General features: G+C 51.0%; 49 protein-coding genes and 2 pseudogenes (2 of these 51 only partly in view). 8 read left to right on the top strand and 43 right to left on the bottom strand.

The window, feature by feature from the left end; all coding sequences use genetic code 11:
- Both OCY70_RS17445 and OCY70_RS17440 read right to left on the bottom strand, forming a co-directional pair.
- Positions 1-154 carry the 5' portion of a hypothetical protein gene (locus OCY70_RS17445; RefSeq protein ID WP_213430872.1) on the bottom strand. The gene continues 2 nt to the left of window position 1, outside the view, so the window shows 154 of its 156 coding nt (coding positions 1-154); the start codon lies at positions 152-154; the stop codon is cut by the window's left edge — 1 of its three bases falls inside, at position 1.
- Positions 155-206: 52 nt separating this feature from the next.
- Positions 207-458 carry a helix-turn-helix domain-containing protein gene (locus tag OCY70_RS17440; protein WP_213430873.1) on the bottom strand — a complete coding sequence of 84 codons (252 nt, stop codon included), beginning with the start codon at positions 456-458 and terminating at the stop codon, positions 207-209.
- A 155-nt stretch (positions 459-613) separates the two neighbouring features.
- Between OCY70_RS17440 and OCY70_RS17435 the strand changes: the two genes are divergently transcribed.
- From OCY70_RS17435 to OCY70_RS17410, 6 genes and pseudogenes are all read left to right on the top strand, one after another.
- Positions 614-1,243, top strand: coding sequence for a LexA family protein (locus tag OCY70_RS17435; RefSeq protein WP_213430874.1), 630 nt, complete (start codon positions 614-616; stop codon positions 1,241-1,243).
- 11 nt (positions 1,244-1,254) lie between these two features.
- The gene (locus OCY70_RS17430; RefSeq protein WP_213430875.1) at positions 1,255-2,673 is read left to right on the top strand and encodes a recombinase family protein; all 1,419 of its coding nucleotides are present in this window, start codon (positions 1,255-1,257) and stop codon (positions 2,671-2,673) included.
- A 23-nt stretch (positions 2,674-2,696) separates the two neighbouring features.
- Positions 2,697-3,977: pseudogene (locus OCY70_RS17425) on the top strand (SpoVR family protein); the annotation flags it as partial.
- A gap of 129 nt (positions 3,978-4,106) precedes the next feature.
- A complete protein-coding gene (locus OCY70_RS17420; protein ID WP_213430683.1) occupies positions 4,107-4,412 on the top strand; it encodes a hypothetical protein in 306 nt (101 codons plus the stop codon).
- Positions 4,399-4,722: a hypothetical protein gene (locus OCY70_RS17415; RefSeq protein ID WP_213430684.1), complete on the top strand. Its 324-nt coding sequence runs from the start codon at positions 4,399-4,401 to the stop codon at positions 4,720-4,722. Before OCY70_RS17420 ends, OCY70_RS17415 begins: the two co-directional genes overlap by 14 nt.
- Positions 4,723-4,877: 155 nt before the next feature.
- The gene (locus OCY70_RS17410) at positions 4,878-5,534 is read left to right on the top strand and encodes a M48 family metallopeptidase (protein ID WP_249725553.1); all 657 of its coding nucleotides are present in this window, start codon (positions 4,878-4,880) and stop codon (positions 5,532-5,534) included.
- 99 nt (positions 5,535-5,633) lie between these two features.
- Here the strand turns inward: OCY70_RS17410 and OCY70_RS17405 are convergent, their stop codons facing one another.
- The 20 genes from OCY70_RS17405 to OCY70_RS17315 form a co-directional block, all read right to left on the bottom strand.
- Complete coding sequence (locus OCY70_RS17405) at positions 5,634-8,564, bottom strand: type I restriction endonuclease subunit R (protein ID WP_213430686.1); 2,931 nt, start codon at positions 8,562-8,564, stop codon at positions 5,634-5,636.
- A 31-nt stretch (positions 8,565-8,595) separates the two neighbouring features.
- Entirely contained in the window at positions 8,596-8,904 is a 309-nt protein-coding gene (locus OCY70_RS17400; RefSeq protein WP_249725554.1) for a restriction endonuclease subunit S, read from the bottom strand.
- Between the two features lie 26 nt (positions 8,905-8,930).
- Positions 8,931-10,490 (bottom strand): IS5 family transposase, encoded by a 1,560-nt coding sequence (locus tag OCY70_RS17395; RefSeq protein WP_390905276.1) that lies wholly within the window; start codon positions 10,488-10,490, stop codon positions 8,931-8,933.
- Between the two features lie 56 nt (positions 10,491-10,546).
- Positions 10,547-11,416: a restriction endonuclease subunit S gene (locus OCY70_RS17390; protein ID WP_213431531.1), complete on the bottom strand. Its 870-nt coding sequence runs from the start codon at positions 11,414-11,416 to the stop codon at positions 10,547-10,549.
- A gap of 35 nt (positions 11,417-11,451) precedes the next feature.
- Positions 11,452-12,491, bottom strand: a protein-coding gene (locus OCY70_RS17385) for an IS630 family transposase (RefSeq protein ID WP_213431522.1) whose coding sequence is annotated in 2 segments (ribosomal slippage) — positions 11,452-11,985 and positions 11,988-12,491 — 1,038 coding nt in all. Because the reading frame shifts where the segments join, the coding sequence is not laid out codon by codon here.
- Positions 12,492-12,670: 179 nt separating this feature from the next.
- A complete protein-coding gene (locus tag OCY70_RS17380) occupies positions 12,671-14,161 on the bottom strand; it encodes a type I restriction-modification system subunit M (protein WP_213429734.1) in 1,491 nt (496 codons plus the stop codon).
- Between the two features lie 43 nt (positions 14,162-14,204).
- Entirely contained in the window at positions 14,205-16,286 is a 2,082-nt protein-coding gene (locus OCY70_RS17375) for a DUF262 and DUF1524 domain-containing protein (RefSeq protein ID WP_213429735.1), read from the bottom strand.
- 144 nt (positions 16,287-16,430) lie between these two features.
- On the bottom strand, positions 16,431-17,183 hold the full coding sequence (locus OCY70_RS17370) for a PIG-L deacetylase family protein (protein ID WP_213429736.1): 753 nt from the start codon (positions 17,181-17,183) through the stop codon (positions 16,431-16,433).
- 61 nt (positions 17,184-17,244) lie between these two features.
- A complete protein-coding gene (locus tag OCY70_RS35770; RefSeq protein WP_306433959.1) occupies positions 17,245-17,502 on the bottom strand; it encodes a hypothetical protein in 258 nt (85 codons plus the stop codon).
- A gap of 81 nt (positions 17,503-17,583) precedes the next feature.
- On the bottom strand, positions 17,584-18,258 hold the full coding sequence (locus OCY70_RS17365) for an N-acetylglucosamine kinase (protein WP_306433960.1): 675 nt from the start codon (positions 18,256-18,258) through the stop codon (positions 17,584-17,586).
- Positions 18,258-19,766, bottom strand: a complete 1,509-nt coding sequence (gene argH / locus OCY70_RS17360) for an argininosuccinate lyase (RefSeq protein WP_213429737.1) — start codon at positions 19,764-19,766, stop codon at positions 18,258-18,260. The genes OCY70_RS17365 and argH overlap by 1 nt, the downstream gene beginning before the upstream one ends.
- A 10-nt stretch (positions 19,767-19,776) precedes the next feature.
- Complete coding sequence (locus OCY70_RS17355) at positions 19,777-20,544, bottom strand: creatininase family protein (RefSeq protein WP_261945002.1); 768 nt, start codon at positions 20,542-20,544, stop codon at positions 19,777-19,779.
- 402 nt (positions 20,545-20,946) lie between these two features.
- Positions 20,947-23,496, bottom strand: a complete 2,550-nt coding sequence (locus tag OCY70_RS17350) for an NEW3 domain-containing protein (RefSeq protein WP_261945001.1) — start codon at positions 23,494-23,496, stop codon at positions 20,947-20,949.
- A 112-nt stretch (positions 23,497-23,608) separates the two neighbouring features.
- Entirely contained in the window at positions 23,609-25,336 is a 1,728-nt protein-coding gene (locus OCY70_RS17345) for an ABC transporter permease (protein ID WP_213429741.1), read from the bottom strand.
- A gap of 14 nt (positions 25,337-25,350) precedes the next feature.
- Complete coding sequence (locus tag OCY70_RS17340; protein WP_213429742.1) at positions 25,351-26,430, bottom strand: ABC transporter ATP-binding protein; 1,080 nt, start codon at positions 26,428-26,430, stop codon at positions 25,351-25,353.
- 53 nt (positions 26,431-26,483) lie between these two features.
- Positions 26,484-27,569 carry an extracellular solute-binding protein gene (locus OCY70_RS17335; protein WP_373871496.1) on the bottom strand — a complete coding sequence of 362 codons (1,086 nt, stop codon included), beginning with the start codon at positions 27,567-27,569 and terminating at the stop codon, positions 26,484-26,486.
- A gap of 352 nt (positions 27,570-27,921) precedes the next feature.
- Entirely contained in the window at positions 27,922-29,100 is a 1,179-nt protein-coding gene (locus OCY70_RS17330) for an ROK family transcriptional regulator (protein ID WP_213429744.1), read from the bottom strand.
- 248 nt (positions 29,101-29,348) lie between these two features.
- A complete protein-coding gene (locus OCY70_RS17325; protein WP_213429745.1) occupies positions 29,349-29,492 on the bottom strand; it encodes a hypothetical protein in 144 nt (47 codons plus the stop codon).
- Positions 29,493-29,721: 229 nt separating this feature from the next.
- The gene (locus OCY70_RS17320) at positions 29,722-30,384 is read right to left on the bottom strand and encodes a hypothetical protein (protein WP_213429746.1); all 663 of its coding nucleotides are present in this window, start codon (positions 30,382-30,384) and stop codon (positions 29,722-29,724) included.
- A 171-nt stretch (positions 30,385-30,555) separates the two neighbouring features.
- Positions 30,556-31,272 (bottom strand): carbohydrate binding domain-containing protein, encoded by a 717-nt coding sequence (locus tag OCY70_RS17315; protein WP_213429747.1) that lies wholly within the window; start codon positions 31,270-31,272, stop codon positions 30,556-30,558.
- 208 nt (positions 31,273-31,480) lie between these two features.
- Here OCY70_RS17315 and OCY70_RS17310 point away from each other — a divergent pair, with 208 nt between their 5' ends.
- On the top strand, positions 31,481-31,645 hold the full coding sequence (locus OCY70_RS17310) for a hypothetical protein (protein ID WP_213429748.1): 165 nt from the start codon (positions 31,481-31,483) through the stop codon (positions 31,643-31,645).
- 286 nt (positions 31,646-31,931) lie between these two features.
- Here OCY70_RS17310 and OCY70_RS17305 read toward each other — a convergent pair whose 3' ends face one another.
- The 7 genes from OCY70_RS17305 to OCY70_RS17275 form a co-directional block, all read right to left on the bottom strand.
- Positions 31,932-32,303, bottom strand: a complete 372-nt coding sequence (locus OCY70_RS17305; RefSeq protein ID WP_213429749.1) for a hypothetical protein — start codon at positions 32,301-32,303, stop codon at positions 31,932-31,934.
- Positions 32,300-32,761, bottom strand: a complete 462-nt coding sequence (locus OCY70_RS17300) for a phage holin family protein (protein WP_213429750.1) — start codon at positions 32,759-32,761, stop codon at positions 32,300-32,302. The genes OCY70_RS17305 and OCY70_RS17300 overlap by 4 nt, the downstream gene beginning before the upstream one ends.
- Positions 32,762-32,847: 86 nt before the next feature.
- Positions 32,848-34,674, bottom strand: a complete 1,827-nt coding sequence (locus OCY70_RS17295; protein WP_261948773.1) for a DNRLRE domain-containing protein — start codon at positions 34,672-34,674, stop codon at positions 32,848-32,850.
- Between the two features lie 26 nt (positions 34,675-34,700).
- On the bottom strand, positions 34,701-36,083 hold the full coding sequence (locus tag OCY70_RS17290) for a hypothetical protein (RefSeq protein ID WP_261944998.1): 1,383 nt from the start codon (positions 36,081-36,083) through the stop codon (positions 34,701-34,703).
- A gap of 443 nt (positions 36,084-36,526) precedes the next feature.
- Complete coding sequence (locus OCY70_RS17285; protein WP_213429753.1) at positions 36,527-37,588, bottom strand: hypothetical protein; 1,062 nt, start codon at positions 37,586-37,588, stop codon at positions 36,527-36,529.
- Between the two features lie 27 nt (positions 37,589-37,615).
- Positions 37,616-39,148 (bottom strand): SPRY domain-containing protein, encoded by a 1,533-nt coding sequence (locus tag OCY70_RS17280; protein ID WP_261944997.1) that lies wholly within the window; start codon positions 39,146-39,148, stop codon positions 37,616-37,618.
- 57 nt (positions 39,149-39,205) lie between these two features.
- Complete coding sequence (locus OCY70_RS17275) at positions 39,206-40,330, bottom strand: discoidin domain-containing protein (RefSeq protein WP_213429755.1); 1,125 nt, start codon at positions 40,328-40,330, stop codon at positions 39,206-39,208.
- A 259-nt stretch (positions 40,331-40,589) separates the two neighbouring features.
- On the opposite strand from OCY70_RS17275, the pseudogene OCY70_RS36180 reads away from it, so the two are divergent.
- Positions 40,590-41,746: pseudogene (locus OCY70_RS36180) on the top strand (IS110 family transposase).
- A gap of 115 nt (positions 41,747-41,861) precedes the next feature.
- On the opposite strand, the gene OCY70_RS17260 reads toward OCY70_RS36180, so the two are convergent.
- The 14 genes from OCY70_RS17260 to OCY70_RS17195 all read right to left on the bottom strand — a co-directional run.
- The gene (locus tag OCY70_RS17260; RefSeq protein ID WP_213430153.1) at positions 41,862-42,059 is read right to left on the bottom strand and encodes a hypothetical protein; all 198 of its coding nucleotides are present in this window, start codon (positions 42,057-42,059) and stop codon (positions 41,862-41,864) included.
- A 17-nt stretch (positions 42,060-42,076) separates the two neighbouring features.
- On the bottom strand, positions 42,077-42,751 hold the full coding sequence (locus OCY70_RS17255) for a hypothetical protein (protein WP_213430154.1): 675 nt from the start codon (positions 42,749-42,751) through the stop codon (positions 42,077-42,079).
- A gap of 101 nt (positions 42,752-42,852) precedes the next feature.
- Complete coding sequence (locus OCY70_RS17250) at positions 42,853-43,338, bottom strand: hypothetical protein (RefSeq protein WP_261944996.1); 486 nt, start codon at positions 43,336-43,338, stop codon at positions 42,853-42,855.
- A 9-nt stretch (positions 43,339-43,347) separates the two neighbouring features.
- On the bottom strand, positions 43,348-43,959 hold the full coding sequence (locus tag OCY70_RS17245; RefSeq protein WP_213430156.1) for a hypothetical protein: 612 nt from the start codon (positions 43,957-43,959) through the stop codon (positions 43,348-43,350).
- A 115-nt stretch (positions 43,960-44,074) separates the two neighbouring features.
- On the bottom strand, positions 44,075-44,617 hold the full coding sequence (locus OCY70_RS17240) for a hypothetical protein (RefSeq protein ID WP_213430157.1): 543 nt from the start codon (positions 44,615-44,617) through the stop codon (positions 44,075-44,077).
- Between the two features lie 25 nt (positions 44,618-44,642).
- Complete coding sequence (locus tag OCY70_RS17235; RefSeq protein ID WP_213430158.1) at positions 44,643-45,797, bottom strand: hypothetical protein; 1,155 nt, start codon at positions 45,795-45,797, stop codon at positions 44,643-44,645.
- Positions 45,798-45,869: 72 nt separating this feature from the next.
- On the bottom strand, positions 45,870-46,358 hold the full coding sequence (locus tag OCY70_RS17230; protein ID WP_213430159.1) for a hypothetical protein: 489 nt from the start codon (positions 46,356-46,358) through the stop codon (positions 45,870-45,872).
- A 67-nt stretch (positions 46,359-46,425) separates the two neighbouring features.
- The gene (locus OCY70_RS17225) at positions 46,426-49,893 is read right to left on the bottom strand and encodes a phage tail spike protein (protein WP_213430160.1); all 3,468 of its coding nucleotides are present in this window, start codon (positions 49,891-49,893) and stop codon (positions 46,426-46,428) included.
- A 14-nt stretch (positions 49,894-49,907) separates the two neighbouring features.
- Complete coding sequence (locus tag OCY70_RS17220; protein WP_213430161.1) at positions 49,908-50,549, bottom strand: hypothetical protein; 642 nt, start codon at positions 50,547-50,549, stop codon at positions 49,908-49,910.
- 124 nt (positions 50,550-50,673) lie between these two features.
- Positions 50,674-51,195, bottom strand: a complete 522-nt coding sequence (locus tag OCY70_RS17215) for a hypothetical protein (RefSeq protein WP_249725471.1) — start codon at positions 51,193-51,195, stop codon at positions 50,674-50,676.
- Positions 51,196-51,218: 23 nt separating this feature from the next.
- Positions 51,219-51,815, bottom strand: coding sequence for a distal tail protein Dit (locus OCY70_RS17210; RefSeq protein WP_213430162.1), 597 nt, complete (start codon positions 51,813-51,815; stop codon positions 51,219-51,221).
- 20 nt (positions 51,816-51,835) lie between these two features.
- The gene (locus tag OCY70_RS17205) at positions 51,836-56,203 is read right to left on the bottom strand and encodes a hypothetical protein (RefSeq protein WP_261944995.1); all 4,368 of its coding nucleotides are present in this window, start codon (positions 56,201-56,203) and stop codon (positions 51,836-51,838) included.
- Entirely contained in the window at positions 56,164-57,483 is a 1,320-nt protein-coding gene (locus OCY70_RS17200; RefSeq protein ID WP_213430164.1) for a phage tail tape measure protein, read from the bottom strand. Before OCY70_RS17200 ends, OCY70_RS17205 begins: the two co-directional genes overlap by 40 nt.
- A gap of 123 nt (positions 57,484-57,606) precedes the next feature.
- Positions 57,607-57,671, bottom strand: partial view of a hypothetical protein gene (locus tag OCY70_RS17195; RefSeq protein WP_197258991.1) — the 3' portion only. It continues 88 nt past the right edge of the window; only the last 65 of its 153 coding nucleotides appear in the window; its start codon lies off the right edge, out of view; its stop codon occupies positions 57,607-57,609.

The raw sequence follows: 57,671 nt of genomic DNA, 5'->3' as shown, positions 1-57,671 counted from the left end.
AAGAGTTGCCCGCTTTCAATAATTCAACTTCAGTATTATCTTGATTATCTTGTGGCTGTTTATAAGTCCCGTTTTCGATTGCTCGAAGTACCGCATTTAAGCAAACTCTATGCAGATACTCTTCGACATCAGGCGGGAAACGTTTTCTGTCCATAATCACCCCTCCCTAAAATATAGATATGTTTATGCGAATATGGGACGACCCTCTAAATTACTAGTCGTTTCATAATTTCGCTAAAAGCGGATTCCTTACCAAAAAAAATATGGTCTCGCGGGGTTCTGTATACATGCTCGATCATCTCAACCTTGCTATAAGAGATGTTTCCAGAGTCCTTTTCCCAAAGCTGTAAGGTTCTTTTGCTTATATTCAAAAGTGCCGCAGCTTCTTCCTGGGAGTAACCGAATTTAATTCGTAGCGATCGTAACGTGTCTTTCATTCGCTCAGGAATAGCACTCATGTTCGTATCACCTCCTTGATTCACATTGTATTACGCTTTAAGCGGAATTGCAAGCATTAATTTTCGTTTAAAGCGAATATTTTTTCGTTTTTGGCGTTGTATTTTTCGTTTAAAGCGGTATAATAATAGGTAAATAAAAAAACGAGGTGCGGATTGTGACGGACAGCAAACTTAAAGAAATATTCGCCAAAAACATTCATACTTTGAGAAAACAGAGGAACATGACGCAAGGTGAATTAGCCGAATTGTTAGGTGTTGGTGTATCAACTGTATCGGATTGGGAGAAGGCTAAAAAATTGCCGAGGGCAGGCGTGATCGAAAATATCTCGTCTCATTTCAACATTCCAAAAAGCAAACTCTTTGAAGAAGCTAATGGCCGGAGCTACATGGGTGTCTCAGAAGTTGCAATGGTTCCTTTGATTAAGAGTTCCCCAATTACCGACGAAATAGTTTCCCTTGAAAATGTGGAAAGGTTTGAAGCAACACCACTTACATGGGTATCAGGTGGCGAGTATTTTTATATTCGAGCAAATGGAGATGGCATGGTGAATGCTCGAATTCATGACGGCGACCTACTCTTAATACATGCCCAAGATGATGTTGAAGAAGGAGAAATAGCTGCTATTCTTTTAAGCGGGGAAATTGTTTTGAAACGTGTTTTCAAAAACGGCGGGATCGTGGTACTACATTCCGAAAATCCGAACTATAGCCCCGTCTTTGGCAATGATGAAACTTGTTCTTTTAAAATTATTGGAAAGCTCAAGAAAGTTCTTTTCGATATGTAGAGGTGAATGATATGGTTGTTGGCATTTACATTCGTGTATCTACCGAAGAACAGGCTCAACACGGTTTTTCAATTGATGCACAAAAAGAAAAAATGATTGCGTATTGTAAATCTCAAGGGTGGGAAGAGTATAAATTATACATAGACGACGGATACACAGGCACAAACATGGATAGACCAGCCCTCAACAGGCTAGTCAGACACATAGAGAACCAGAAAATCAATCTTGTTGTTGTATATAAACTGGATCGACTAAGCAGAAGGCAACGGGACGTACTGTATATCCTGGAAGAAATATTTGAAAGGAATAATGTTGGCTTCAAATCAGCCACTCAGCCTTTCGAAACGACAACGCCATTTGGAAAAGCTATGATTGGTGTCTTGGCCGTGTTCGCTCAATTAGAACGCGATATGATTGTAGAAAGAACCACAGCGGGAAGGAGGCAAAGAATCCGTATGGGAAAATGGTACGGGGGCAGAGAACCATTAGGTTATTACTGGGACAAAGAAAAAGAGCAATTGATTATTGTACCTGATGAGGCACTCCTAATTAAATCAATCTTTGATAAATACAAGGATGGTGCATCACGTCTTTCTATAGCTGAATGGGCACGGTCGCGTTGCAACAGTCGAGTAATAGACCATGCAGTTATTAGGGATATTCTAGTCAGGAGAATATATATTGGCGAATTAAACGATGGCGGAACCTGGATTAAGGGGAACCACGAACCTATTATCGATTTAAAAACATGGGAAGATGTTCAAAGGGAAATACATAACCGAGAAGAAGGCGCTACTCCAAAAGGCGAATACCTACTTACTGGTTTACTGAAATGCGGTGTGTGTGGGGAGAATGTCGTTCACGTAAAACGGATAACAAAAAGGTATGGGAAGGTATATGAATACCATTTGTACGCTTGTAGAAATCAACATGTACGAAAAAAAGAAAGAAGCAATAACTGCTCGTTGGGATATAAATCGAGGAAGAATGTTGAAAAATATGTGATTGATCAGTTGAAAACGATAACGCTTTACCCCGATGAATTCAAAGAAGCCCAACAAACATTAAAGGTCGATGACAATTCGGAGTCAGCACTGTTTTCGCTGGAAGAAAAATTAAAAAAAATTACATCAAGTCTGGATAATCTTTATGAGGCCATACAAGAAGGAGAAATAAAAGCCTCCTCAGTAAGTGGTAGAATAAGGACGCTTGAAGAACAACGGGAATCTATTGAAAACAGTATAGAGGATATATTGGTTTCAAAGCCGGTGAATAGAAGTAACGATGATTTATTCAACATTATAAAAAATGTTGGCATGGCATGGGATTACCTAACAGAGGACGAACAAAAAACCGCCATTCGAAAAGTCATTAAATCTGTTACATTACAAAAGGATAAGGATCCGATTATTGAATTGAATTTTTTATAAATTGTTTTTCATATTTATTATGATTCGATAAGACTTTTCATAAAATGAAGATGCAGTACGACTTCGGGTTGAGCAAAATCTACGAGCTCGTCATTAACTCCAACCCGTGCTATGCCTTCCTGCTCGAGGGCAACTCGCTCATTCAGAACAAGCTGATCGTCGCGCATGTGCTGGCGCATTGCGATTTTTTCAAGAACAATGCCCGCTTTTCCGCCTCGAACCGCAATATGGTCGAGAGCATGTCGGCGACGGCCGAGCGCGTCATGCAGTATGAGCTGGAATACGGGGCGCAGGCGGTGGAGAGCTTCATCGATGCCGTGCTCGCCATCCAGGAGCATATCGATCCGCAGATCGTGCGGCCGCGGACGCTCGACAAGCAGCGCTATATGGAGCTGAAAATGCGCGAGCAGCGCGAAGGGAAGCCGCCCGGACCGCCGGGGGCGTACGACGATCTGTGGGCGCTCGAGGAAATGAAGGCGGCGATGCGCTCCGCCTCATCCCGATCGGAGATGGCCGACCGCCGCTTCCCGCCGGAGCCGGAGAAGGACATCGTCTGGTTCATCCAGGAATTCTCTCCGGTGCTGGAGGATTGGCAGCGCGACATCATGACGATGCTGCGCGATGAGATGCTTTATTTCTGGCCGCAGATGGAGACCAAAATCATGAACGAGGGCTGGGCCTCGTATTGGCATCAGCGCATCCTGCGGGAGCTGGATCTGACACCGGAGGAGACGCTCGAGTACGCGAAGCTGAACGCTTCGGTCGTGCAGCCGTCGCGCCACAGCCTGAATCCCTATTATTTGGGCGTAAAAATATTCGAGGACATCGAGAAGCGGTGGGATAACCCGACGCAGGAGGAGCGAGAGCGGTTCGGCCGCGAGCCGGGGCAGGGCCGCGCCAAAATTTTCGAGGTGCGCGAATTCGACTCCGACCAATCGTTCCTGCGCAATTACTTAACGAAACAACTGACGGAAGAGCTGGACCTGTACATTTTCGAGAAAAAGGGCCCGGAATGGAGAATTACCGATAAATCATGGGAGAACATCCGCGATCAGCTCGTCTACTCGCGCGTCAACGGCGGCTTCCCCTACCTCGTCGTCGAGGACGGCGACTATCACCGGAACGGCGAGCTGTTCCTGAAGCATCATTATGAAGGGCTCGAGCTCGATCTGAAATATCTCGAACGTACGCTGCCGTATGTCTACACGCTATGGGGCAAGGCCGTCCACCTCGAGACGAAGGTCGAGGAAAAGACGGTGCTGTTCACCTATGACGGGAAAAAGGTATCGCGGAAGTTCATGTAACAGTCTAATATTTCCGTTCGCTATCAAAAGAAGCTGGCCTCCCCTTCTTCAAGGGAACCAGCTTCTTACTGCATAACTATTGGATCTCATTTCATTGTGGTAAAATAGAAATGAAGGCAGGTGATGAACATGTCCATCCCAAAAGATACTTTGGAACAAAATTTTAAACATAAATCTGTCGTCGAACTCGAAGATCTTGTACATTTCATCGAAGATCACTTCGGATATCATGTAACCCTAAGTAAAAAAGTTGACACCGTCCCATTTTCTAAGGAACAAAAACAGAAGCTGACATCCGTTATCTTCAAGGACCCAGGTGTACTTTATCAACTGAAGCAAGCCCGCGATGATCGTCAGAAAGGAATCTCAACTTACAGTGACAGCGAAGAAGAATTTGCTCAATTGTTAGATGAGGTCTCTGATGACCGATCGTAAATATCGCGTAATGTGGACAAGCTATGCGCGAGTGGCCCTAGCTCGCATGCAGCCGTACAAAGTCGATCCCATGCATGTCTTTCGTCGCTCGAAAGATGTGCTGCGTCATCTTCCACATGAAAAGGCTTATGGTGTTTCAGACTTTCCTGGTTTTGAATTCAACGGTTATTTCTGGACTTTAATCGGCAATGCCATTCTTATCTACAGAATTGATCATAGTCTTCTACATGTCTATGTCGATGCCTGCTTCTATGCCAATAATGCTGAATCACATGAAATATTTTGGGGTATTGAACCGGAAGAGGAATGATCCATTCACTTACAACAATTTTATCTTCAAGCATCAAGATTTCCCCCACAATTTCCTGCTATAATACGATTACGGGAGGAATCATGAGGCACGTATTTCAATTTGGCTCTGTCACTATTCCATACGAATTGACGCGGAGCAGCAGACGCAAGACCATGTCTATCTCCGTTAATCAACAAGGGGTTAAAGTGATTGCTCCTGAAACTGCAGAACATCAAGTCATAGAAGAGATCTTATATCGAAAGGGAGCTTGGATTCGCACTCAATTGCTGAACTTTGAGGAAATGAAGCAGACAAGTCTCCAACGAAGATTTGTATCCGGTGAAAAGTTGCCTTACCTCGGAAGACAATACCGCTTGATAGTATGTAAGAAAGCCGATGTCGAAACACCTAAGCTAAGCTTCTATCAGGGGCAATTTCGTGCCGAGCTTCATCGCGATGTTGCCGAAAGCCAGCATCGGGACCTTATCCTGCCATTATACATCGATTGGGTTAAGCATCGGGGGCTTGTAGTGGCAAAAGACCGGATGAAAAAATTCACGATAAAGTTTACTCACCAACCGAAGGCAATCATAATTAGAGATCAGGAACAACGGTGGGGCAGCTGCACACCGGCAGGCAACATCATATTGAACTGGCGCATTTTTCTGGCACCTGCGTCAGTTGTAGATTATGTGCTTGTTCACGAATTGGCGCATCTTAAATACATGAACCATTCTAAGGAATATTGGGATACGGTCCGCATGCTTCTTTCTGAATATGAAGAGAAAAAAGAATGGCTTCGATTGAACGGTACTCTCCTGAACGTATAATGAAGACCAACCCAAAAGCTTTTGCTAAAGGCTGGTCTTCTCATTTTCTTGCTCCACTATCCTCGATGCATAAACTTCTAACTTCGTACCCGGGCTCCATTATTTCTTACCGTACTGCGTTTCAGCAAGTGCAGTGAAATAACCTGTCAACATGGAAGCCTCATTGATATTCATATTCCTTTCTACAACAAGCCTTACTTTAAGTTCGCCTGTCAACTGTCGTTTAAAGTCCTTCTTGGATGTCCAGTCGCTGATTGGAGTAACACGCTCTTCAATGAACTGTTGTACCTCGATCGCAATTTCCTTCAATTCATACTCTGTGCGTTCTTCGCATACCTCGTATAACTTATTGAAATATGGCTCTTGCAAGTAGGTTAATCCGCTAGTCGTCTTGCCGCTTGCTTTCTCCACCAGTTCATCACGAACAGCATTCAGCCTCTCTAACAGTTCATCAATCGTAAGCTGCCGCTCTTTATACCGCGTGAGCAGTTCTTCAACTTTCTTCTTCAAAGACGTATAGAACACTTCGTCCTCCCCGATACGAACAGAAATCTCCTTCTTGATCGCATGCTCCATCTGGGCCGCTTTTGTCTCGGGCAGTGTATTCTTCTCTAATTCTTCTTTAAAGGACACGTCCAAAATCGATACAGGATCTCTAGCATCAATGCCTGAGGAATAGATATGGTCATATACGAGCCGTTTGACCTTCTCGCCACAATCGGAAATATCCATGCCGTCATCGATAGAGAAGCGCGATTTTGCTAATTGACGAATAGAACCTAAGCGCTTCAGATCAGGCAGGAATTTTTCAACCTTAGGACTTGGCATCACCTTATCCATACTTTGTGCAAAGCGTTTGTATGCGATCTCGAAATCAGCCCTTACATCTTCATCCACTAACCGCAAAATGCTTTCTTCCCACTGATTCGGCTTCAAACCATCAAAGAAACGCATCGCTGCACGGTGGCGCTGCTCCAATCTCGGCATTTCATCATCAATAGACTGCAAAGCTCCTTGCACATCATTAGCACTAAAAATCTCAAGTGCTTCATCCAGAAAGCGAGATACGCCAAAGTAATCGACAATCAAGCCATACGTTTTATTCGCATCGTACTTCCGATTCGTACGCGCAATCGCTTGCAGTAGATTATGTTCCTTTAAGGGCTTATCCAAATACATGACTTGTTCTATCGGTGCGTCGAATCCGGTCAATAGTTTATCGCATACAATCAACATCGCTAACTTATCTTCGGCAAACGGCTTCTTAAACCGCTCAATCAGCTTCTTCTCTTCATCTTTCGAAATATGGTATTTAGGTAAATCCCCTTTATCATTTTGCGCCGCCGAAAAAATAACCGCCGTCTCGAATTGCCCCATCGCAACCTGATCAATCAGCTTTTTGTATTCAACCGCCGCATAGCGGGATACGGCAACGACCTGAGCTTTATAACCGTTTATGAGAATATGCGATTCGAAGTGACGAACGATATCCAACGCAATTTCCTTCATTCGCTCCGGTGCGGTCAATAGAAGCTGGTCATTCACATATTTTTGCTGAATTTTTTCTCTAGCGTCGTCATCATATTCAAAAAAAGTACGAGCAAACAGTTCATCCAAGGTGTCGCCCTTCATATGCAGGTTCGGCAAACGCGATTCATAGTGTATCGGTATCGTGGCCCCATCCTCAACTGCTTGCTGGATCGTATACTTATCGATGTAGGAACCAAACTTTCCGGTAGTGGATCGGGTCTTCTTATCGATCGGCGTCCCCGTGAATCCAATAAAGGTCGCATTCGGCAGTGCCTTGCGCATGTTAAGCGCCAATCCTTTATATTGTGAACGATGCGATTCATCGGTCATGACGATAATATGCTCGGATTCGGAAATGATCGGAAATGTCTTGTCCTCATCGCCCTGAAACTTTTGAATCAGCGTCATAACAGTCGCTCCCGGCCCTTTGGCCAGTTGCCGTTTCAAGTCCGCTACAGATGCTGCTTGCGTCGGATTGGGAAATCCAGCTTGTTGGAACGTCTTCGTAATCTGATCATCCAGGTCTTGACGATCGGTTACAATGACGAGCATTGGGTTAGCCAAGGAAGCTTGCCGTCTAAGCTTCATGGCCAAATACACCATCGTTAACGATTTGCCGGAACCTTGCGTATGCCAGACAACACCGCCGCGCAGGGAAGGCTTGGTCTCGTTCATCATGCGTTCAATCGTCTTATTTACCGCACGATACTGCTGATAGCGGGCCAGCTTCTTCACCCTGCCATCGAACACGATAAAGTTGCGCATCAAGTCCAGCGCCGAATCTTTGCGCAGTATGCCAGAAACGAGCACATCCTGCGCTCGGCGGCTTCCAATTTGTTCAAAGGTGTAGGGATAGGGATCTTTCCATAGTCCATAATGCTGCGGCTTGGCAAATATCGTTCCCACGCGGGCCCGATCCCGACTCGTTACGATTAGCATCTGGTTATACCAGAACAGTTTCTCGTTCGTCTTCATATAGCGTTCGAATTGGCGCACCCCTTCGGGCAATTGCTTGTCCGTCTGCAATTTGGGGCTCTTGCATTCAATAAGTACAAGCGGTAAGCCGTTGATATATACAATCAGATCCGGACGGATGGTGCCGGAGGCATTTTCGATGACAAGTTGATTGACGACAATATAATCGTTATTGTTCACATCTTCATAATCAAACAACCGAACAGTCTGATTTTTCTTGCCCGCTCCGATATCTTGCATGACCGATATCCCTTGCCCGAACAACCACTCGAATACGGTCTTGTTCGCATGCCACAGATCATCGGCTTGCAACGATACGAACTGCTTCACAACCCGCTCTACGTTCGATTCATCGATCCACGGATTTAGCTTCCGGATCGAAGCTGCCAAGCGCCGCTCCAGCAATACGCTCGCTTTGGACATGCGGTCGTTTTCCAGCTTCGAACCTTCAATGTAGGTATAGCCGTAGCTTTGCAATTGCTCAATTAAGGGCTGCTCAACCTCGGTATATTCTACAGGATTCACGTCTAATCCACTCCCAGTAAGGAGTGACGGCTTACACCGTCACTCGCATTTTTCCTGTTAGTAATTGTTGCATTAATCCTTTTTTCAGTTGAAGGTATTTCTCTTTTTCTTGTTCGTAGCTTTCGATCTGTTCGTCTACCGACGAAAGGATCGCGGCGATTTTTTGTTGTTCTTGAAGTAAAGGGACAGGGAATTTTACATCTCTAAAAGTTGTCGCATTCAATTTAAAATTCACCTGCATTGATGTATCTTTAAGAAACGCTCCTATTTCTTTGTAGAAATTAATTAAGTAATAATAAAACTGTTTATCCGCTATCTCATTAAGCCTAATTCGTAATATGAAAGAAGCATACGTGTACTCACCTTCTAATGAAAAAATAGCAGTCTTACCAACATGATTTTGACTACCTGATCTCCAATTAGGGCTTGCTGAACATATTGCCTTTTAGGCCACAGAGGCTGACGGCACAGATTCAGCAACAGTCTGAAAATCGGCAAAAAGAGAACGCGCAGCTTGCGTTCGAGATTCATAACAAGCAGTTGCAGAGCAATGACCGTTTCGCTTGTCTCTCGAAGGCGTGCTCGAATACGCCCCAGTCCGTAGGAGCGTTTGCCTTCTCCGAATTTTCCTTCGATCGCGTTACGCGTTGAAGCATCCTGTCTGGCCTGGTTCCGTTCTGGTTCCGCTTCTTTCTTCGGACGTCCTAAGTTTGGACCACTCAGACGGATGCCGTGCTCCTTACAATAGCGAAGGTTCTCCCGGTTTCGGTAGATTTGGTCGGCTAGAATGGCTTCCGGATAACACCCATATCGCTGGACGAACGACTCCACGGAAGCTTTCAGTGTCATGCTTTCGTTGAAGTTATCCCAGGACAGCTTCTCCATCCGAGCGTAACCATCCACCAGACTGATCGCCAGCTTTGCTCCAAACTCGACGGGAGCATTCACTTTCCCGCGGACAATCGGCCGTACATGCGGTTGGGAAAGACTGACGATTCGATCTTCCACCGAGTGTGTCCGTTTGTCGTACATCTCTTGCTGTTGACGATACAGCTCGGAAATGACGAGCAATTGCCGATACTGCTGCGAACCCAGTTGATTCAAGCTGCTTTTCGCTGCCAGCATTTCGATGATGCCAAGATTACGCGAAACATAACGAAGCTGTTTGCCAACCGCTTTCCGGATGGCTTTGGCACCCGTTCGCCGTTTCTTGGCGATCTCGAGGTAGCGTTTGCGGGCGGTTTGACGATACGTTCTCGGTTTCTTGGCCTTCCCGACGAAAGGCTCGTGCAGAACATTGATGATCGCTTCGAGTTTTTCCCGCGCCTCGTTCAATAATTTCAAATCGGTCGGATACGAGATGTCGGCCGGTGCGCAGGTCGCGTCGAGCATCAAGGTGCCTTTGTTGCATGGTTTCTCTTTGCTTTTGCCGTCTTCATTAACGGATGTTCCATCAGAGCCATGGCCGCTGCCTGGAGGATCTTGAGGATCGCTCTTGTTTTGTTCCTGCTTCTTTCGCTCTGCGTCCTCTTCCAAAATCCAATCGTTGATTCGTTCAATGACATCCGCACCCAATCGCTTGCGGAAATGGGTCAACAGCGAGTGATGGAACGGAGGCTTATCTTGGAACGCCGGCAGCCCAAGGAAGTACTGGTAGTACGGATTTTCGGTGATCTGCTGGACCGTCTCTCGATCATCGAGCTGCATACGTTCCTGAATGTACAGCGCTCCCAAAGCCATACGAACAGACAAGGGGATCTGGCCGCGCATTGATTTCTTGAACGACTTCGCGTAGAATTCTTCTGCCCGCCACCACGGGATGATAGCGGCCAGTTGAACCCAACGGTTCTCCTTATTTAATTTACCGCCAAACGGCAAGTAGAAATCTTCGAACAACTGAAGCTGGCTTTCGGTTCTACGATACATGTTGGTTCACTCCACGTGCACGATTTTTTGCAAGAAATTCGCATTTTCCTTGCATTTTATTTCGAGTTAGAGTCCAGAAATCCTTGTAAAACCTTAGAAAAATGATTGTTCAGCAAGCCCCAATTAAATAATAGGTCACCTACATTCAATTTAAATCTCTCTTGGTTTTTACGCTCAATATAAACCAATTTAGATGTATCAAGTTTACCATCAAGACCAATGTTTGCACCTGTAATTATAGGTATACCTATATTATGATCTGTATTTTGAGATACTGCTTCAGAAATACCATAATCAATCATGGCTAGTTCCCCGATTTTCTTTACTTCCCACTCAACAGGAATTTCACCAAGCTCTGTCTTCTTAAATTCTCTATGCCCAATGCCCTTTGTCAGTAATTTCTGCATTAACCCTTTTTTAAGCTCTTTTGTTTTTTCAATCAGTTTTTCTGTATTCTCAATCTGCTCATCAACTTTCGAAAGAATCTCGGCGATTTTTTGTTGTTCGATAAGTGGTGGCACAGGTAGTTTAAATTCTCTTAGTTGTTCCAATCGAATGCCTTTTACTGTTGAACCAGATCCCATACTCTTAATTAAGTCTTTTTTATGCAAATACCAGTATAAGAAGTAACATTTATTTACTTTATGCTCATTTAAATAAAGTGCCTTTAAATCTTGATTTATTGTGATTTCTCGAGTATTAACAAACCCTTTTCCTAACGCAATCCTTGTTGCAATTATTACGTTGTTAGCTTCTATTAAATTCGTAGTGCTATCTTTTATAGCATTTTCATTTATATATTCTTGCGACTCCCCCATATAGAAGGATCCATCCATATCTTTTACGGTAAACCATGGTATAGTTCCTACATAATAGTCTGGAATATCTCTTGATGGGGTGCCTCCACCTACAATTTTATCTACCACTCCATCTATATAAGTTGAACTATTGAACCATTCAACTAGAACCTAATACACAGGCGATCAATAATGGACCATGGAGATTTCATGATCTCGTTCATAAACTGCAGGACATTCTTGCGAATATCGGCAACCGTGTGATAGAACACATTGTTAATGACATCGGACTTCAGCCATTTCCATAGCCCTTCAACAATATTGAGTTGAGGGCTGTAAGGGGGCAGGAAAACAAGTTCAAGCCGCCTTTTCATTTCGTCCAAAAACGGCCGGAGCAGCTTGGCATGATGAATGCGAGCATTATCTAACACGATGACGATTTTGCCTGCAGGATAGTGAGCAACAACCTTTTGGAGAAAACTCAAAAAGGTCTCGGCTGTGTATTGCTCGTCTTCCTGCCAAACCACCTTGCCGGTGGAATAGTCAAGCGTGGCCAGCAGCTTGACTCCACGGTGTTTGCCTGCCGTTCGAATCATTCGCTGTTTGCCCCTAAGAAACCATGTTTTTTGAATGGCTTGGTAGTCACGGATCATGGACTCATCTTCAAATAGCAAATGGTCGATCTCATCATTCATCAGTCTTTTTTTAACGCAGGAAAAATGGTTTCCGAGAACTGGCGTTGCTTCTCCTCGTCTGCTGCAGCTAAAGTGTATGTCGGTTTGGTGTAGCTTAACCCTTGGCGGTGCATCATCTTCGAGACCCCGCGAAGCGAATACGTTTGCCCAAATTCACGCTTAATAAAGGCTGCAATCAGTTCCAGCGTCCAGTTATGGCGAGCGGTAAAGCCCACCTCATGAGGAACACAATGAGCTATGGTCTGCTTCAGCTTTTCCTGCTGCTCTTTTGTTAAGCGAACAGGCGCGCCCGGCGAATGATTCATTTGCAGTCCGGAAAGTCCGCCCTGATCATAAGCCTTGATATATGCCTTTACCGTTTGAACGCTTCGGTCCAACGTATGGGCAATCTCTTTTACCGGAGCCCCTTGGAGATGTAAATATAATGCCTGGTAGCGCTCGTACATTCGGCGATCCTTTGCTTTTCTCATGGCTTGCTTCACTTCGTCAAGCTTCGTTGGGTTTTCCATGTTCTACTCCCTACCTGTCTTTTTGTGGTCCTTTATTCATTCGACATGCAGGTATGAAATTCCTTACCATAATTCTCTAAAACTTTAATTCAATTTATATAGTTTATCAACTTCCCACTCAACCGGAATCTCCCCAAGCTCTGTCATCTTATATCCTTCACGAACCCGTTTCATGCTCATTACACTTCACCCAACCCTAGCTCACGAAGATAGCCGTTAAGTCTAGCTTTAATTTCGGTTTGTTTGCTTTCCAATTCTGATATTTCCGCAATAACGGACCCCAAATCGACTTGCTCTTCCTCTTCGGATTTATCAATATACCGCGTAATGTTTAAGTTAAAGTCATTAGTTTTTATTTCCTCTAACGAAACCACGCGTGCGTATTTTTCAACATCTTCGTAGGCATCGAACGCAGCTACAATCTTGGAGATATCCTCATCCCGCAACGTATTCTGATTCTTGCCTTCCTGATAGCCATCCTCTGCTGCAATAAACAATACTTTACCTTTACGTTCCGTAGCCTTGTTACGATTGAAGATTAGTACACAAGCAGGAATACCTGTCCCATAGAAAAGGTTCGCAGGCAGCCCGATTACAGCTTCCAACAAATCTGACTCTAACAAGCCTTGGCGAATCTTGCCTTCTGCTCCACCGCGGAAAAGGACGCCGTGAGGCATAACAACGCCACATATGCCATCTGCTTTAAGCGAAGCAATCATATGCTGAATAAATGCGTAATCGCCTGCATTTTTGGGTGGAATGCCGTATTGGAAACGGCCATATACGTCATTCTCCGCGACTTCGCGCCCCCATTCTTTCAATGAAAACGGCGGATTGGCAATAACGCGATCAAACAACATGATTTCCCCGTCTTCTACCAACTTCGGCTCACGAATGGTATCTCCTTTTTCAATACGTGGATCTGGAAGGTTGTGCAGAAGCAGGTTCATCTTGGCAATCGCCCAAGTTCCCAGGTTCTTCTCTTGCCCATACAATGATAACGATAGGGGATTACCATTATGTTCCTTTACATAATCAACGGATTGTATAAGCATCCCGCCGGAACCGCAAGTCGGGTCATACACGCGCATGCCATCCTGCGGCTTAATGAGCTTCACGATCAGTTCTACTACTTTAGAAGGCGTATAGAACTCTCCGCCCTTCTTCCCGGCATCATCGGCGAACATTTTAATCAGGTATTCGTATGCCCGGCCGAGCATATCCGGCTCAGACAAGTTATCATTGCGGAGATTCAACTCCGAGAAGTGCTGCAATAAACGTTGCAATACGCTATCTGTCAGCACTTCTTTCCGGTTAAAGTCGATCGGTGTAAGTACGCCTTCCAATGTCACATTCTCATTTTCCAGCGCTTCAAACGCCACATTGATCGCGGAACCAATATCGCTGGCATGCTTGCGAACTTCTTCCCAGCGAGCTGCTTCCGGTACGTAGAATTGATATTGTGAGTGGTCGTCTACAAGTAGCTGTCCAATTTTTCCATGTTCTTCAATAAGCGCTTGCCGCTTTTCATCGAATACATCGCTCAATCGTTTCAAGAAAAGCAGTCCGAATATATAGTTTTTATAGTCGCTGGAATCAATCGAGCCTCGCAAAATGTCGGCGGATTTCCATAGATGGGATTCTAATTCTTGTTGTGTCAACTGACTCATTGGTTGCTATTCCCCCAGTTTGTTCTGTTTATTCATATATATATCAGTCTTCGACTTGCTTCTCAAAAGCTTGTTCGATAAGGAACATGATGTAATCCAGCTCCTCGTGTGAGGAAATCCCTATCTCTACATCCCCATTGCCCCAACGTCCAAGATTGGTCACATCCTTGCATATTCCACGCGGGTCATTAATTTCATGAAAGGCAAGATTCAGGCTTAACCGCAATCGGCTCTTCTGCGGAACAATGTCTACAAAATTAGTAGTGGCTTTATACGCAATGTACAGTTTCTTGAATTCCTCACGGATTGAATTATCCAAATTGCAAATTCTTGTTCGCAATTGTTCAAACAACTTTAACATGTCCCCCTGAAGGTATTCCGCATGATCGGCAAGCGAATAGATTTTATCTTTTTCAGTTCCTTTTTTAGTATACTTCACCAATACGTCAGCATCTAGATGAGGTAGTTTCCACACATAGCGTGCCTGTTCTGCCAATGATATTGCGCGCTTACGAATCTCTGCTTCGTTCCAGGTATGTAATTGCGCTAACTCACGATTCAATCGAAGTGGACTATCGGCGAATCCTCCTGCTTGATCACGCTTGACCTTAAACGGCTTATCGCTTAATTCTGAATTATAGCGTGTTAAGGTTAGATTACCAATCGTATGCAGATACGTTTTATGAACCTCTTCCCAATTGGAACCGAGCTCTTGTCTCCACTCGGACGAAAGGTTCTCATTTTGAGGCATGATATGTTCGATTGTGTAGCTCTCAATATTGACGATCTCTTTCCGGTTATCATTCTCCAGCTTGCGAAGCAAATAATTGCGATTCCGGAAGTTATAAATATCTTTCACAACGAATTCTCGTGTAAACTCCTCGTCGTTAGGCATTCGTTTATATGAATTTTTTAGCAAAAATGCAGCCTGTATGCTCTCGAAATAGTGATCTTCATCGATTTCCTTGCTTAACGTTGCAAAAGTCTTATTTAATGAGCTAGGCGGGACTCCGCAAATGGATCGCCGAAACACGTAGGATTCAACTAACCGAAGAATCGATATTAATTCTTGTTTGTCAATCTTATTCGCTGCATAATCATCATACACTTCAAGCAAGAACGGATAAGATACCTCTACTCGTAATGCATTGATGTCTTTTAGAGCCTCGGTAATTTCTTTGTCAGGGTCTTGTTGAAAGTTCAGAATGGCAAAATATTTAGAATATCGATAAATATCTTTTACAATTTCATGAAGACTTCTTCCCTCTTGGCTGTAGACGAATGATTTGAAATCTGCATATACATTGTTTTTGTTAGGAATACGCCCTGTCTTCAGGGTTAAATAGTCTCGTATAAAACGATCGAACACCTCAGTATCAGCCGTTCCAAAGGCCTGCTCCATGGGAAACCAGTAGTTTTCGTAAAGCTCGTTCTGCTCCTTAGGTTCCAATCCCATCAATACATAATTGCGAATCAAGTCTGCCTGTGACAGATCAAGACCGGTAGAATTCAAGCTTTCAAATATGAGTTGCGGATTATCGTGGTCACGATCAAGCGAGATATCGACAACAATTAATTTCGTAAGCCCATGGAATAAGGCGCTTAGGCTCATATTCACTTTTCTTATCTCGTCCAAAAAGTAATGATAATTCTCTATGATACGTTGTGATGGTACAGTAGGCAATTCTTTGTCCTCAATGAGGCGAATTAACGTTTCTTTGTCCGTTTGAGTCAATACTAATTTATGAAACAAATCGCCTTCTTCTTCGTTGTTAACCAAATAGTAATTGATAAGCTTCTTTTTCGTCATTTCGAAGTCTTCGTTCCGCTCTTCTAGTACCTTCGCAAAAGCTTTGAGCAATAGCGTTAGTGTAGTCAGCCGCTGTTGTCCATCGATCACAAGTAGCTGAGGGATGGAGGAGATTTGAAATATTCCTTTTTCTACATATACGACTGAGCCAATAAAATGTCCTTTCATGTTCTCATCATGTGCCGCTCTCATAATATCGTTCCACAATTGTTTGCATTGATTGATGGTCCAACTATATTTTCGTTGGTATATCGGAATGATAAATTGCTTCGTTCCTTGCAAAAACTTCAGAAAATTGGTTTCCGAAGCCTTCATGGTTACTCACCTCATCCTAGAATTGTCATCCAGATGCTCTTAGTTCAATAGTACCATAAATTAAATCCCCCACCCTAAATAAAAACTGCCGCTCAATGAGGAGCGACAGGAAATATGTGCTTCTTCAATTTATCAGATCTCCCATCACCCCAACTCCATCTCCGGCAGTTCGTCGAGAGCCGCCGGGGCCGTCTTTGGGAGGACAAGCTGGCCGTTGGCACGGACCAGGGTGTAGTATTCGTAGTCGCCGATGACGGTGAAGTCGCCGTCCATGACCCCGGGGTAGGCGCGGTTCACGGAGTAGATCTGGCTCCGGTAGGCCTGCAGGGCCCGCCCTTTGTGCTGGCGGAAGCCGCGGATATCGGCCCGCGCCGTGATCGGGCAGGTCTGGGGCGGGCCGGAGTCCGGGCAATGGTCATAGTAATGAGGGATCGAGATATAGTAGAATAATGGCTTCCTTCCCTCCGGGTAATGCGCCTCGGCCCGTTCGACCGCTGTCTCCGTAGCCCGGGAGATCGCGATATGATCGGGATGTCCTGTCACCCCGTCCGGCGGAAACGTAATAATGATCTCTGGCCTTCGTTCGACAATCGTGGACTGAATCCGATGCGCCAGCGCGAGTAAATCAAGCGACTTCAGCTCGCCGTCCGGATACCGGTACAGCACGAGCTCGGCGACACCGAGGATGGAGCAGGCGTTCCGCAGCTCCTGTTCCCGGTACCGTGCCAATTCTTCGCGTGAAGCGAATCGGAATTCGCCCGACCTCCCCTTGCATCCTGAAGTGGCGCACGCGAGAATGACGTCGTGGCCCGCACTGCTCAGCCTCGCTATCGTCCCTGCGGCGGCAAAGGATTCATCGTCGGGATGGGCGAACACGAAGAGCCATCTTGTCTTCATTTCCCTTCCGCCTCCCGCCGTTCATCGGTTGCTCGCATGAATGGAGCAGCGCTTAACGTTATCATTGGCGTTTTCCCCTCCCCTTTATCTCTAAATAAGATAATCCCATGGCAACAACGCCGTAAATCGGCTCCCGGCGTGCCTCGTTCCATTGGACATGCGGAGCGTACGCTTCGATCCGGCGCATCAGCGCTTCCCGGACGTAACTTTCATGCTGCAGCACGCCGCCCTGCATAATCGCCACAAAGGGGTCGCGGTGGAATGACAAATGACGAATCACCGCGGCTGCGGCGTAAAACAACTCCTCAGCGGCTGCCATTAATATCCGCTGCGCTTCCTTATCCCCGGCGGAGGCCGCCTGGCCGACGGCGCGGGAAAGCCGGCTAACGGTATCAATGGATTAGGCTGACCCGTATATCCAGTCGAACAACTCCTCTTCCCGCTCCATGCCTAAATACGGCAGCACCCATTCCTTAAGCCTCGTGTCTGCTCCCCTTCCGTCATAAGCCCTCAGAATCGCCAGCGCCGCCTGCTTGCCGATCCAATAGCCGCTGCCTTCGTCGCCGACACGGTGGCCCCAGCCGCCCGCCCTCGTCGTCCTTCCGTGCCCGTCGATGCCGTATATAATCGAGCCGGTTCCGGAAATCACCAATATCCCCGGCTGACCGCCGGTCGCGCCGAGGAGGGCGGCATAACCGTCGTTCTCCACGATCAGGTGCCCGGCTTGAAGGGGCAGCAGCGCGAGCGCCTCCTGCACCAATCCGGTGACGGCGCGCCTGTCGGACTCGGTATCCAGGCCGGCCAGGGCGAATACGGCACATTCGACTTCCACATTCGCTTCCCCTTCATTCGCATCCGGTATGACAGGACATCCGCTGCTCCGCTCCAGATCCGCGATCGCTTCGCGGATCGCCGCCGCCAGCTCGCGGATCGCTCCCTCTGTCCCGCTGCCATGGTAATTGGACGGGCCGCCTTGGCCCCGTCCGAGCAAATGGCCCTGCCTATCCGTAAAGACGGCAAGGGATTTCGTCCCCCCGCCGTCGACGGCCAGCAGGGGGATGCGGCGTACCGCCATCAAGTACCACTCCACTCCAGGATGACTTCGTCCAAATGCCGCATCGCCCGCCGAATCTTGTCCTGCGCCTGCCCAACCCATTTCACATGCGCCTGCTGCTCATTCATCCGAATTCCGATCATGCGCTTCACTTCCTTCGGGCTCGGCCCTCCAGGCAGCGAACGAATATCCACAAAATGCGCGGGGTCGAGCGCCTCGCCCAGCGTTTCTTCGCTAAGCGTCGTATCTCGCCCGATATGGCGCCGCGCGCTCTCGTTGACGAGAGAAAGCGTAATCTGATCGGCCGCCATTCCTTGCGCCAAGGCCTGCCGCACCACGTCGCTGACGATATGATGGGCCTTGCGGAACGACAAGCCATCCGTTCGGACAAGGGTATCCGCCAGTTCGGTCACCGTGGCGAAGCTTCCCTGGGTACGCTGGCGCAGCACCTCCTTGTTCACATCCATCGTGCCGATGACGGCGGCGAACAGGCGGTAGATGCTGTCCATCATGCCGAGGCTTTTCCAGGCATAAGGCTGCATGTCGTCCTCGGTGTCCACGATGTCGCCGAACGGCGTATTGTGGATCATCGTCAGTACCGTGTTCGTATTGCCTACGCAGCTCGACAGCAGGGCGCGCATATGCTCGAACGAGACGGGATTGCGCTTCTGCGGCATGATGGAGCTGATCTGCACATACGGGGCCGCCACATGCAGCGCGCCGAACTCCTGCGTGCACCACAGCAGCATATCTTGAACGACCCGGCCCAGATTGATCGCCGCGAGTTGCACGGCCGTCGCGATCTCGCCCAGGTAATCGGCCCCGCCGATGGCGTCATAGGAATTATCGATAAGTTCGTCAAAAGCAAGCAGCTCCATCATCTGCTCCCGGCTAATCGCGAAGCCCGATGTCGTGAGCGCCGCCGCGCCCATGCTGCTGCGGTTGCAATTGGCGTAGGACGCCATCATGCGCCGAATGTCCCGGTTGAGCGAATCGGCGACCGCCATCATGTAATGCGCAAGTGTCGTCGGCTGCGCCTGCTGCGTATGCGTGTAGCCGATCATCAGCGTGCCGGTGTGGTCGCTGGCGAACAGCAACAACTGCTCCTTCAGCTTCAGCGCGGAAGCCAGCGTCACGAGCAGCTTCTCCCGCAGCACCATCCGGTAGATCGCGATGCCCATGTCATTCCGGCTGCGCGCCAGATGCAGATTGCCGGCGATTTCGCCTGCATGCTCCAGCAGTTGATGCTCGACCTGGAAGAACAAATCCTCGAACTGCCCGGTATAACTGGCTTGGCGCAGCGCCTCCGTGTCGATGGCCCGAATCGCGCTCGCGATTCGCTTCGCTTCGTCAAGCGACACCAACTGCTGCCGCTGCAGCATGATAAGATGGGCCTTGTTGATCGCCATCATCGGACCGAGCAAATGGGTTTTCGCTTCATTAAAAGCAGGCTCCAGCACCACCTCCGCGTACGTTTTGCCAGGGAATGAAGTTCCTTCCGCTTCCATCCATTTTTCACGATATCCCATAGCGCAAATATCACTCCTTCTTCTTGTCTGTTCTCCTCGCCAGCCACTCCTGGATGAGCAAGTTCATATTGCGGCTCGCTTCCTCCACGATGATTTGCCCCGCCTCAAGGGAGCACTGCCGGATGCGGCCCGTATAGCCGTCCCAGCCTTGCGGAGTTCCTTCCACCAATACATAGGGCACAGGAGATAAGGGAGAACCTGCTTCGAATTCCAGGTCCGATTCCTGTACGGTTACCATTTCCGGGCGAAATGCCTTGACAGCGGACATTTCATACGGCCCCCCATGCCCCCGGCCAGCCGTTCCTTGAAAAAGCCCCATCCGCTGCGTGAACTCGACGCTCGCCATCTGCCACCAGTTGATCAGAAGGAAGCTGGCGTCAGGATAGGTGCCGGTTACATGCTCCGCTACGGTGCGGGCCGGCCCCATATTGGCATCGTGGGTGTTCAGCAGCACGATATGGCGGATGCCGAGCCGGCATATGCCTTCGGCGACATCGGCGAGATAGTCGATAAAGACTGTGGGGCGAACTCGAAGCGTGCCCGGATAATGCCGGGTCTTGCCGGGACAGGCCGAGTACGGAATGTCCGGATAGATCAAAGGATGCAGGGAAGGGTCAATCCTCTCCGCGAAGCTCGCCGCCAGGATCGTATCCGTTCCGAGCGGAGCGTGCGGACCATGATATTCCACTGAGCCCAACGGAACGACGGCGAACTGCGCCTTCCTTGTCACTTGCTCGATGTCCCGCCCGTGAACTTCGATTGCCTTCAATGCTTGCACCTCCTCATGCGAGCGAAAATGGGAGAGGGCCCCGAAGGGGGCGAAAAGCTGGAGCTTTTCACTTCCGCAACGAAAATTGTTCGTGATGCCGTCTTATACGGTATCCGTTCGGGTTGGCGGCTTATGCTGCCGTCTTGTCTCGGTATCCGTTCGGGTTGACGGCTCACGCTCCGTCTTTTCACGCAAATCCATTCGGGTTGACGGCTCACGCTCCGTCTTTTCACGCAAATCCATTCGGGTTGACGGCTCACGCTCCGTCCTTTCACGGTAATCCGTCCGGGGCCCTCGCCGATGATGCTATGCTGCGCAGATAGCCGTTACAGGTTGGCGACTATCAGACATTATCACGCAGCGATCGGGCAGTGTTCAGAGTAGCATATTGCGATTGCGTGTACCGCCTTCTTATTGATGCTGGCTAATCATATTGACGAACATCCGCATGGAGCCCGGAACGAGCGCCGGAATCTGGAGGTACCAGACCAGGGAGCTGTACGTATACACCCCTTTGCCGTAAGGCGCGGTCAGGAACGTGCCCGTGAACTCCTTCTCCCCCGGGTCGCCGTTCGAGATGAGCGCCGTATACTCCTTGCCCCATTTCGACGGATTGTAGGCGGAGCGGTCTTGAATCCAGCCGCGCCAATCCTGATCTGTAATCTTGTTCGGCGTGTTGAACATCGGGTGATCCGGGGCCAGCATCGTCACCTTCGAATTCTCGTCCGTGACGCGCCACTGAATGAGCGGCGTTCCGATCGTAATCGGATACGGAGCCAGCTCCGGCGACCATTTGTCCTCCGGCTTATGATATTGAACGACCAGGTTGCCGCCGTCCTTGACATAGCTGAGCAGGCGCTGATTGCTCGGAATCAATTCCGGGCGGAAGGCGTATGCGCGAATGCCGAGCACGATCGTGTCGTATTGGGACAGATCGCCGGATTCGATATCCTTCGCATCCAGGTTGACGACATCCACGCCCGCCTGGCGCAAATATTGGTCGATGTTGTCAAACCCGCTGGACACGTAGCCGACCTTTAATTGGTCCGGCACCTTCAGGTCGAAGGCCTGGATGGTGAGCTCCGCCGGCTGCACCAGGTACGTCCTGCCGATATGCGGGTATTCGATGACCTGAGCCCCATGTGTGCTGAGCACGGTGCCGTTCTTCGCGATCGCCTTCACGGAAAAGGTGCCCGGCGCCACGTTCGATGCCGCCTTGACCGTAAATGCGGCCGATTTCGTTTCGCCTTTGGCAGCGAAGCTTAGCTCTTCGACGGCCGGCTCGGCCGTCCAGCCCTCCGGCACGTTCAACGACACTGACGCCTTGGAAGCGCCCGGCGTGTAGTTGCGCACGGTCACCTTCACCGGAATCGGCTCTCCCGCCCGGAGCGTATTCAGAATCGTGGCGCTTGGGCTAAGCGTCAGCGAGTACGGCGGGAGAACAGCCACGGCGTTCTGCGGGGCAACATCCAGCGTCGTGGCCGTGCCGTACGCCTCATATTCGACCTTCCCCTGGAACACCGGACGGTCATAAGGCTTGAACAGCGGCGCGTTCGCGGGGACCGTCACCTCGAAGACGGTGGATGCCGTCTCGTTGTAGCCCAATTGCTCGAAGCGGGCCGCTCCGGCCGGAGCGGCCTTCCAGCCTGGGGGGATGCGAAGGCTCAAGTTAACGTTGCGCAGGATCGTTGATCCGCCGTTGAAGGCCGAGACAACGACCTTCGTCGTCTGGCCCGCCACCAGCTCGCTCTCGGCCGGCTTGACCTTCGCCACCACGGACGCCGCTTCCATGCTGGCCTGATTCAACTGTGCTTCCTTGACCTGAAGCCGGTGAAGCAAATCCTCCTTGGCTGCCGCCTCCAGACCGGATGCTTTGACATCAGCCAGCGCGGTCTCCACATCGGCTTTCATCTTATGAAACTGCTTCAGGACGCCGGAAAAACTTGGATAGGCGGCAACGACTTCATTCGCGTCCTTATGCAAGGCGCGCAAATCACGGGCGACCTTGCCGTCTTTGCCCTTCGCCTCGATTTGTTGTGCCAAATCCTCAAAGGTGAAGGCGATGCCATCGAAGAAGTCATTCTCTTTCACCTTCGATGCGACCGTGCTTAGCTCGAGCTTGTAATACTTGCTGAACAGCTCCCCTTGCACGGGGCCTTCGTCGTACACCCTGCCCATGCCCTGGCTTCGGTGCATGAAGCGGGATTCTTCCCCAAGCTGAAGATACGACGCGCCGTAGATTTCATCGTAGTCGCCAACCGGCGCATTCACGCTGTAATCCTTGGAATTGGCCGGCACGTACAGCTTCTTGATTTGCCAGGGTTGAAGCCCCTTTTTCAGATGTTCAGGAAAAATGTCCGGATTCGCCGCATCCTTGAACGCCCTGACGGTAAGCACGTTGATCGTGCGGTGATGTCCATGCGTGGAGGCTTCGTTCAAGAACGAAGGAATGATGACATCCGGGCGGAGCTCGCGAATTTTTCGAATCAAGCGCTCGTAGACGACGGAGTCGCCCCATTTGTCCAGCGTCTCCTCCACGCTCTTCGAAAAGCCGAAATCGTAGATCGGATCGTCCAGCTTCTCGCCAAGCATGCCTAACGTCACGTTAGTGATGCGGGATGCTTCCTGCAGCTCACGGGTCCGAATGACGCCGAGGGCCTGCCCCAGCTCGCTCCCGATCTCGTTCTGTCCGCCTTCCCCTCTGACCGCGATGACGCTGGAGGTGCTCACGCCTCGCCCCAAGGACAGGTAAGCCAAGGTCGCGCTGTGCTCATCATCGGGGTGAGCCCCCGTGTTCATGGCGCTCGCGATCGTCGTCAATGGCCGAATCGCCTTCCATAGATCGGCGACCCCGCGATCCGCAAACGCGGGTTGGGCTTGAGCGGACAGCAGGGCGCTGCCCGCCAACACCACGCTCATGACCAGGGAACAGAACTTCGAAGCTGACTTGCCTCTGATCATCAAATCCCTCCTCTAATGGTGGAATGCTTTGCAGCAGGGAATGGCCCGTTCCCCGCTGCATATCATCACGTGGATCGCGAACCCCTAGGTGTTCCCACGAAATGACCGACCGTTACATAGCTGTGCTGTCCCCCGTTATTTTGCGCGATACGAAGAGCACGATGATGATCAAGGAAATTTGCAGCACGCCGTACGCGCAAGCCGTCCCGAATTCAAATGAATACATCCGCTGAAAAATTTCGACGGATAACGGAGTGCTTTTGGCGGTAAAGAGCAAAATGGAAGATACGAATTCCCCGATGCCCTGCACGAACGCGAGCAGGGTTCCCGCCAAAATCCCGCTTAACGCCATCGGGAACACGACCCGGCGGAAGCTGTACCACCACGATGCGCCCAGATTGCGCGCCGCCTCCTCGACCGATGCGTCCATCTGGACCAAGGTGGCTGAGGTGGACCGGAACACTAACGGCAAATGGCGGACGAAATACGCCAACGGAAGTATCCAAAAGCTGCCGATGAGCACCTGATTGAAGCTGAATACGGTAGGCTCGCTGAAGGCGGCGATCAGGTTGACCGCGACGACCGTGCCGGGCAAGGCCCACGGAAGCATAATCAGCGCGTCAAGCAGCGTTTTGCCCCGGAAGGACAAGCGCACCATCGCATAAGCGGCAGCGACACCGAAGATCACATTGCCGATGGTGGCCACGAAGCTCATCTGGAAGCTGTTCGCAATCGGCCGCCACGTTTTGCTGTCGGTGAACAGCTTGACGTAATGCTCCACTGTATATTCGGGAGGCAAAATTTGCGTCGTCCACCTGCCGTCCGCCGAGAACGAACTCAGAACGAGCACGAGAATCGGAAGCAGCAGCACGATCACGCCTGCGACAGACAGGAGCATAGCGACATATTTGCCCGCGGCGCTCTTCACTTCCGTCCGATGCACGCTGACCCCCTTGCTCATGTTCTGGTAATTGCGCAGGCCCTGATACCAGCGCATGACGAGCAGGAACACGATCGACACGACTGACAGGATGGTAGACTGCGCTGCCGCCATATCGAGATTGCCGTTCGTTCGAGACAAATAAATCTGCATCGTCATCGTCCGCTCAATGCCGAAAATAAGCGGAGCCGTATAGGAAGCCATCGCGATCATGAACACGAGCAGCGACGAGGCGACCAAGGCCGGGGTCAGCATCGGCAGAATGACGCGCCGCCATATGTAGACCCTTCCCGCGCCGAGACTGGCCGCCGCCTCTTCCAGCGACGGGTCGAGATTGCGGATCGCCGACGATGCCGTCATGTAAAAGTACGTGTACATCGTGAACGTATGGACGACGAGCACGCCCCAGATGCCTTTTAACGCAAACGGCACCTGTTCAAGCTGAAGCAGCTCCTTGAGCGCCCGTGGAATAATGCCGCTTTCCCCATAGAGAAACGTAAACGACAGCACGCCGACGAGCGGCGGCAAGGCCATCGGCACGAGCACGAGGACGGCCAGGATTTTGCGGCCGGGGAACTCGTAGCGTTCCAGTAAAAAGGCCATCGCAACGCCGACAATCGCGCAGGTGATTACGCTTAGCACCGAAATATAAATGCTGGTCCAGAGCGCTTCCAGATTGGAGGTATGCTCCAGGCTAAAAAAGCGGGCATAGTTTTGAAGCGAGAGTTGAGCCTCTGCCTGAATACTTTGCATAAACGTTTGGAACAGCGGATATACGACATAAGCCAACAGCACCAGAAACAAGGGCGCGACCAAGACATAGACAAAATACGGCGACTGCGTAATGGAAAAGGGTCTGAATGGAGCAGTCCCCGGTTTTATGTTCCGTTTCGGTATCATCGTTCATCCCCTCTCTATTCCAAGAAGTAGATGCTTTCTTTTGGAATGAACAAGGAAATGGCTTCCCCTCTTCCTCGCACCCGATGCCCTTGATTGACGAACATCGCCTTCAATTGCCGCCCCGCCGCTTGCGACACATAATTCACGCTCACGCCCGTAAATTCGCAGATGACCACGCTGCCGTGGACGACATTGTCCGCGGGCTCCCCTGGCAGGGACTCGCGTATCGATTCCGGACGTATGGACATCGTGACGCGCTTGCCCGCTTCCAGCTCGCAGTCCGGCGAAGCGTTCGCAGCCAGCCCCGTCAGGACCAGATCCGGAGCGACGCGAATGACCGCTTCTCCGTCTGCGATTCGTTCCACGGCGCCTTCCCACAGATTGGATTCCCCGATAAAAGACGCGACAAACCGGTTGACCGGACGATGATAAATCTCCTCCGGGCTCCCTATCTGCTGCACCACCCCGCCCTTCATCACCATAATCCGGTCCGACATCGCCATCGCTTCGGCCTGATCATGCGTGACATAGATCGTCGTAATTCCGAGTTCCAGCTGCAGTCTTTTTATTTCGATTCTCGTTTCTTCTCTCAGCTTCGCATCCAGATTCGATAACGGCTCATCAAGGAGCAGGATTTGCGGCTCGATAACAAGCGCACGGGCCAGCGCTACCCGCTGCTGCTGGCCGCCAGACAATTGATCGATGCGGCGGCTGCCGTACCCCTCCAGATGCACTTGCTTCTGCGCGCGTTCGACGCGCTGTACGATGTCGGACTTCGCGACCTTTCTCACTTGCAGCCCGAATGCGATATTTTCAAACACCGTCATATGCGGAAACAACGCATAGTTCTGAAACACCATGCCCGTATTTCGTTTGTTCGGGGGAAGTGTCGTCACATCGTTGCTGCCGAACAGGATGCGTCCCTCGCTCGGATAGTAGAAGCCCGCGATCATTCGCAGCGTCGTCGTCTTGCCGCAGCCGCTCGGCCCAAGAAAGGTGAAAAACTCCCCGGGTTGAATCCGGACATGAACGTCCGCGACTCCCTTTACGTTTCCGAATTGTTTGCTCACATGATCCAGGTTGACCTCTATCAAGTTGCTTGCCCCCTTGGTAATGTGCTCAGGCGGAGGAGCCCCCGCCCGATGCCTTAGTTGGACCCTTTGCCCTTGATGTTCTCGTCCCAATGCTGCATCCATTCCTTTTCCTTCTCCGCCATGACCGCCCAATCCAGAGGCAGCGGCTTCAAATCCAGTCCTTGGAGCCATGTCGGGAGCGTATCCTTGCTAATATCCGTACGCGTCGGAATCTGGTACAGCTTCTCCGCCAGCTCCACCCGCAGGTTGGAATCGAACAGGAATTCATAAAATTTCTTCGCTGCTTCCATGTTCTTGGCGCCCTTGACCACGCCGACCCCATCGACCAGAATCGGCGCGCCGCTGGCCGGATAGATGAAGTCGAACGGCTGCTTCTGCAATTCCTTCTGAATCATGATATCCTGCAGATTCCACAGCGACAGCGTGCCTTCCTCGCGCGCCAGCTTCAGATACAGGTTGGTTGGATCCTGAGCGTATTCCTTCGTATTGGCGTCGAGCTTCTTCAGCCATTCATAGCCTGGGGCAGGATCGTTCGCGTCTTGACGGTAGATCATGGCCGAATATATCGTTCGCATCGTTCCGGAAGCGAGCACGCCGCGAATAATGATTTTCCCCTTATATTGCGGATCCAGCAGGTCGTCCCAATCTTGAGGCGCCTCTTCTTTTTTCAACGCGGCGGAGTTGTACATGATCACTTCCGGCAGCAGCATTTCGCCGTACCATCGATCCTCGCTATCTTTGTAAAGCTCCGGAATGCTGTCCGCGAAGCTCGGCTTCACGCTGTCGAGCAGCCCTTCATCCGCCGCGGTCATCAGGGCCGATTGCGTGCCGCCCCACCAGAAATCCGCCTGTGGGTTCGCTTTTTCCCCGCGCACGCGCTCCAAAATTTGCTGCGCCCCCATCGTAAGCACTTCGACTTCGACCTCCGGATGCTTCTCTTCGAACTTCGGTATGATTTCCTCAACGACGTTCTTGTCTCGCGCCGTATAGATAACAAGCCTCTGCTTCTCAGATCCGTTCGTTCCCGCTGGCTGGCCGCCTTCGGAAGCGGTGCCGCTGCAGGCGGTCACCATCAGCATGACTACGCTGAGAACTGCCCCCATTAACCACTTGAGTGACTTTTTTGTATCTCTCATCATTGACCTCCCGTGAAATTTTTTTCTTATTTTTTTTGAAAATTCTGAAAAATCACTTTTGAGAAATATTTGATCTGTTACAAAATTACTAATAAGTTAATTAATAGCATTTTTATTAATAAACGATGCGGAGAAAAGTCATAAAAAAGTCCTGTCCTGACGCAGGATCGATACCTGATTCACCTTTCATATCAAGCTAGCCCTTCATGCTTTTTTGGAATCTTGGTGTTGTTTTTCGCTGGAGAGTTGTGTTCGGGTTGCTGCTCTTTATTTCTTGGAGGAGGTGTCTGAACCGCCTGAAAGACAAGGCGGCTGGATGAAGTGAAAAGAGCTCATCTGGCTGGTTTTGTTTATCTTACTTTTTTATATTTGCAGATGTTGAAAAAGCTTCGAGCGCGCAATGGATCGCCCCGATAAGTCCCGCCTGATCGCCAAGCGCAGCCATTTTGATCGGAGGAACGGAAGGTATCCAATCATTGAGCCATTGCCGGATGGCGGCGATCCCCTCGTCCCCGATATGCAGCATTTCTCCGCTCAGAATCAGCAGCTCCGGGTCCATGACGCTTGTAAGATTGGCAATGCCATAGGTCCAGTGCCGGCAGACGTCGTCGAGCAGTCTTCGGGCTCCTTCATTCCCGCGGCCCGCATGTTCGACGATCTGCTTCATCATGCTCGTATCCTCGTCGATCACGGGGAGGACGCCTCTGGCCTTGTCACGGATCGCCCGTATGGAATAATTCCGCTCAAATACGCCGTATTCTCCCTTGGCCTGCTTCCCGACGGGGCCGATGACCATATAACCAATCTCGCCGCTCGCTTCCCTGGCTCCCCGGTATAGCTGCCCGTCGATCATGATTCCGGCGCCGATGCCGGTGCCCGTATACATGTACACCAGATTGGAATGTCCGACCCCGATCCCCTTGTTAAATTCGCCAAGCGTCATCAGATTCACGTCATTCTCAATCGCAACGGGAAGGCCCAGGACGGCCTCGATTTCCCGCTGCACCGGCAGCCCCATCCATCCCGTGCTCGGCGCGTGGCTTACCGTCCCGGCGCTTCGCCGGGTGATGCCCGGCAATCCGAGCCCCATGCCCAGCAGCCATTCTTTGCGGAATCCGCTCTCGTCAAGCAGGGCCGCCAGCCCTTGCTCAATGCTCCGGATGGCCGCTTCCCCATTCATCGGATGCGGAAGGCATGTCGCGCGCTGGACAAGCAGTTCTCCTCGCAGATTGGCAATGGCCAATTGGAGGGTGCTGCCTTCGAACACCGTGCCGATGACGCCGTATGCTTGAAAATTATATTCCAGAAGAATCGGTTTTCTGCCGCCTGTCGATTCTCCAAACCCCACTTCGTTGATTAATCCTTCCGCAATCATCTCATCGACCAATGCGGAGACGCACGGACGGCTTAGCTCCGTTAATTTCGCCAAATCGGCTCTCGAAACACGCGGGTGTTCCCGCAGCTGATGAAGAATACCTTCCCGGTTCATTTGCTTCACCAGCTTGGCATTTCCCGTCTGGCCTTTGCCAATCATTTCACCCCCCCTTTCCGCTAGGCTGGTAGTTTGTTAAAGTAATTAACAAAGTTTGGATGCCTCCATTTTATTGTATCCGCTTACAATGTGTCAACATTAATTTTTCTTGATCAGTTACTCCGTTCATCTCCCGGCGTTCCTGTTCTCATCCGGCTGTTCGGCCGGCAGTTCAATCCTTATCCGAAAAACAGCCGATGACAGCGGTCATCGGCTGTAGCATTCTGTGAGAAGTAAACGATAGGCCAGAATTAGCGGGTTTTAGTTTTGCCCGTAATCTGAATTTTCTTGACACTGGCTTGATCGATGTAATAAATATGCTCGTTGCCTTGAGCGTCCTTGGCCAGCGTCATGAAGGCGATCTCCTGGAACGTGCTGCCGTTATCCTCGGACACCGTGACATGCTCCAGTATCTCGGATCGATGACGGTAATCCGATCCGCCAGATCGATGTACAGCAAGCCGTCCTGCCCCCAATGCGGATGGTATGGGCGCCAGAAGCCGTAATTTTTCACATGTGGATAAATGTTTTTATAATCATGAACGCGATACGTCACCGGGTCGAGCTTGAAGATGATCGTCGACGCCTCCCCAGACGTTCCCGTCCGGCCCGATCGTCAAGCCGCTAATCATCACGGGCTGATCCAGCTCGGGAATATCCAGTGTAAACTCCGTGATCTTTTCTTTTTTTGGCGACATCCCACACGAACAGTTTCGCCGTTTTCTCGGTTGCGCCGATGCCAAGTCCGCCAAAGACGGTGGTCGAACCGAATATTTTCCCGTCCTTATAGGCCAGACCGTTAATGCTCTGATTGTGGAAAATATTCCGGTACACTTCCTTCTGTCCCGTATCCGGATAGTAGAGCGTAAGCGCGCCGCCTAACTTGCCGTAATCGGGGATCGTGCCAATCATGATAAAATCATCCGCCGCCCGCATCACATAAGGGCGATCCTGTTCTGACCCGATCTGGAACACCGCCTTCGCTTGGGGAACCGGCTGTGTCGTATCCACGGAATAAATATGTCCCCCCGGATAAATGCCGAAATACATATTGGTGCCGTAAGCGACCATGCCCTCCGCCTGCCCGAGGCTGAATGTCTTGAACGTATCAATGTGCGGATCGAACTGGACGCCGATCCCGCCCGGATAACCGCTCATGTATACGCTGCCGTCAGGACCGTTCTCCATATTGTGAAGCGGATTGGCCGAGCCCTGGACGACGGAAGGAAGCGTCTTGCTCGTCTCCGCGTCCACATTGAATACAGAGGTCTTGCCGTCGCGCTGCATCGTGACGATCGACTTGCCCGGGAAGCCCGGATCATCGCGGAACTCGACCCAGGCGGCGCCGCGGAAGGAGGTGCCGTATCGCCTTGAGCCGTCGAGTACATCGTGGCCCGCCCGTCCTCTACGCCGGCGACGGCATCGTTGATCGCGACCGTGAAGACGGGAATGCCCAAATCAACCGGCGGCGCAAAAGGTTCTGCCCTTGAAGCTGATATCTCCGGCCGGCGGCTCGCCCGGCGATTTCTTCGGATAGGTCACCTCGAAGTCATCGTAATAGACTTCCGCCATCTGGTACTTGTTGACCGAGGCGAAAATGCGTGCCGTCGCCGCACCCGCAGGCGCTTTGCCCACTTGCACCTTCTGCCATTCGCCGTAGCCCGATGACACATGCTGGAGCATATCGTCGCCGGCCTGCTTCCCGCTGCCGTCATAATAGCGGAACAGCAGACTGGCGCTGCCGCTCTTCAGCAGCATCATGACCGAGCCGGTATAAGTCGTTCCCGGTTCGACAGCCAGCGGATCGCTCTGGACCGCGACGGCATGGTCGCGGCTCGTATCCGTAATCTTCAAGCTGTGCTTGCCGCGGTACGCTTCTTCCTTGCTAACTTCATGGCTGACAGCGCCTTCCACGCTGGCGAATATCGATGTCCAGCCCGGAATCGAGTCCTTCGCTGTCTGCTGCTCGAAGCCGGGATTTTTCAGAGGCAGCGCCTTCGCCTCGGAGCGGGTCTCTCCCTTGCCTTTATTCCCGGCAGCGGCTGTGGTCGCTTGATTGTTCGCATGCCCTTCTGCGTCGGCCCCGGCGACGGCAGTTCCGCATGTCAACACAACCAGCAGTACGGCCAGCACGGCGCTTACTCGGCTGAACCGCTTGCTTCTCCACGGTACCATCATCATTATCCTCCTTCATGTCTTAACACGCTGCAGCGAACGCAATCGCACGAATTGTAAGCGTTATCAAAAATGCGGTCGGCTTTGTCTTCCTTTCTCTTACCTTCACCCGCAAGCTTCGACTCCCAGTGGCCGGATTACCTCCTTTTCATCGATTCAGGTTCTTATGTAGTACACATAATGCCGGATAAAAACAGGTGATCAACGAATGAGATGGAGAACTAGATTACAACTGATTCATGTCTACTATATTACTTCGGTTGATGGCGATGTCAATTCGCAGGCGATTTATAGACAGATTAAAGACAGCGTGAGAGAAATCGGGACGATCTTCACCCCGACTGAAACAATGACGGCCGCGAGCAAGTTATAGGCCATTTGGGCTCAAATGCTTCGAAAATGCTGCAAAACTACATCTTTTCATAGACATCGATGAATGCAAAAAGGGAATCCTGCATAGATACAGGAATTCGAACCGCTATCGCCTGGATGTGAGCTACAGCAGGTAAAATAATGTATATTTGCAGGAATTCCCTTAAAAATCCCCTTTGCAGGGATAAAATGCTGCATTTTTGCATGATTGCTGGCCCGGGCACTTCATCTCCCGGTTCGCCCGAACCATAACTTTCGCCGATGACAACAAGTCACCGGCGAATTCGTCATTGCACGGCGGAGATGTGCTCCGTCTCGCCCCAGATCACGTCTCGCGCGCTTCCGCCAAAGCCGTCGATGACATGCTCTTCCTCCGTCTCGGTATGCTCCAGCACAAGCACGCAAATATGCTTGTCCTGCCGGTTGCCGCCTAATCTGGCGATGACGGGCGCTTGAGCTCGCCGCAGCGCTTCATTGACTGGCTCGATCAGCTCGGACGTAAAAAGCTCCAGCCTCGTCGCATACGTTCCTTGGGGAATGCTCGCCTCGTACTCGATACCGTCCACCTGGAAATTCAGCGTGTTATTCGTGCCCTTGATGACAATCGGTTCGGTATGCAGGGCCACTGAGCCCCATACCTGCGTTCCTCTGCTGCTCATTTGCTCATCCTTCCTTTCTGGTCATTGTCCTGTTCATACCGCCGCTGCTGCTCTTCCTTCGTTTTTAAAATCGCAATAATCTGCTTGATCTGCGGCGGCAAAGGCAGCCCAATCCGCCCGTAGTTCTCCGCAATGCTGATCACCTCATTGGAAATGTAAAACCATACCGTGCCGTACATGAGAAAATCGCTCTCCAGCGCCACATCGGCACGATGGGCGAGCAGCACGACGACGAACATCAAGCCCTTTTGGGCCAGTCCGGCAAAGCCCTTCTTGCTGCTCAACCCGGCCTGCGGCATTCCTCTGGCCGCTTCCATGACGGAGGCTGCGTAGCCGCTGATGTAATCCATGAGCGCCAACAGCGCCAGAAACTCAAGCAAGCTGCTCCCTCCCCCATACAAGTAGCTTATCAATCCGCCGATGAATCCGATACTGCTGTTCACTATTTTTTCGTACACCCGATCCCTCCTTGCTCATCGACAGCCATCTCTCCCGAAAAAGAAAGAGCCATCCGGTGAAGGACGGCTCGCGATATCAGTTCCTGCTACAAAATATAATAATATGCGCCGCCTGCGCTGCCGACGGTAATGACACCATGCAAATCTCCGGCATCCCGCTGTCGGATCAGGGCCGCCGCAGGGCAGTCCTCCTCCGCAATGACCCTTGGCGCGAGATAGCCGTGAAGCTCCGGAACGCTGACCCGAAGGACCGCCTCCGCCTCATCAATCGCGTGAACGACAAGGAAGGCCTTCAGATCCGACGGCAGCTTAATCAGGATGGTACTGTCCAGCGTGTGTTCATGCTTCACATAGAGATAGGTCTCGATCGAAGAAGCATGCTTCACGTCCAGAGCGGCTGGAACCTCTGGGCGGGACGCCGCAAGCGAGGCGCGATGATCCTCATAGTGCGGCACCTCGATCTGCCCTGCCATCTCCCGCTTTCCGAGCGCCCGAATCGTCAACATCGCATGCATATCCGGCTTGGATACGATTGCCCGGGACTCGATATCCGAATCCCGCTCTTCCCGAATGCTCAGGCTGGCTGCTTTCTCGCCGCTATGCTTATGATAGCGCGACACTTCCACATACGCAGGCAGAGCAGGGACAGAAGCCGTAATGAACGATTTCGGACCCTCGGATTCCTTCTTCGCAATCGTAAGGGAGCAAGGCAGGCTTATGTTCGGATCGACCGTGATGCAAGCGGGCTTGTCCGGACTGCTGGCCGCCATGATCACCCTCCGCCCGCTTGCCCCCTCTCTGCGAATCGTGCAACTGGCTTCCAGCTCCGGGTATTCCCGAATCGCTACCGTCAGCGTCGCCGGATGAACCGGCCTGGACACGAGGAGGAAGCCATCCTGCCATTCGAACATCGGATCGGCAGGCTGATGCACATAGAGCGTCGCTGTCCGATCATCCGCGCCGCGGTCGCTATGGACCGTAAGGCTGGCTCTCCGCTCGGAGCCTCCAACCCCGTAGACGAATACGGAGGCGTCGATCGCGCTTCTGCCGATGCTGTACACTTGGTTCGGGATATAGCGGACCTGGAGCACGGGCGGCTTGTGGGATTCCCTCGTATAGAATGTGACCGCGTAATCGTCGTGCGTTTTCACAATAAATCCGTAGTTGTCCAGTTCCCCCTGAAGCCAGCGCTCGACGATGCGAAGCACATCCACCTCAATGCAGCGCTCCGCCGGGTGAAGCGTATATTCATCCGCGAGCAGCTCTACCGAATGGGGCTTGTTCGCGTGGGTAATCCCGAGTTCTCTCCAAATGCTGTGCGGCTGATGCAGCTCAATGCTCGTCCCGTGCGGGAACGTGCCGGCATAATACAGCTTCATCGTCGCCTTTTCCAAACGGTACACATCGGGAACCAATTCATTCAATGGACCGAAATGAATAAAGGCCTCGAACGATTCATTGCTGCCCTTCCCCGTAACCATGCTCTTCATGTCGCCGTAATTCAGCGTAACCAGCTCCGCATCGCTCCGGGTCGTCGAATCGGCGATCGGAGGCAGGCTGACGTCTTTGCGCGGCGTCTCCAGGAGCTCCACCCGTCCAACCATCCGGTTATGGGGCCGAATCTCGACCGATGCGGTCAGGTAGCTGGAAGCCACCGCTTCGATCGCGGCCGTCACATCCTCATTGCCCCGGTACTTGATATCCAGGACGGCCGGCAGCTCCGCCTCTCTCGGCACTCTCGCGGAAATCGCGGCGTCTATGCCTTCCCTCACCCGGGTGGCCGTTACGAGTGCGGCTTCCACCTCGCTCCTTCCGGAGCCATACAAATAAAAAGCCCCTTTCATGCGGTTGGAAGGGGATGGATCGTCAACTATTCCGTTTGATAATCTCTCATCTTCGTGAATCGTAATCACTTCCAATCTCATTGTATTGAGACTGTCTATATCCGATTGGCATAGGCCCGAATCTCGAAGCGGCCATCCGGCGTCGGCTTGGCGTCAATCTCCGTAGCAATCCGGACATAACATTCAACCGTGTCTCCATGATGCAATACTTCACTGTACAGCAGACTATCGACGGGAATGAACGGGCTCGACTTCCGGGACATTTCGATCGCGACGCCATCCGGGAGCGACTCATTCACCGTCTTCAACGTCAGATTCGTAATCGAGTAGCCCAACTGGTTTTTGACGACGACCTTCTGATCCAGACTGGTCTGCCCGGCAATCAGCATATCGAAATCCAAGTATTTCAGAATCCCGCCGAACGTATCGGAATAATAATTCCCCGTCTCATCCATGAACATCAAGCCGGAGTAGCTGCCGATGAACTTCGTCTCCCAAGACTCGGTCTCGCCCCAATAATCCTGATATTCGACGCGAAGCTTATTCTCCCGATTGAACACAATATCCCGCTCCGAGATCGACAGATTAATATCGACCGGTGAAGCGGCCAGGCGCGTGAACTCCCCGTCGGCGGGGAAGTAAGGCTTATCATTCAGCAGCACCCTGTACTGAACCTTGCCCTTATCGGCATCATCCAGGCGGCCGGTTAATTTGTTGCCCGTCAGCTTGAGCTCAATCGATGCCTTCGTATTGAGAAGCGTTAGCGACAGGTCCCTAACCTTGACGTCGTCCAGAGCAGACCTCACCATCAACTGCGAATGATCCAGCTTCACTTCCTCATCGCGATGAATGCTGTCGTCCAAATAATAGCCAATCCGAAGCTGGCTGCCCTTATCTTGGAAGTGAGTTTCTTTGATGCGGGCGAGCGTTTTGAAGCTCATGCCCAGCTCGCGCACCTTCGCCATATCGGTTGCATTCACCGATTTCCATCGTCCATTCCGGAACACTTCCCACGTCACGCCGCCATCGAACGACAAAATAAACCGGCATCGGCCCTCATACGCCTGGACAGGAAGTTGATTCGCAATGATAGCGAGCAGACTGCCATGCAGTTCAAAATCGCTCGGCTGCACGACAAGCTGCTCGAACGGCAAAGCCTTCATATCGATGCGCAAGGGGATGTCCCTATAAGTCTCGGTAAAAGGCTTGACCTTGTTGCTCTCCGGCACGTATGTCACGATTTCGACTGTGGGAGAGAGTTGGGCCAATTCCTGCCACGCTTCCGGCGGGATGATAGAGAGCTCGGTCATGCCGTGTTGGGTGAATATTTGCGAGGATAGTGGAGGGCTTATCTCTTCCCATCCAGTGTCTCTGTATGTTCGATACTCGCCGTTGTTTAGTTGGATTAAACTTTTATTTGGAGTTATGCTTTCCGCATACCACTCGTTGAAAGCTACATAATTTCCTATGGCAGTCACTTTATACTTACCTGCTGCCAAGCTCGGGGACAATAGATACCAATCAGTAGAGGATCTAGTATTATAGATTCCAACGTCTTTATACTCCTCCCCAACCCACTTTTGCAGTTTTATTTGTTTAGGAGTACTGCCACCAGTGTCGGAATAGCTGCCGCCGACAGCCCACAAGTTACAGTCGCTACTAATTGAGAACTCTAAATATGAGTTGTGGGTCGTTGACATTAAAGCTGCATTATAAGTGCCTTGTTTAGTTGTAATACCATCAAGCAATGCAGAGGCATCGGATGCCGTACTTGTATTTACTGATGAACCCCAAAAGGAAAGAAGCTCAATTTTTACCTCATCCCCTAAATCCGGCACATTAGGTTTTGCATTACCTGCCACAAAATCAGCTCCTTTCAAATAGACATGCAAAACAAAAGAGACAGCCCTTTGTGACTGCCTCACTTAATGTTTATAGTTCCTTTGGATAAATCCACGGTTACACCGTAAAGATTGCCATCTTCAATCTTTTCTTTAAATATTGGTTTAAGCTCCTCTTGAACCTCCGCCTCTTCTTCCATTGTCCATGTCACCAATTCAAAGTCTCCATCGAATTCGTCCAGCGGTGAATAGTTATGGTTGATTTCAAGTTCGGCTTCCGTCTTATCTGGATCGTCGGTGTAGTACAGTACATCAAAACTGTCACCAACCTCATCGTAAAAGGTGAATGGTTCGGTTTCTAAAGTGATGGTTGAATCTTCTTGATCAGGGTTATCGGTATATTCGATTATTTTTATGGTCTGATCATCAAACTCTTCAGCAAGGGTAAATGGTTCGGTTTCGATGTTGAAGGAGGCTTCAGGTTTGTATAGGTCATTCGTCCAGTAGCACACTTGAACATCACCAGATAGTTCTTTCCACGCCGATTCGGGAATTATCGAAATATCATCCATACCATGATTAATATAATCTTGTTCTGTTGGTGATGAATTTGTTACTCCCTCCCACCCTATGTTGCTATATTTCAAGCAAACTCCATTCGACAAAACTAAGACTTTTTCTTGTGTTTGATAGGGTAAAAAACCAAGAGGAAGTTTGTATTTAAAAGGAGTCGCACCGAAGTTCGCTGTTATTTCCATTGAAGGTGTAGAGCCATCTGACATGCATCTAACTACTGGAGACAACGGCCCAGATACATTTGAGAAGAATCTTTCGATCACCCATCCGTTTCTCCAAAAATTCACTTTTCTATCATCTACATCTATTAATAAACTAATTACATCATTATTTGATATTGGGAAAGACCTGCTACTCTCTATTTCCCAGATAGAACCATGTGAATTAATTACACCTATCTTGCTATAACCAGTAACCCTCTTACACACTATTTCCAAATAGTATTTTCCATATGTTTTATACTCATTTGCTATCACATACCCTTTTTTACTACCTATATAAGCACTAAGACCTCCATTGCTTAAAGAGGCGTTATTTCTTTTTTCAGAATCCCACTTGACTATCATTTTTTAACCTCCTCCTTTCTCGTTAAATCAAATAATTGTTATTTGTTTAATGGGAATTTTGGAAGGGTCTATTCTTTGTTTAAACACTTTTCCGATTCCCACTGTATTAGCTTCCATTTCAATCAATACTTTTTCCTTAAACTCCTTTTCCAAATCTATAACAACCGATTTCCCCATACCAAAATGTCTAAAAATATGTTCATCCGCATATGAGATATAATTAATTGAAGCTGAATTAATAAAACTGAGGTGTACAACATCTGAAGTAAGAATTAAAGACTTTCCTTCAATTTTATCCATAATTAACTTGTTAACTTCATACTTCTTCAAATCAATCTCATGCTCAAATATCTTTCCTTCATTTAATTCGCTTTCTTTATTGGATATTAGCTGCACCTTATCATAATTATTTTTTAAAGTTTCTTGGGCTATTTTGTCCATCCCGTACGCCGTGAAGTATTTTTCACTTACTGTCGGAATATGTGAAACCACATTAACACCTCTGTACATCTTTAATTCATTTACATCTGTATATCCTGTAAATCCATTGTTAGCAGACCAATTCAAACGATACATTTTGTAGGATTTCGGAATGTCTACGTAGTAGTCCTTATCTGTATTTACGGTAGTCCACGTTTGGTTTTTCTGTGTATCTAATACATGCCACTTCTCTCCGTCGTGACTGCCTTCAAAAGTCCAGTCTCTTGGAAGTTTATTCAAATGAGAACTTCCAGCCATACTCCTGACAGCATATTTCGCAATGGCTATTGGTTTATCAAACTCATACCCTAAAAAACCAACTCCACCACTACCAGTTTTAGATGCATAACCTTCTGTATCATCAACTTGATTAAATGCTTTCCAAGCATCATAGCTTGTTGAATAAATATCCTTTGCAAATGCGCGTCCAGATGGCGTAATATTTGATGTCATTTTGGGAATTGCAGTTATAGTATTGAACTTATTATAAAATGCCATTCGATTTTCGGTACTTGTTTGAAATAGCATTCTACTATCCCAATGCCTTTGCCTACAATCAAAAGAAGAAAATCCCTTAGGCATAGGATAGACAAAAGAGGAAGCTCCGAAATTAGCTGTTACTGTACTTTCTGTTGCTCCTGATTGTGGAGCTGAAACAGCAGGAAAAACTTCCCCCATAGTTTTGATATTGGTATGAGATATACCCTGACTAACTCCATTTTTCCAAAATTCTAATGTCCCACTATCCAAGTTTAGAAGGATACTTATTACATCTCCAACAACAAAATTCTTCCCATACAGAACATTTTCAGGTAGTTTTTTTCCGTTTTCCCAATAATACCGCGCATTTTGAGTGGAACTATTACTAGAAGTTAAAACAGCATCTCTGTTCACTATTCCTATGAGCAGCCAATTATAAACACTTACGGTTATTTCCCAGTACCACTTTCCGTGGCTTTTCCCGTGCGTTGCTCTTACAGTATTATTGTAATTAGGGACTTTTGCTGTTAGGTTCGCATTACTTATAATCACACCACTACCTTTATTTACTGGATCCCAAGTAACATCTATAATTGCCACTTTCCTCACCACCCACCAATTATATTAATACACTAAAAAAACAGAACCAGTTCAGATCTACTTAACATCAATCCTGTTAATATCAAAGTATTTTTTGTAATCAACCTTTGCTTTGAACACTTTCCCTTCACCCAATACAGAGGAGGTCATAGGAAGAGAAACATTTTTTACTTTTCTGTCCAGAATAGATAAATCATTAATACAATTCATAAAAGTGTCTTTTGAGGGTAAAGTTGTTGAAATTGGTTTCCAACCATTATTATATGTTTTGTATTTATCATCATGGTAAATCAAGGAATTCGTTAGTGGAGGTAAAAGAAGTAACACCGGACGAAATCCGCATGCTGTACCCGAAATATTGGACTCTGACAAGGTAGCAGAATCACTATAATATCCTCTTAATCCACCTGACCCTCCTCCTCTTCTCACCCTTCTACTGGCAATAGTTTGAGTTGTACTCGTCCAAGATGGCGTGTCTGATTTCCAGTTCCAGATATTATCATCTCCGGGCGTGATTAAACCGTTCAACGTATCATTCACAATATATTTGTTCCATTCGTTATCTTCATCCTCAGGACTAGTACCACCAGTTAGCAGCCTAAGAACTGATTTGGTTTGGCGATTTGTTTTAATAAGCTCAATTTCTCCAATCCCTAGTGACCATCCCGAACCAAGATAACTATCTTTAAGTAAGATCGAGAAATATCTGGCACGTGCTTTTGCTTTAAAAAAGTGTTTAATTTCATTATTTGGCAGCACCGCGTTCATAATAAAATTCCAATTATTCTTATCATTTGACCAACTAAAACCAAAGTTTTTACAACGATAACCCGATGTATATAGTAAATTGGTCAGAGCTAATCCATCTATCTCTTCTTCTTTCCCCAAATCAATAATTATTCTTGTAATTTTCCCTTTATCTCCATCTGATTGCAAAAAGCCGTCAGTATGAATGTCAATGCCATCAACCACTTTGGATATTGAATAATTCTCAAAATGATTAGTATCAGCCTCGACGTGCTTGTTTAACGCGACATTCTCATAGTCCAATTCAATTGGCAATCCACTTCCATTGGCTACTCCAGCACTATTTAAGGTATCCCATGAAATGGAATGCTGTATGTTTCTATCAGCGATCAATTTCCATCTACCCAGATAATCCCTATCGACACAAATAAACATTCATGAACTCTCGTTCGCAAACCTAGCATGAAAATAGCGAGGGTTTAGTGGTCGGACCTATTTCCCATACTGCTACTACATGACGCGAAACACGTTCTTTTTAATGGTGGTGTAACCCCGACAAATAAACTGTTGAGGATGAGTTCTGTGTACAAACCTGTGCTGGCTCTGTATGCCCAATCAGAGAACCGCGAACAGAAAAATGCTCAAGCTCGAATTCATCCGCCGTCATGCATTTCAGTTATGGAGGGAAGCCAAGATGGAAGTATTGCTTGAACGCTGTGCTGGAATGGACGTTCACCAAGAGACAATCGTCGTTTGTGTGATGACCACAGATGCTGCGGGGGAGGCCCACAGCGAGATCCGAAGCTTTGGAACGATGACCAAACATCTTTTCGAACTGCTTAAGTACCTGGAGTCCCAAGGCGTTACACACATCGCAATGGAGAGCACGGGAATCTATTGGAAACCTGTCTACAACATCCTTGAAGGCTACTTCACCGTCGTACTGGCGAATGCGCAGCGCATTAAGAATGTTCCTGGCCGCAAGACGGATGTTTGTGATGCCGAATGGATCGCGAAGCTGCTTCGAGTCGGTCTAATTGAGCCCAGCTTTGTGCCATCCGAGGACTTAAGGGAGCTACGGGACCTCTGCCGACTTCGAAAAAAACGAATCGGCTCCCTAACAGCGGAGAAAAACCGATCCAGAAGTATCTTGAAGCAGGTAACGTCAAGCTAGGCAGTGTCATCTCAGACGTATTCGGTGTTTCCGGGCGCAGTTTGTTGCAACGCTTAATCGAAAAAGGTTACGTTGACGCGGAAGATTTGAAGCGAGCGTCAAGGGTTCGATCAAGAACAAAAAAAGTGAAGTTACTGACTCTCTTTTTGGCACGATGACCCCGCATCAAATTCGATTGATTAAAGATTGTTGGGAGCATATCGAATACTTAGAGAAGTCCATTGCTCGGTTGGAAGCCGAAATTAACGATCACTTGGAGCTCTATCGGACGGAGTACGAACTGCTTCAGACCATTCCAGGTGTTAGCGAACGAACAGCTGCAGCACTCCTTGCAGAAATCGCGGCCGATATGGAGCAATTTCCATCCGCAGATCACCTTGCCTCTTGGGCTGGCGTAGCACCCGGCAACCACGAGAGTGCAGGCAAAAAAAAGTACAAAAAGCGTAAAAGGCAATCCTCATGCAAAAGTGACACTATGCGAAGCGTCTTGGGCAATCGCTCGCTCACGAAACACGGTCTTGGCAACAAAGTTCTGGAAGATTGCTTCACGACGAGGAAAGAAAAAAGCTTGCATTGCCATTTCACGTAAGATACTTATCATTGCTTACCACATGCTGAAGAACAAACAAATTTACATCGAAGGTGGACCACAAGCACCACTCATGCAGATCAACTAACCTTACAGCATTGACGAAACATAGCGATTTTAAACAAGGCCCCTTCAAAGAAGGTGGACCGGGCATCTTATGGTCATTTCTCAGAAAACTGCTGCTTTTTAAAGACGATAATCGTTCATGAGTGCGTTTGGATTTTCACAGAAAAATAAAAATCACCGTTTGGTGCAGCAGATGATGTCGTAGGTGAAATGAATCCGGATGTTCCTTTCCCAAGTCCTGAAAAAGTACCTAATGTATTTGATATTGCTTTGTAGTGGCATCTTATTTTTTTTCCAATTCGTAATTGGCCGACACTTTTTACCTCTTCTAGCACTTATATTCACCTTCTTTCTATTCTTTGTATTCGAATACAGGTCGAAAACCATTAAATTCCGATGCAGACTCTGCTGCTATGTGATACAAGGCCTGAACCGTTTTATACCCTCTTCTTACTCTTTTTTTAGAGTCAGTCGTGTTAAACCCGTCAAATGTGATAACCCCAAGAGCTGGAGTCTCTTGACAAATCGTTATTTTTTCATTCCAATGGAAAACATCATCTATAGTGTGGCCTTGTTGTATCTTGTTTGAAGGAAAATTAACTATATATTTATCCCACTCATTATTAGCAGGCCACCCACCGTAGCCTTGATCGGTTAATGACTTATTTCCGTTAACATTCGCATAAGCAACACCGCCAGTAGGGGAACGAAGAATGCCTTGTACCGTGGAAATTTTCGTACTAACCCCTTCGATATATTTCACACTATTCAAATAGTCCCATGACCATTGGTTTCTAAGAACTCTGTCTGAAATAATTAATCCTTTGTCGACTTTAACTCCATACCAGTACTTACCTTTTGAGGTTTCCCCATTTGGAATTCCTTCTAATGGGCATTCTGTATATCTTGACGTGTCTGCGCCGAACTCAAAATAGCCATCAGGGTGATAACTCCAAACGATATAATCCCCAATCTTCATATCCTTCACATGTTTTCTCAATTGTCCCGTAGTCGCTGGAACTGGCATCCTTATCCCTCCACTTGTAACGAATCAATCTTCTTCATCTTCCCATTCGGTATCCTCTTCCTCAGCAAGACGCCCTCGTCTTTCCAAGACTCGTCCCTCTCTTACTTATAGCGATAGTGCTTTTTCAGCTCCAGCACGCCCTCGTCGGAGTTGACCCATTCGTTGGTGTATTTGGCTGTGTCGGTGAAGTCGTCTACGGTAAAGGCGGCGTCGTGCAGGGCGGGGATGAACTCGATTTTGAGCTGGGCGTATTTGGCGAAGGGGGCGCTGTCCAGATTACCGTCCGATGTGTCGATGGCTGTATATTCGGTCCAGGTGATGTTGTCCGACGAATAGCGGATGAATAGCTTATAGTCCGCGGCACCCTTCACGTCTACGGCCTGTGTGATCCGTTGAAAGGCGGCGAACCGGTCCTGGATGACGATCGGCAACGACTCCCAGGAGCCGGAGGGAGCGTAGACGATGTTTCCCTCATCGTCTTTTTTGAGTTCCTTCAATTGCAGCTTGCCGTCTTTGATGACGGTGTCCGTAAGCGTGCCTGCTGCCAAGTCGACAGGAATGATCACTTCATGCGTAGCGTTTGTCATCGAATCACCTCATCGTATCGTCCAATTGATTTGCCCGGCATGCTTCGCCTTCAGGGGCGCTTGCATCTCGTCCACAAGCAAGCCGTTTCTGCGAATGTGCAATGTGCCGTCCAGATCAAGGTCTGACGTTATTTTAATCTGCATGAACGCCGCATCATTATAGGGAATCGAGAGGATGCATTGAAAATCGATGTTGGCGTCGTGGAGCTGCATTTGTTTTTTGTAGCCGATATTGTACTGGGTAATCGAGTCGGAGAAGGCTCCTCCCTTCCCGCCCGCCGTGAACAGCTTGGCGTCGGAGACGGCGTTTTTGTACGTAATAATATCGTTGTACAGGAAGGTCCGCCCGGTCAGCGGATATTCCCGCGAGGAGGCCGAGTAGGACAAGGACAGTCGGTGGCCGTTCATTGTGAATACGCCGTTGCCGACATCGAAGTAGATTTGCGAGCCTTCCCCGATCAAGCCGAACCGGATCAGTTTGGTTTTGTCTATATGATAAAAGCTGTTTGCTTTTCGGTTGTCGAAGTTATATTCAGCGAGATGCGAGCCGTCGGCATATTCCGCCACCCAGATGAACGACTGGGCGACAGGCGAACGCGTTATCCTATTATGAAAAATCATGCGGAAACCTCCCATTGTATTGTGAGATGAATATTTCCATATAGCAAAACAGACGGGACCCTATCGGCCCCGCCTGCATACATCATCTTGGTGCAAAATGTTGATCTATTCAACGTTATACATAGCGATAGGATACGCGCAGCTTGAACTCTTGCCGTCCGCTCGACGCGTCCAGCGGAATTTTCGGCTGCACTGTCACGGTCACAAAGTTGCCGGCGGCGTCCATCGGGTTCCCGTTATTGTTGACCCCGAGAATCTCCTGGCTGGCCGGGGTCAACGGAATCGACAGCGGGTTGCCCTCATGATCCTTCGTCGTCTTGCCCGTCGTGCCGATCGGCTTCATGCGAATTTTGCCGACCGCCGATGTCTCTTCCTCGATATCGGTCTCGCCCAGGGAGTCCACCTGGACATGGAACCAGTTGTTCTTGACAGCTTCGACGTCGTTTTCGGGCGTATCGCCGGTACCCCCGCCCATATCGCGCGTCGTGAACGTGCAGTCCTCCATCTTCGAGACGTCGGTCTCGCCGTTGCGGTTGTTCCAAATGTTGAACGTATGCAGCGGCCCCAGATCTCCGGCATCAATGACGCCAAAATCAAACGGGGCGGCAATTTCGGCAGTATGAGCGCTGTTGAACCAGCTTACGATCGGTTTGGTCATCTTAATTCCTCTTTTCTTGTTATCGTTATATTTTGACGATGAGCTGCAGCGTGACATGCTGAATGTTCACGCCTTGCTTCACGACATGAAGCCGGAACATATCGCCGGCATTCACGATCTTGTTATCGATGGCGGCGCTGCGATCATCGACATGCTGATGGGACTTGATGCGCACCGGATGGGACATAATCCCGCTCCACTTCGCCCCGTCCAGGGATTTTTCCACCGTAATCTCGGTATCCGATTCACCGGGCACGCCGCACAACGCTTCGACGCCAATCAGTTCCCCCTGAAAAGGGAACCTCGCAATGACGCTCTGAACCCCCTGATATAAAGAATTCGGCAGGCAGAACACCATCACCCGGTCCTTCACTTCCAGCGGGATGCTTTTTAGCTTCAAATGCTCGGCGACCGTCATCAGGCCGTCCGCATGCTCGCTCACCGGCTGAATGCTGCGGCCAAAGATGTCGATGAGCACCCATTCCTTGCCGTCGAAGCGGTAGCGGTTGCCATCCTTGTACGTCTGCACGGTCCAGCCGATATGCGGATACGGATAGGTCGCGATCAACTCCTTCATATCCGCCACGGGAGGCTTGAACACCAGAAGCGTTGACTTATAAGCCAACAGCGCCTGCTCGGCAGCGAGCTTCGCCTCATCCGCGGCCTGATTCGCCTGGTCGGCGGACCGATCGGCCGCATGAGCCGCCTCCTTCGCCATCGCCACGGCCTCGTTGACCTCCGCGATGGCCAGATTCGTCTCCTGCAGCCGCTGCAGCATCTCGTCAATCATGTCCTGCAGCGTCTTGACGACATCCGGATGCCGGCTGACCATCGCATAGATGCGGGAAGCCGGATAGAGGATCAAGCCTCTGCCCTTATATTTGCACAGCAGCGTCTTGCCTTCCTGGGACGGATGGAACTGAATCGTTCCGTTCGCATAGTTGACCAGAAATTCATGCGGCGTCAAGGCCAGCTTCTTATCGAATCGTTCCGGGTCGACCTCGGTCAATCCCTCGATGCGGACCTTGTCGGTCTGCGAAGGAATCTCCAGCAGCGTAATCTGGTTGTTAATCACGGGGAGCGAATCGATATGCTCCTTGTACGGCTCCTCTGGCGTGCCTTCCCGCCAAATAATGGTCACCGGATCATGCAGTTCGAGATGCGTCCGTAATTGGGCCATCCTATCACCTCCTTAATCAAGCCATTATTACAACCCAAAAACGCCTCTCGTTGAAGAGAAGCGCTGGCATGCCTACATATTGATCAATGAATTTCCTTCGCGAATCGTCGTCCCATTCCCGAGACAGGTCGTCACGCTTGACCCCTGGACGGCAATCAGCTTGCCATTCAAATACACCCGCTTCGCGTTGCCGCCCGTTATCGTGCCCCGACCGCTGCCCGACGTTCCCGGGAAAATATTGATGTACCGCGTCCTAGCGGTATCCGAAGGAACCGGCGGGCTGGCTTGCCAGGCTTCGTTCACCCGATCCCCGACGACGGCGGCAGACACGCCGTTCACATAGAAGCGGGAGCTCGCCGCAATGCCGCGGCCGGTAATCAGCGCGCCGGTGCTGCCTGATCCGGTTGTGTGCCATTTATCGCCCCTAGGATCGTCACACTCTCCAGTGTCAGGATCCCGATGCGCGCACCACGGCTCCTCATAAGTCTGTATCGTATAAGTCACATGCCCATCCTTCACGACCGGGGCGGTTGCGCCCACATGCAAGGCGATGGCAGCCATCGCATCCCCTCCCTTCGCCGCGGAACCGGCTCGCCCGCGAACCGGCGCATTCCTTCTTTGCAATCAATCAACTGTTCACAAAATCAAACTGGACCGCATGGAAGATCATTTTGCCGTCTGCGGTCATCTCAATATAAGCGCGCTCGGTGCCGAAGCGGCCCGCGCCGCCCTTGGCGATCGCTTTGATGTCTTGGCCGTCCAGCACGATGCCGCTCTCCTTCGCGGTCACGTACACGCCTTCGTCCCTCAAGTCGAGGCTGCGTTTTTTGCCCGTGGCGCTTGCGCCGTATTCCAGCATATAGCCGCCGGAATACTTCTTCTCGATCGCCACCCCGTGGCCGTCCCCGGTGCCGTCCCCGATGCCGAGATAGCGTACGGGCTGGGCGCCGTCGCCGGGCTTGTCCCGCTCGAACGTAATTTTCTGCTTCACATTGATGCTGTCGAATTTGTACGTGTTGGCCACAATCCCGGTGTTTTCCGTCGTCAACACCTTCTTGTCCGCATCCTGCCAGTAGAGCGGACGGCCGCGCGAATCATGCGCCGGCTCGCACTTCGACACCCTGGCGGTGATGAACTGAATCGCATGCTCCTGGATCTCGATGTAGTCGACATATTCTCCTTCGTCCGCATCCTTCGGCAGCGTCTTCACCTTATTCACCGCCAGATCATTCACATACGTCTTGTCGGCCAGAATCGTGTTCACCTGGATCATTTCCGGAATGAGCTTGCCCACATTGATAATATCGAGATGGTCCATATCGATGTACCCGGCTTCCGTGTCGATCAGCACATGGCCCGCCGGACCGACGAACTTTCCTTTGTAGGCCGTCAGATTGCCCTTCATGTCGACGCGGAAGGGGGCCTTCCCGATTTCATCGTGCCCGGCCCAGATGCCCAGGCTCGGATAGACCTTGAACACATCGTTGCCCTCGCCGATGACGAGGCTGGAGCCCTCGATATGGCCGTTCTTGAACAGGGAGCTCTCAATCTCGGCGTCCTTCGCGAACAGCTTGTTCATCCAGACATTGCCCAAGTAATCGGCGTGAAAAGGTGCTAACGACCATACGGAGGAACCGAGCGCAAGCCCCTGCTTGTCAATCGTAAACACTTGATCGTCGACCCCGGCCTTGACGAACAGATCGCCGTCCAGCGAGGTGCCGAACGTCTTCTCGTACACGCCGTTGCGAATACGCTCGATCGTAAAGCCGTCATCCGCGGTCATCGAGACCCGGTTCACCTTCGTGCCGCTGCCGCAATCGCCCGAAGCATACCGATTCACGATCATGCCGATCCGATCGGGACGCTCTGCCAGCAGCCCGAGCTTCACGACCTCCCGGCCGCAGCGGTCGTCGATCATGAGGCGGGAGCCCTCGATGGTGAACACTCCGGTCGTATCGCCGATGACGACGCGCTGCCCGAGAATGATCTTGCCGAGCACCGTCTCCGCGATCAGGCCGTCCGGCGTAATCGCCGTATCATAACGCAGCCCGCCCGAGCGCGTCAGGCCCAGCGCGCCATGCGTCGCCCGCAGGAAGCGGTTCGGATCGTTCGGATCGGTAATCGTCAGCCCTTTCCGGTCCAGCGTCACGAACTCATTCGACGCCATATTGATGTCGTTCGTGACCTTGTTCCAGAAATGGTCGAACAGCCGGCTCATGTCCGACGTATCGACAACGGCCTGCCCCCATTTCTTCTTGTTGGTGTCCACGACAATCGACGTGTTCTTGCTGTCGTAGATGAATTTCTCCAGCCGCTTCTGCGCATCGGATACATCTCTGGCATTGCTGATCGTCAGGCTGATATTGCCATCCTCATAGTCGTAGGTCATCTCCGCGATGCGGGCTTCGATCTCAAGCTGAAGCCGCTCATGCTTGATCGTGACAAAATCGCCGACGACCAGCTTGTCCCAATTATGCTGCTCCTCGACGATCTCGAGGAAGTTCACGATGTCGATGCGGAACGTCGTCCGGGGGCGCTGCAGCTCCTTGAACTTCTCGAGCGCCGCCTCATACAGATCTTGCTCGTCAATGTACTTGTCATCGCTGAACTCCCGCTCGATGACATACAGGTTCAGCTCCTGCAGCAGCTCAGGAGCGAAATTGCTGTCGGCGGACAGCGTCTTCTGCAGCTCAGCAATGTTTGCCTTGACGTTGTCCAACGCCTGCTCCAAATTCTTGATCTCGATTTCCTTCGCGGCGATCTGCATTTGCTTATTATCGAGGCTGAACTTTTCAATAATGTCCGGCCCGTTGTTCGCCCCGTTCAGCTCGTCGAGGGAGATGAGCGCCACCTGGAGGAACACTTCAGCCTCGCCGCCCCGCACCTCGATGACCGCCTGGTCCGCATGATGCCGCTTGCCGAGCAGCATCCACCGGTCCGGAGCCGCGGCTTGATCCGCGCCGTCGAGCGAGACCGTGACGCCCCCTTGACTGACCTTGCACAGGACGGCGTACGGATATTCCGGATTCAGCGCGAACCTTCGCGAGCTGCTGCCGCGATGCGTATACTTCTCGAAAAACATCTTCTGCTCGAACTGCTGCGAAATCATCGTGTCGGTAATGACCGCTTCGTTTTTTTTCAGCTTATCCAGCTCGATGCTTCGTTCGTTCAGACTGTCCTCGATTTTCTTGCGTTCGGCTAGCAATTCCCGGAACTTGTCCCGCCTGCTCTCCACCAGCTCCTCATAATCGAGCAGCGCCTGGCATAATTCATCGGACATATACTGGCTGTGCCGGATCACCCGCCGCTGCGCGTCCCGCTCGAACGGATACAGAAAATAACGGAAATTCTCAATGTAATTCTGACCCGTCGGGTTGACCTTTTGAATCGTGAGCCCGTCCTGTCCGAACGCCTTCAACCGGGTGACCATCTCATCCGCTCTCGCTTCCTTGCCGATCGACTTCAGGTATTTTCCATAGGAAAAAGAAAGGCCCCTGTTGACTCCGAACAGCTCCGGCTTGAGAAGCGACACGGTTCGCCGGTGCGTGTCCCATTGGACGACCGCATTGTAGGTCTCGGCCACTTGATAGACCGCATCCAGCACCGTCGTGTTCCCGAACTCGAAGGCGCGGTACGTCAGCTTGAAGTCGGCATCGAGATAGCCGATATTCCAGATCGTGTTGCGCAGCAGATCCGTCAGCACCTGCTCGGCATGATACGACTCGACGCTGTAATCCCGAATCGATTTGTCGCTCAGCTCATAAGGAAGAGCGAAGCAGGCGACCTGCCGGTACAGCCTGTCATCCTGTCCGCTGTCCTCGATCGAGTGAATCATATACCATTCGCTTTTCGATCCAAGCGTTACCCGGATATGATACCGCTCGCGGAGCAGGCCGATATTTTTGTTCGGCACGAGCCGGTGGTTCACGTCCAGGTACAGCGGAATTTTGAAGGTCAGCTCGTTCACGGAGGACAGCGAGATGTTCTGGCTGATATCGTACGCTTCGCTGATCTTGCTGATGACGCTGCCGTTCGGCTTGGCGAGGAACAGCTGCGGCCGGTACGGTTTCCTGAGATAATCAATATCGCCCAGCAATCATCATCGCCTCCTTATTGAATTCTCCGGAATTGATAGCGGAACTGGAACGCGGCGTTCCCGCGCGCCTTCAGCACATTCCTTCCGGGCGGCAGCGATAAATACCCGTCGTTGAACTCGCTGTAGCGGTACGTGTTCACCAGACTGGTCTCGATATGCTGCCGATCATTGTTCACATACACCGTCTCCTCATCCAGCAGCTGCTCGAAGCGAAAAGCGGCGTCTCCCTGCGACGTGTTCATGATCGCGAACTCGCCGCTTCCTTCCTTCGTAATCCAGATTTCCGGGGAGCAGTTCACATCTCCCTTATTGTCGAACACGACAACCGGTTCCAGCCGGAAGGAGATGGACTGGAAGGAAGGCGTGACGCCATGCCGCCCGGACTGCAGGATAACCCGGTACCGCAGCATCGCTTCGCGAAGGGGCGTCCCGGCTTCGATATCCGGAATGCCGCCGCCGTTCACGCACGTTTTCCAATCGCTCCAGGCCCGTCCCTGATCCGGGGAGAGCGAGGTCTGGACCGTAACCCGGCAGGAGGGCGGAATCTCGCACTCCCACGCCAGCTTCGTCAGCGCTCCGTCTCCTTCGAGCGCAAGCGGCAGCGGCTCCGAGGTGTACACCCCGAGCAAATTCGATAATGCAAGCCAATTTGCCATCCCATCCACCTCTACTCGATTTTCCCGAAGGGACGGAACAGGGCGGAAATGCCGCTCTCCTTCCACTTGGCGATGCGGTAGCCGAGCCATACGGCGGCGCCGTCATAGATGCTCGTTCCGTCCGTCAACGCCCATTCCGGTTCGGTCCCTCCGGATTCGCCCGCCGTGATGCAGACATAAAAACGGCCGTTATCGACCGTCGGAAATACGATATCATGCTTCTCGTACCGCTTTGAGCGCTGCAGCGCCCCGCTCCCCGCGTATCCTGCACCTCCTGGCCGGACGCGGTAGGGAAGACCGGCTCCATCGCGCCGGAATGCCCGGCTTGAATGCACAGATAGACATGGGCGTTATCCGTCTGCGGGATGACATAGTCTCCTGTCTTGTAGGAGGTCAGTTCCATCCAGGAAGGAGCCGTGCGGCCGGTCCGCGTATTCACCCAACCGAGATAAGCCCCGATCGCCGGCTCCGCATTCCAGACGATCTCCCGCTGCTGCCACGTTCCCGCCACCGGCGGGGCCGTTGCGTAGTTAGGCGAGGCCTCATCCAGCTTGGCGAAGTTCTGGCCGAGCTGTTCGATCGTCTCGTAAATCTCATCCGCATATTCTGGAATATGCAGCGCTAGTTTTTCCGTTGTTTTTGCCATCGTTTACTCCTCTCTCCTTTCCTTCACCCAATGTCGGACCATCTCGTCCCCCGGGCGTAATCGCTCCAGCGCGGCCTGAGCGAATCGAGCCGCAGCTCTCCCTGCGGACCAAGAATCAGCGCTTCCCGGCTTCCCTTGGCGAAGTCCCGCTCCGCAATCTCCGCCACGGTCTCCTTCCATTCATACCGCGGAGAGTAATAGACCGGGGAATAAGAATATGGAGAATCGCATTTAAAGGTCACGTTGATATACCCTTCGGATAAGCCGTTATGGATCAGCATCGGCTCGTCGATGACCAGCGCGTAGAAGACCCGCTCCGGATCCGAAGAGAAGACGAGCTCCCGGTAATAGCTCTGCTCGGTCAGCCAACGCGCCGCTTCGCGAATCCGATCCGAATTCCAGGTCTCTTCGAATGCGCATGAGACCTGAAAGCGGAGCGGTTCTTTGGCGATGTTTTGAAAATAAGGACGATCCCGTCCCGCGATGCTGACCTCGCGAACCGAACGCGGGGCCGCGAAGCTCTCCTCCAGCATGCCGGAGCTGATATTGACGTTCCGGATGCCGAAATCGATGCTGGATACCCCGGCATAGACGAAATAATCCGCGTCCCTAATCGTCATGTTGCCATTCACCTGCCTTCCTATAATCGATGCCCCCGGGCCCGCAGCGCCGTGTCGAGCGATTTCGCGATATCGTCCCCATCCTTCTGAGCGAAGTTCCACGTAATGGAAATATGGAAGTTCTGGGTCGGCGCTCCCGCCATGGCAGGCTGAAGCGCGGGAACGGAAGCGAACAGCCTTTTGATGGAATCGATAATGTTTCTGGTGGTATCGACCACCTTCAGCAGATTGAACGAATCGGCTTTGTTCAGGATCAGCTCTTTTTCGTGGGCGAGCAGGAATTTGCCCTGCTTGCCGCCCCACGCCGGAGTCATGCCGCCGGATTCGGCGGAGAAGGGCTTTTTGTTTTTGAGCTGGTCATACGATCCATCCTCGAAATGATAGGTTTCGCGGTAACCGTCGTTGATTTTTCGCAACCGGTCCATCTCCACCCTCAGCCGGGCAATCTCAGGGGACTTCGGGTTGGTCCTGGACAATTCCTTAATCCGGCGGGCGTAGTCCTCGGCCTGCTTCTTATTGGCCAAATATTTGTCCCAATACTTGGCCCGCTCGTCCTGTTCCGAGGATGCTCCCGGAAGCATGGTTCCCGAGGACGTTCCAGGCTGTTTGACCGTACCTGAAATCGACGGGACTAAGCTCTTCCCGTACTGCTCCAGCTCGTCATAATCCTGCTCGAAGCCATACTTGATGTTGTCGGCGATCGTCTGGCCAAGCCGTTCGCTAGCCTTGGCCAGTTCCTCGAAGAACACGCCATACTTGCCTTTGATTTCGTCCAATGCGTTGAAGACAACAGTCTTATCATTGCTGAGCATCTGCTGCTTCAAGTTATAGAAGTACTTTTCATCCTCCAAAACCCCCCTATAATGCTGCTCGATTTTGCTCTTCGCTTCATCCAGCTTATCTAATTGATTGCGGTGCTGATTGTCCTCGAGCTCTTTTTCGTTCTCGATGATTTTGCGCCGGTCTTCCAACTGATCGGTGAGGGCCTGTTTGCGCAGCTCCCGCTCTCGATCCAGCTTGAATTTGTCAATCTCCTCATCTTTGGACTCGAGCTGCTCCTGAAGCTGCTTCTTCTTCGCCTTCGCTTCGAAGGAGTCGTCCAAGGCCAACACGTTGAGCCGATCCTGGATATCCTGCCGCTCCTTCATCAGCTTGCGGAGCTGCGAATCGTAATCCTCCTCCGCATTGGCGCGGTCCAGCCCCTTGAGCTGGGCATTGATATGCTCCTCGATCTTCTTGAGCTCCGCGTCCAGATGCTTCATCTTCTCGTCGTGGCGCTTGTTTTCCGTCCGAATCTCTTCCTCGATTGCCTGGGTGCGCAGTTCTTTTTCCCGCTGCAGCACTTTTTTCAGGTTGTCGAGCAGCTTGTTCGCATTATCCAGCCTTGCTTTTTGTTCCGCCGCCTGATTATCCGCGATTTGCTTCAGTACGGTGCGCTGGTAGTCCTGCAGCGCTTCCTTCTTCGACTCGGCCCGGCGCTTCTCGGCCAACGAGTCCGCATTAGCTGCCTTGCGCGTCAATTCAGCTATCTGGGATTCGATAGTCCGGCCCGACTCTTCGTATATGGAGATGATTTGAGCGTCGATTTCTTTGGCTCTGCGCTGTTTCTCCTCGGTGTCCAGGCTGCCAAGCAGGCTTTGCTCGAATTCGAGCTCGCCGATTCGCTCCTTGTACCCGGCAATCAAGGCTTCGGCCTGCTGTTGACCGGCATGCTCGGCTTCGGCCACGATCTCCTCTTGCTTGCTCCGATCATTGTCCCGCAGCCATTCCAGATAGATCGCGGCGGCCCGTCTCTGCTCCGGCGGCGTCTTGCTGTTCCGGATAAGCTGCTCCGTATCATCGATCTCTCCGCGGATGCGCTTGCCTTCCGTCACCAGCGCGTTCATGTTCTCGGCCGCATTCTGTGCGGCAAGCCGCTTCTCTTCGGCGGTATTGATATCGCCAAGCAGCGCCAGTTGATGCCTCAGCTTCTCCCTCTTCTTCTCGCTCGGCTGCTGCAGGCTCTCGAAGCGGCGCTTATAGGCATCGGCCAGTTGGATGACGTTCTGATCGATTTTGAGGTCGGTGTCGCCGATATTGCGGGTCAGCTCCATATATTCTTCGACGAACTTCTCATAGTCCGCAGCCGAATAGCCCGTCTTGCTCCCGCGCTTGCCTATCGACTCGAGCCGTGCACGGACATCCCCGACGACTTCGCCATTCTTGACCAGCCCGGCTGATCCGAGCAGGGATGCCAGCTCCGAGTGGCGCGATGACTGCGATTGCCGCAGCTTCCGCAGCGCCTCCCCCATGTCATTGTACAGACCGATCCGGTTCTTCAGCAGCTTGTCGTACTTGCGCCCGGACGCCATCGCCTCTTCCATTTGCTGCTGATTTTTCTCCAGGGACGCATTGACCCGCTGAATCGCTTCCTCGAATTGGTTGAACCGCAAGCTCGGCTGGTAGGAATCCTTCTTGCCGGAAGAAGCGGAGGACGTTCCTTTGCGGCTGACTCCGTAGTAGGCGTCATCGAGCATCGCTTCATATTTTTTGTAAAATTCTTCCGTATCTTTAACCTGCTGTGCTGCCTCCTTCAGCTTCTCGTCTTCCTGCTGTTGTACCTTATCGAAGAATCCCTTCGAGCTAGGGATGATACTCGAAACCAAGTTTGTGAACTGCTTCGATTTCTCCCGGTTCTCTTCGGCTTCTCCGATTCTCTTTTTGGCATCAGCCAGATCCTGAATGCTGCCCATCTCGACGCCGTAGATGCGAATCCGGCTCTTCGATTGGAAATAAGCCGCCAGCGTCGAACGTTTTTCGCTCTCCAGATCTTCCTTCGCCTTCTTCAGCTTTTCTTCCCGTAATTTTTGAATGCCTTTTTCCTCTAGCCTCCAGCCGTCGGCCGCCTTGTTGATATGCTTTTGCAGCTCCGGATATTCGGCCATCAGATCCTGCATTGCCTCGGTAGACATCGATTGGCCCGCCTCCAGATCGGCCAAAATCTGATTGAACGATTTAAGCTCATCCTGCGTGCTCTTGATCCGGTTGCGAAGCTCGTCGCCCCCCTGCTTGCTCTTCTGCAAAGAAGAAGCCAGGCCGTCCAAACCGTCGGCCGCGCCGCCGGCGCCGAACTTCATTTTGTTGAACTGTTGGTTCAAATCCGTCAAAGAGCTTCCGGCGATTTGGATGTTCCCGGGCAGCTTTGCGAATAAGTCGACAACGTCTTCGACCTGCTGAATGTCGGCTTTCTGGAAGGCTTGAAAGATCGCGGCGAACTCACTTTCGCTAATCTCCACACGATTGGCGGCGGCCCAGGAGGCCAGCACATCGGTCAAGAAGCGCGTATGCTCATTCAGTTCCTCTCCTTTGGATTCGAAGGCGTCGACATAGGACTGGAGCCGTCCTTTGATCGCGTTCTCCGCCGTGCTGACCGCTTCCGTGAATTCGGTGTTGGAGGCTTCCCATTTCTCGCGCGCTTTCTTTACTTCCTTGGCGAGCTCTTCCCCCATCATCTCAATCCATAGCGTGTGAGACAAATTATTCGGATCGAGAGTGGCGGGGAAAAAATTTTTGGTATAGTACTCATTCTCATTGCTTATTAGCTTTTTGTTATCTCTGTTTTTCTGGAACTCCGCAAACTTTTTCGATTTTTCGTTATACTCCTGCTCCGCCTTTTCCCTTTCCGTTGCCGTCTTCCCGATTTTGCGATCGATTTTCGATTTCTGGCTTTCGTATTCCAGTTGGGCCTTCTCCCGCTCGATCCGGATCTCTTCCTGGAGAAACGCGATCCGCTGCCGAATCAGCTCATTGTTCTGCTCGTACGCGTTGGCACTCCCTTCCAACGACTTCACGCTGATGCCGAACTGGGACTTCAGCGTACTCTCGATCTGAGTGAGACGCGTCTTCGTCTCGATCGTTTGCTCTTCGCTTGCGGCTAAGCGTTCATACTCGGCGGCCAGCGTCTTCAGATGATCAACCTGCGCGACGGATTCATTCATTCGCACGATGGATTTTCTGGCCTCCTCCGCGCCCTGTTCCGTGCCGTTGAACAGCCCAATCAGTTCGGATACGCCCCAAGAGATAAGTGAAATCAAGGCTCCTATCCCTGTGCTGATCATCAGGCCTTTAAAGGCCGTGCCCAACATTTTCGTGGCAGCAGCCAGTCCTCTCAGTCCGTTACCCGCCGTGCCAGCCGCCGGAGCGAGCGCGAGAAGACTGGACACCGTCTGGACACTGCTCGAGATGTAAGATTCTATCGCCGCCCGGTTCAGCTGTACCGTTTCTGTCACTGTCCCGAGCAGAAGCGGTAGCGAACCAATTCGCTCCGCGAGCCAGACGAACGCCTGTCCCAACGCTGTCGCGGCGCTGATCAGCGCGATAAGCGAATCGCTAATGAAAGCCTCGCCCATCGTGAGCGACAGCTCCTGCATGCGGTTCGCATATTCGAGAGCTGGGCCTCCAGCGACTGCATATGCGTCTCATTGTCCCTCATCGCCGCGCCTTCGGAATAGAGCGCCGCGTTCGCCGCATCCAGCACCTTCCGATAATTCGCCATCAAAGCCATGAAGCGCTGCATATGATCCTTGCCGGCGATCGTCTGCGCGATATAGCGCTGCGTCCCTTCCGAGAGCTGATTCCATTTGCCGGCCAGCTCCTCCACAATGCTCGAAGCCGATTTCAACGCCCCCGACGTATCCTGCAGCGACACCCCCGCCTCCTGCAGCGCGGCGGCCGAGAAAGCGGCCTTCATAAGGCTCTCATCTATCGCTTCCAGGCTGCTGCCGATGACAGCGCCCGATTCCTGCGTGATGCTGCCGATAGCGGCAGTATGCCCGATCAGCTCTTCCATGCTGACGCCATAGGATCGCGCCGCTGCGCCGGCTTCGGTCAAGGAGAGCGCTAAGTCCCGCGTCGAGACGGTGTAGGCTTGATCGACCGCCTTGAGCGAATCGAGGATCGTCATGCTTCGGCCCGCCTCGATCTGGAAGGCGGACATGGCGGCGGTAAGCGCCGCGATCGCTTCATCTCCGCTTAAGCCCGAAATATTCCGGGCCAATTGCACGGTCTCCGTCTGCGCCATGACCTGCTGTTCATTCCAACCCGAACGGGCCAGGCCGTGCATCGTATCGAGAACATCATTCATTGATCGGCCCAATTCGCCGGCCAGCGTGACGGAACGGTCCTGCATTCGGTCGAAGTTGGTATCCGCGTCCATTTCCCGCCGAAGAGCGGCCATTTTGGAATCGATCTCGATAACGGTCTGCACCGCCTGCCGTGCCCCTTCGATCGGGGCATTGACCAGTTGTTTCGCTACATTCTGAAGCACAGATTGTTTCGCATCCTTCAGATAGTTGCCGAAGCTTTTCTGCTCTGATGCCCCCGATTCAGGCTGAGCGGCAGCCGGTTCTACAGCCCCGATCTTGCCCTTGGCCGCTTTTTGATTGGCCTCCTCGATCTGATTGCCTAGCTTTTTATAGCTGTCGATCGCATCCTTGACCGCCTCGTTCTGCTTCACGATAGCCGTGCTGCACTCCTTGAGCGATCGGATCATGACGGGATCGATGGCGGCTCGCAGTTGAAGCGTTTGGAGCGACGGGCTCTTTTCGAGCGCCCGAATCGCTTGATTGATCGCCTTGGTCGAGCTCCTCATTTCGATCGACGCCGACAGCCGCAACGTTACATCATTCACTCTCTTCCCCACTCCTTTCCGTCCATGCCAAAAAGAGCGGTTCGCCCCGCTCCTTTGCGCACCTTTTCCTTACCGGAGATTCGCTCTCCGTCTTGTCCCGCTTCACGCTCGGTTCCCTCCGCCTTATTTCTTGGGCTCGTCTTCCTCAAGGGGCTTCGCCAGCACATACCGAATCTCGTACATCGCAT

This window comes from Paenibacillus melissococcoides, from assembly GCA_944800085.1.
GTDB classification, from domain to species: domain Bacteria; phylum Bacillota; class Bacilli; order Paenibacillales; family Paenibacillaceae; genus Paenibacillus_B; species Paenibacillus_B melissococcoides.
Note: the sequence above shows the minus strand (reverse complement) of the source record. Positions and strands in the feature narration are given on the sequence as shown.

What these genes read in the sequence shown, in the direction of transcription:
- OCY70_RS17240 (WP_213430157.1), bottom strand. Translation starts at nt 44,617, where the DNA reads ATGACCAAACCGATCGTAAGCTGGTTCAACAGCGCTCATACTGCCGAA.
- OCY70_RS17370 (WP_213429736.1), bottom strand. Translation starts at nt 17,183, where the DNA reads ATGAAGACAAGATGGCTCTTCGTGTTCGCCCATCCCGACGATGAATCC.
- OCY70_RS17310 (WP_213429748.1), top strand. Translation starts at nt 31,481, where the DNA reads ATGAGATGGAGAACTAGATTACAACTGATTCATGTCTACTATATTACT.
- OCY70_RS17395 (WP_390905276.1), bottom strand. Translation starts at nt 10,490, where the DNA reads ATGTATCGTAGAACCGAAAGCCAGCTTCAGTTGTTCGAAGATTTCTAC.
- OCY70_RS17335 (WP_373871496.1), bottom strand. Translation starts at nt 27,569, where the DNA reads ATGATGAGAGATACAAAAAAGTCACTCAAGTGGTTAATGGGGGCAGTT.
- OCY70_RS17230 (WP_213430159.1), bottom strand. Translation starts at nt 46,358, where the DNA reads ATGGCTGCCATCGCCTTGCATGTGGGCGCAACCGCCCCGGTCGTGAAG.
- OCY70_RS17220 (WP_213430161.1), bottom strand. Translation starts at nt 50,549, where the DNA reads ATGGCAAATTGGCTTGCATTATCGAATTTGCTCGGGGTGTACACCTCG.
- OCY70_RS17320 (WP_213429746.1), bottom strand. Translation starts at nt 30,384, where the DNA reads ATGCAGCGCGACGGCAAGACCTCTGTATTCAATGTGGACGCGGAGACG.
- OCY70_RS17245 (WP_213430156.1), bottom strand. Translation starts at nt 43,959, where the DNA reads ATGATTTTTCATAATAGGATAACGCGTTCGCCTGTCGCCCAGTCGTTC.
- OCY70_RS35770 (WP_306433959.1), bottom strand. Translation starts at nt 17,502, where the DNA reads ATGGCAGCCGCTGAGGAGTTGTTTTACGCCGCAGCCGCGGTGATTCGT.
- OCY70_RS17285 (WP_213429753.1), bottom strand. Translation starts at nt 37,588, where the DNA reads ATGATAGTCAAGTGGGATTCTGAAAAAAGAAATAACGCCTCTTTAAGC.
- OCY70_RS17255 (WP_213430154.1), bottom strand. Translation starts at nt 42,751, where the DNA reads ATGCCAGTTCCAGCGACTACGGGACAATTGAGAAAACATGTGAAGGAT.
- OCY70_RS17210 (WP_213430162.1), bottom strand. Translation starts at nt 51,815, where the DNA reads ATGACGATTAGGGACGCGGATTATTTCGTCTATGCCGGGGTATCCAGC.
- OCY70_RS17275 (WP_213429755.1), bottom strand. Translation starts at nt 40,330, where the DNA reads ATGTTTATTTGTGTCGATAGGGATTATCTGGGTAGATGGAAATTGATC.
- OCY70_RS17205 (WP_261944995.1), bottom strand. Translation starts at nt 56,203, where the DNA reads ATGGGCGAGGCTTTCATTAGCGATTCGCTTATCGCGCTGATCAGCGCC.
- OCY70_RS17215 (WP_249725471.1), bottom strand. Translation starts at nt 51,195, where the DNA reads ATGGCAAAAACAACGGAAAAACTAGCGCTGCATATTCCAGAATATGCG.
- OCY70_RS17350 (WP_261945001.1), bottom strand. Translation starts at nt 23,496, where the DNA reads ATGATCAGAGGCAAGTCAGCTTCGAAGTTCTGTTCCCTGGTCATGAGC.
- OCY70_RS17410 (WP_249725553.1), top strand. Translation starts at nt 4,878, where the DNA reads ATGTCTATCTCCGTTAATCAACAAGGGGTTAAAGTGATTGCTCCTGAA.
- OCY70_RS17315 (WP_213429747.1), bottom strand. Translation starts at nt 31,272, where the DNA reads ATGGTACCGTGGAGAAGCAAGCGGTTCAGCCGAGTAAGCGCCGTGCTG.
- OCY70_RS17415 (WP_213430684.1), top strand. Translation starts at nt 4,399, where the DNA reads ATGACCGATCGTAAATATCGCGTAATGTGGACAAGCTATGCGCGAGTG.
- argH (WP_213429737.1), bottom strand. Translation starts at nt 19,766, where the DNA reads ATGGGATATCGTGAAAAATGGATGGAAGCGGAAGGAACTTCATTCCCT.
- OCY70_RS17330 (WP_213429744.1), bottom strand. Translation starts at nt 29,100, where the DNA reads ATGATTGGCAAAGGCCAGACGGGAAATGCCAAGCTGGTGAAGCAAATG.
- OCY70_RS17375 (WP_213429735.1), bottom strand. Translation starts at nt 16,286, where the DNA reads ATGAAGGCTTCGGAAACCAATTTTCTGAAGTTTTTGCAAGGAACGAAG.
- OCY70_RS17250 (WP_261944996.1), bottom strand. Translation starts at nt 43,338, where the DNA reads ATGACAAACGCTACGCATGAAGTGATCATTCCTGTCGACTTGGCAGCA.
- OCY70_RS17380 (WP_213429734.1), bottom strand. Translation starts at nt 14,161, where the DNA reads ATGAGTCAGTTGACACAACAAGAATTAGAATCCCATCTATGGAAATCC.
- OCY70_RS17345 (WP_213429741.1), bottom strand. Translation starts at nt 25,336, where the DNA reads ATGATACCGAAACGGAACATAAAACCGGGGACTGCTCCATTCAGACCC.
- OCY70_RS17420 (WP_213430683.1), top strand. Translation starts at nt 4,107, where the DNA reads ATGTCCATCCCAAAAGATACTTTGGAACAAAATTTTAAACATAAATCT.
- OCY70_RS17365 (WP_306433960.1), bottom strand. Translation starts at nt 18,258, where the DNA reads ATGGCGGTACGCCGCATCCCCCTGCTGGCCGTCGACGGCGGGGGGACG.
- OCY70_RS17440 (WP_213430873.1), bottom strand. Translation starts at nt 458, where the DNA reads ATGAGTGCTATTCCTGAGCGAATGAAAGACACGTTACGATCGCTACGA.
- OCY70_RS17430 (WP_213430875.1), top strand. Translation starts at nt 1,255, where the DNA reads ATGGTTGTTGGCATTTACATTCGTGTATCTACCGAAGAACAGGCTCAA.
- OCY70_RS17305 (WP_213429749.1), bottom strand. Translation starts at nt 32,303, where the DNA reads ATGAGCAGCAGAGGAACGCAGGTATGGGGCTCAGTGGCCCTGCATACC.
- OCY70_RS17235 (WP_213430158.1), bottom strand. Translation starts at nt 45,797, where the DNA reads ATGGCCCAATTACGGACGCATCTCGAACTGCATGATCCGGTGACCATT.